Source organism: Actinomadura bangladeshensis, from assembly GCF_004348335.1.
Classification (GTDB): domain Bacteria; phylum Actinomycetota; class Actinomycetes; order Streptosporangiales; family Streptosporangiaceae; genus Spirillospora; species Spirillospora bangladeshensis.
This window is the reverse complement of the sequence record NZ_SMJW01000043.1, coordinates 1-40,732: the sequence shown is the minus strand read 5'-3', so window position 1 is coordinate 40,732 and position 40,732 is coordinate 1. Positions and strand designations below refer to the sequence as shown.

39 protein-coding genes and 4 pseudogenes are annotated in these 40,732 nt (G+C 72.4%); 22 read left to right on the top strand and 21 right to left on the bottom strand.

What is annotated here, in order from left to right; genetic code table 11:
- From E1284_RS11385 to E1284_RS11375, 3 genes are all read right to left on the bottom strand, one after another.
- Nucleotides 1–709, bottom strand: a 709-nt coding sequence (locus tag E1284_RS11385; RefSeq protein ID WP_131939000.1) for a hypothetical protein, incomplete at its 3' end; no start/stop codon positions are given.
- Between the two features lie 90 nt (nucleotides 710–799).
- Nucleotides 800–1,741 (bottom strand): helix-turn-helix domain-containing protein, encoded by a 942-nt coding sequence (locus tag E1284_RS11380; RefSeq protein WP_131938999.1) that lies wholly within the window; start codon nucleotides 1,739–1,741, stop codon nucleotides 800–802.
- 55 nt (nucleotides 1,742–1,796) lie between these two features.
- A complete protein-coding gene (locus E1284_RS11375) occupies nucleotides 1,797–2,330 on the bottom strand; it encodes a 2,4'-dihydroxyacetophenone dioxygenase family protein (protein ID WP_131938998.1) in 534 nt (177 codons plus the stop codon).
- Between the two features lie 182 nt (nucleotides 2,331–2,512).
- Here E1284_RS11375 and E1284_RS11370 point away from each other — a divergent pair, with 182 nt between their 5' ends.
- Nucleotides 2,513–3,514: a class II glutamine amidotransferase gene (locus tag E1284_RS11370; protein ID WP_131938997.1), complete on the top strand. Its 1,002-nt coding sequence runs from the start codon at nucleotides 2,513–2,515 to the stop codon at nucleotides 3,512–3,514.
- Nucleotides 3,515–3,878: 364 nt separating this feature from the next.
- Nucleotides 3,879–4,091: a helix-turn-helix domain-containing protein gene (locus E1284_RS11365; protein ID WP_067638627.1), complete on the top strand. Its 213-nt coding sequence runs from the start codon at nucleotides 3,879–3,881 to the stop codon at nucleotides 4,089–4,091.
- Nucleotides 4,092–4,174: 83 nt separating this feature from the next.
- Here E1284_RS11365 and E1284_RS11360 read toward each other — a convergent pair whose 3' ends face one another.
- Both E1284_RS11360 and E1284_RS11355 read right to left on the bottom strand, forming a co-directional pair.
- Entirely contained in the window at nucleotides 4,175–5,506 is a 1,332-nt protein-coding gene (locus tag E1284_RS11360; RefSeq protein WP_131938996.1) for a DUF2786 domain-containing protein, read from the bottom strand.
- Nucleotides 5,507–5,654: 148 nt separating this feature from the next.
- The gene (locus tag E1284_RS11355) at nucleotides 5,655–5,927 is read right to left on the bottom strand and encodes a hypothetical protein (RefSeq protein WP_131938995.1); all 273 of its coding nucleotides are present in this window, start codon (nucleotides 5,925–5,927) and stop codon (nucleotides 5,655–5,657) included.
- Between the two features lie 241 nt (nucleotides 5,928–6,168).
- On the opposite strand from E1284_RS11355, the pseudogene E1284_RS44010 reads away from it, so the two are divergent.
- Nucleotides 6,169–6,432 (top strand): annotated as a pseudogene (locus tag E1284_RS44010) (AMP-binding protein); the annotation flags it as partial.
- Between the two features lie 258 nt (nucleotides 6,433–6,690).
- Here E1284_RS44010 and E1284_RS43030 read toward each other — a convergent pair.
- A complete protein-coding gene (locus tag E1284_RS43030) occupies nucleotides 6,691–6,846 on the bottom strand; it encodes a hypothetical protein (protein ID WP_243714408.1) in 156 nt (51 codons plus the stop codon).
- On the opposite strand from E1284_RS43030, the pseudogene E1284_RS44005 reads away from it, so the two are divergent.
- A pseudogene (locus E1284_RS44005) lies at nucleotides 6,800–6,925 on the top strand (AMP-binding enzyme); the annotation flags it as partial. The gene E1284_RS43030 and the pseudogene E1284_RS44005 overlap by 47 nt on opposite strands.
- 140 nt (nucleotides 6,926–7,065) lie before the next feature.
- Here E1284_RS44005 and E1284_RS11345 read toward each other — a convergent pair.
- A complete protein-coding gene (locus E1284_RS11345; RefSeq protein ID WP_131938994.1) occupies nucleotides 7,066–8,160 on the bottom strand; it encodes a winged helix DNA-binding domain-containing protein in 1,095 nt (364 codons plus the stop codon).
- 46 nt (nucleotides 8,161–8,206) lie between these two features.
- Here E1284_RS11345 and E1284_RS11340 point away from each other — a divergent pair, with 46 nt between their 5' ends.
- The 3 genes from E1284_RS11340 to E1284_RS11330 all read left to right on the top strand — a co-directional run bounded on the left by E1284_RS11340 (nucleotide 8,207) and on the right by E1284_RS11330 (nucleotide 10,492).
- Complete coding sequence (locus E1284_RS11340) at nucleotides 8,207–8,533, top strand: SIP domain-containing protein (protein WP_131938993.1); 327 nt, start codon at nucleotides 8,207–8,209, stop codon at nucleotides 8,531–8,533.
- Nucleotides 8,534–8,680: 147 nt separating this feature from the next.
- Entirely contained in the window at nucleotides 8,681–9,214 is a 534-nt protein-coding gene (locus E1284_RS11335; RefSeq protein ID WP_131938992.1) for a hypothetical protein, read from the top strand.
- A 597-nt stretch (nucleotides 9,215–9,811) separates the two neighbouring features.
- Nucleotides 9,812–10,492 (top strand): RlpA-like double-psi beta-barrel domain-containing protein, encoded by a 681-nt coding sequence (locus E1284_RS11330; protein ID WP_131938991.1) that lies wholly within the window; start codon nucleotides 9,812–9,814, stop codon nucleotides 10,490–10,492.
- 201 nt (nucleotides 10,493–10,693) lie between these two features.
- Here E1284_RS11330 and E1284_RS44000 read toward each other — a convergent pair.
- From E1284_RS44000 to E1284_RS11310, 4 genes and pseudogenes are all read right to left on the bottom strand, one after another.
- A pseudogene (locus tag E1284_RS44000) lies at nucleotides 10,694–10,939 on the bottom strand (IclR family transcriptional regulator domain-containing protein); the annotation flags it as partial.
- Between the two features lie 257 nt (nucleotides 10,940–11,196).
- A complete protein-coding gene (locus E1284_RS11320; RefSeq protein ID WP_131938990.1) occupies nucleotides 11,197–12,132 on the bottom strand; it encodes a TIGR03621 family F420-dependent LLM class oxidoreductase in 936 nt (311 codons plus the stop codon).
- Nucleotides 12,133–12,271: 139 nt separating this feature from the next.
- The gene (locus E1284_RS11315) at nucleotides 12,272–12,820 is read right to left on the bottom strand and encodes a GNAT family N-acetyltransferase (RefSeq protein ID WP_131938989.1); all 549 of its coding nucleotides are present in this window, start codon (nucleotides 12,818–12,820) and stop codon (nucleotides 12,272–12,274) included.
- On the bottom strand, nucleotides 12,820–13,887 hold the full coding sequence (locus E1284_RS11310) for a phosphotransferase family protein (protein WP_341770391.1): 1,068 nt from the start codon (nucleotides 13,885–13,887) through the stop codon (nucleotides 12,820–12,822). Before E1284_RS11310 ends, E1284_RS11315 begins: the two co-directional genes overlap by 1 nt.
- A 103-nt stretch (nucleotides 13,888–13,990) precedes the next feature.
- Here E1284_RS11310 and E1284_RS11305 point away from each other — a divergent pair, with 103 nt between their 5' ends.
- The 3 genes from E1284_RS11305 (at nucleotide 13,991) to E1284_RS11295 (ending at nucleotide 16,402) form a co-directional block, all read left to right on the top strand.
- Nucleotides 13,991–15,283, top strand: a complete 1,293-nt coding sequence (locus E1284_RS11305) for an acyl-CoA dehydrogenase family protein (protein WP_131938987.1) — start codon at nucleotides 13,991–13,993, stop codon at nucleotides 15,281–15,283.
- Nucleotides 15,276–15,956, top strand: a complete 681-nt coding sequence (locus tag E1284_RS11300; RefSeq protein ID WP_131938986.1) for a TetR/AcrR family transcriptional regulator — start codon at nucleotides 15,276–15,278, stop codon at nucleotides 15,954–15,956. The genes E1284_RS11305 and E1284_RS11300 overlap by 8 nt, the downstream gene beginning before the upstream one ends.
- Before the next feature lie 83 nt (nucleotides 15,957–16,039).
- Nucleotides 16,040–16,402: a VOC family protein gene (locus E1284_RS11295; protein ID WP_131938985.1), complete on the top strand. Its 363-nt coding sequence runs from the start codon at nucleotides 16,040–16,042 to the stop codon at nucleotides 16,400–16,402.
- Here the strand turns inward: E1284_RS11295 and E1284_RS11290 are convergent.
- Nucleotides 16,390–17,469, bottom strand: a complete 1,080-nt coding sequence (locus E1284_RS11290) for an amidohydrolase family protein (protein ID WP_131938984.1) — start codon at nucleotides 17,467–17,469, stop codon at nucleotides 16,390–16,392. The two genes, E1284_RS11295 and E1284_RS11290, sit on opposite strands and share 13 nt — an antisense overlap.
- Nucleotides 17,470–17,537: 68 nt before the next feature.
- Here E1284_RS11290 and E1284_RS11285 point away from each other — a divergent pair, with 68 nt between their 5' ends.
- Nucleotides 17,538–18,056, top strand: a complete 519-nt coding sequence (locus tag E1284_RS11285) for a GNAT family N-acetyltransferase (protein WP_207923689.1) — start codon at nucleotides 17,538–17,540, stop codon at nucleotides 18,054–18,056.
- A 289-nt stretch (nucleotides 18,057–18,345) separates the two neighbouring features.
- A pseudogene (locus tag E1284_RS43995) lies at nucleotides 18,346–18,844 on the top strand (ARPP-2 domain-containing protein); the annotation flags it as partial.
- 170 nt (nucleotides 18,845–19,014) lie between these two features.
- Here E1284_RS43995 and E1284_RS11275 read toward each other — a convergent pair.
- Nucleotides 19,015–19,827, bottom strand: a complete 813-nt coding sequence (locus E1284_RS11275) for a PIG-L family deacetylase (protein WP_131938983.1) — start codon at nucleotides 19,825–19,827, stop codon at nucleotides 19,015–19,017.
- A gap of 54 nt (nucleotides 19,828–19,881) precedes the next feature.
- On the bottom strand, nucleotides 19,882–20,736 hold the full coding sequence (locus tag E1284_RS11270; protein WP_131938982.1) for a class II glutamine amidotransferase: 855 nt from the start codon (nucleotides 20,734–20,736) through the stop codon (nucleotides 19,882–19,884).
- Nucleotides 20,737–20,829: 93 nt separating this feature from the next.
- Between E1284_RS11270 and E1284_RS11265 the strand changes: the two genes are divergently transcribed.
- The 3 genes from E1284_RS11265 (at nucleotide 20,830) to E1284_RS11255 (ending at nucleotide 23,282) form a co-directional block, all read left to right on the top strand.
- On the top strand, nucleotides 20,830–21,330 hold the full coding sequence (locus E1284_RS11265; RefSeq protein ID WP_131938981.1) for an HAD domain-containing protein: 501 nt from the start codon (nucleotides 20,830–20,832) through the stop codon (nucleotides 21,328–21,330).
- A gap of 93 nt (nucleotides 21,331–21,423) precedes the next feature.
- Nucleotides 21,424–22,434, top strand: coding sequence for a methyltransferase (locus E1284_RS11260; protein WP_131938980.1), 1,011 nt, complete (start codon nucleotides 21,424–21,426; stop codon nucleotides 22,432–22,434).
- 86 nt (nucleotides 22,435–22,520) lie between these two features.
- Nucleotides 22,521–23,282: an SDR family NAD(P)-dependent oxidoreductase gene (locus E1284_RS11255; protein WP_131938979.1), complete on the top strand. Its 762-nt coding sequence runs from the start codon at nucleotides 22,521–22,523 to the stop codon at nucleotides 23,280–23,282.
- A gap of 3 nt (nucleotides 23,283–23,285) precedes the next feature.
- On the opposite strand, the gene E1284_RS11250 is transcribed toward E1284_RS11255, so the two are convergent.
- Together E1284_RS11250 and E1284_RS11245 are read right to left on the bottom strand one after the other, a co-directional pair.
- Complete coding sequence (locus E1284_RS11250) at nucleotides 23,286–23,930, bottom strand: NUDIX hydrolase (protein WP_131938978.1); 645 nt, start codon at nucleotides 23,928–23,930, stop codon at nucleotides 23,286–23,288.
- Entirely contained in the window at nucleotides 23,927–24,766 is an 840-nt protein-coding gene (locus tag E1284_RS11245; protein ID WP_131938977.1) for a helix-turn-helix domain-containing protein, read from the bottom strand. The genes E1284_RS11250 and E1284_RS11245 overlap by 4 nt, the downstream gene beginning before the upstream one ends.
- 97 nt (nucleotides 24,767–24,863) lie before the next feature.
- On the opposite strand from E1284_RS11245, the gene E1284_RS11240 reads away from it, so the two are divergent.
- Entirely contained in the window at nucleotides 24,864–25,442 is a 579-nt protein-coding gene (locus tag E1284_RS11240; RefSeq protein WP_131938976.1) for a TIGR03086 family metal-binding protein, read from the top strand.
- A gap of 95 nt (nucleotides 25,443–25,537) precedes the next feature.
- The gene (gene gltX / locus E1284_RS11235) at nucleotides 25,538–26,935 is read left to right on the top strand and encodes a glutamate--tRNA ligase (protein WP_131938975.1); all 1,398 of its coding nucleotides are present in this window, start codon (nucleotides 25,538–25,540) and stop codon (nucleotides 26,933–26,935) included.
- A gap of 113 nt (nucleotides 26,936–27,048) precedes the next feature.
- Here the strand turns inward: gltX and E1284_RS11230 are convergent, their stop codons facing one another.
- Together E1284_RS11230 and E1284_RS11225 are read right to left on the bottom strand one after the other, a co-directional pair.
- Nucleotides 27,049–27,684 carry a response regulator gene (locus E1284_RS11230; protein WP_131938974.1) on the bottom strand — a complete coding sequence of 212 codons (636 nt, stop codon included), beginning with the start codon at nucleotides 27,682–27,684 and terminating at the stop codon, nucleotides 27,049–27,051.
- Between the two features lie 78 nt (nucleotides 27,685–27,762).
- Nucleotides 27,763–31,986, bottom strand: coding sequence for a hybrid sensor histidine kinase/response regulator (locus E1284_RS11225; protein ID WP_243714406.1), 4,224 nt, complete (start codon nucleotides 31,984–31,986; stop codon nucleotides 27,763–27,765).
- A 262-nt stretch (nucleotides 31,987–32,248) separates the two neighbouring features.
- On the opposite strand from E1284_RS11225, the gene E1284_RS11220 reads away from it, so the two are divergent.
- From E1284_RS11220 to E1284_RS11210, 3 genes are read left to right on the top strand one after another with little or no spacing between them, the layout of a single operon-like run.
- Complete coding sequence (locus tag E1284_RS11220) at nucleotides 32,249–34,492, top strand: SpoIIE family protein phosphatase (RefSeq protein WP_131938972.1); 2,244 nt, start codon at nucleotides 32,249–32,251, stop codon at nucleotides 34,490–34,492.
- A 43-nt stretch (nucleotides 34,493–34,535) separates the two neighbouring features.
- Nucleotides 34,536–34,871 carry an STAS domain-containing protein gene (locus E1284_RS11215; RefSeq protein WP_239067710.1) on the top strand — a complete coding sequence of 112 codons (336 nt, stop codon included), beginning with the start codon at nucleotides 34,536–34,538 and terminating at the stop codon, nucleotides 34,869–34,871.
- Nucleotides 34,872–34,902: 31 nt separating this feature from the next.
- A complete protein-coding gene (locus E1284_RS11210) occupies nucleotides 34,903–35,271 on the top strand; it encodes an ATP-binding protein (RefSeq protein ID WP_243714405.1) in 369 nt (122 codons plus the stop codon).
- A 30-nt stretch (nucleotides 35,272–35,301) separates the two neighbouring features.
- Here E1284_RS11210 and E1284_RS11205 read toward each other — a convergent pair whose 3' ends face one another.
- Complete coding sequence (locus E1284_RS11205) at nucleotides 35,302–36,651, bottom strand: class II 3-deoxy-7-phosphoheptulonate synthase (RefSeq protein ID WP_131938969.1); 1,350 nt, start codon at nucleotides 36,649–36,651, stop codon at nucleotides 35,302–35,304.
- Between the two features lie 197 nt (nucleotides 36,652–36,848).
- Nucleotides 36,849–37,847 carry a sigma-70 family RNA polymerase sigma factor gene (locus E1284_RS11200; protein WP_131938968.1) on the bottom strand — a complete coding sequence of 333 codons (999 nt, stop codon included), beginning with the start codon at nucleotides 37,845–37,847 and terminating at the stop codon, nucleotides 36,849–36,851.
- 130 nt (nucleotides 37,848–37,977) lie between these two features.
- Here E1284_RS11200 and trxA point away from each other — a divergent pair, with 130 nt between their 5' ends.
- Nucleotides 37,978–38,331 (top strand): thioredoxin, encoded by a 354-nt coding sequence (gene trxA / locus E1284_RS11195; RefSeq protein ID WP_131938967.1) that lies wholly within the window; start codon nucleotides 37,978–37,980, stop codon nucleotides 38,329–38,331.
- Nucleotides 38,332–38,427: 96 nt separating this feature from the next.
- Nucleotides 38,428–39,279 (top strand): putative RNA methyltransferase, encoded by an 852-nt coding sequence (locus E1284_RS11190; RefSeq protein WP_243714404.1) that lies wholly within the window; start codon nucleotides 38,428–38,430, stop codon nucleotides 39,277–39,279.
- Here the strand turns inward: E1284_RS11190 and E1284_RS11185 are convergent.
- A complete protein-coding gene (locus E1284_RS11185; protein WP_243714403.1) occupies nucleotides 39,217–39,981 on the bottom strand; it encodes a nitroreductase family protein in 765 nt (254 codons plus the stop codon). The genes E1284_RS11190 and E1284_RS11185 overlap by 63 nt on opposite strands.
- Nucleotides 39,982–40,732 lie beyond the last annotated feature (751 nt).

Here is a 40,732-nt window from a genome sequence, read left to right as displayed (position 1 = left end):
GTGCGGGGCGGGCGGCGGGGCCGGTGGCGAGCCAGGACCAGTGGTCGGTCAGGAGGCGGCGGGCCGCGGTGCGCAGGACGTTCAGGGCTGCCAGGTCGTGGGGGCAGGCGATGTCGGTGATCTGGAGTTCGGGGAGGCCGAAGCGGCGGAGGCCGCGGGTGCGCAGGTGGACGCAGGAGCATCCGTTGACGCCCTCCGGGTCCAGGTCGGGGTCGGGGGCCGTGCAGCGGCCGTTGGCGCGGAACGGCGGGAGGACGTCGCCCAGCCAGCGGTCGGCGAGGACGAAGCGGGTCCGCTCGGTGGCGGGCGGCGGCAGGACGTGGCCGGTGACGAGGTCGGCGGTGACGCCGCCGGTCGCCTTGGCGATGGCGTAGGCGGTGGCGCGGGCGACCTGCACGGCGCGCGGCTGGTCGGTGATCGGCGCGCAGGCGGTGATGACGGCGAACTCCGCGGCGTCGTTGAAGGTCCGTGCGGCCGACCGGTCTTCGGGGCTCGCGGCTCGGATGCGGCTCGGGTCCCAGCGCAGGGTCGTGAGGTCCTCGCGGGTGACCTGCAGTTGCGTTGAGCCGAGCCGTCCGGCGATGTGGGCGTGGTACGGGCCGGGCTCGGCTCGGCCGATGAGGCCGGCGAGGTCGCGCGGAACGCTGGTGGCGGCGACGGCGAATCGCGAGGTCGTGGTCGCCGGGACAGAGAACGTGATCTGGGCCATGGGGCTGCTCCTTCCTGGGCGGGACACGGTCAGCATGTGCGGCCGCCCGCTCCTGGAGCAGTAGAACGCGATTCTGGGGATAACCCTCCGTCAGCGGGCCCGGACGGCGCCGGGAGTGCGGCCGAAGCGCTCGCGGAAGACACGCGTGAAGTGCGCCTGGCTTGCGAATCCATGGCGGTGGGCGATGTCGGCGACGGTAGCCCGGGCCATCGCCGGGTCGGCGAGGTCCGCCCTCGCCTTCATCAGGCGGCGGTCCATGACGTAGCGGCCGGGCGTGAGACCCTCCGGCTCGAAGATGCGGCTGAGGTGCCGGACGGAGATGCCCAGGGCGGCCGCTACCTGACGAGGGTTCAGCCCCGGATGGTGCAGATGCCGGTCGATGTAGTCCTTCGCCACGAGCAGGTGGAGCAGGCGAGTGGGGGAGGCGGGCCGGTCGCCGGCTCTTTCCGCGACGAGCAGGCAGAGGAGTTCGAGGGCCAGGTCGTCGGCATGGGAAGGTCCTTCGCACGAGGCCAGGCCGAGGAGAAGCGACCGTAGCGTGCGCGAGGCCGCAGTGACCCGGGACGCGCTGAGGGTGATGGGCCCCGGCAGTGCGGGCGAACGGAAGCGCTCGGCGAACACCTCGCGCGGCACATCCAGGAGGAGTTTCCGCATGGGGGTGGAAAAGCCGAAGAGGTATGGACGGGCCGTGTCGTAGAGGACGATGTCCCCCGCGCCGACCGTCAAGCAGCCTCCGGAGTGATAGAAGACCGCCTGCCCCTTGAGGACCACGCTGGCGAACACCGACTCCTTGGGGAGGTCACGGCAGATGCCCGGTGTCCGCTCGATGACGTGCTCGTTCCCCTGGATGTCGGCCAAGCGGAGCTCGCCGACACGGAGGTTCCGCTGCCGGGCCAGCAGACCGTCCTCGGCATAGGAGGAACAGGCGAGTCCGACCAACGCTCGCGCGTTGTGCTCCTCCCAGTAGGAGATGCGGTCACCGGACGGCACGTCCTCGGTCGATACGAACGACTCCAGCACGGAAGGGGCCATCTCGACCTCCCAGCGTGGTCTCGCAGGCGGGGAGGCCGAGTCTAGCCATCGTCCCCTAGCGGAAGAGTGAGTCGACGTAGTCGGACCCCAGGCCGACCTTCTCGTAGTGCTCGCGGCACATCGCGATGTAGTCGTGCACGTCGAAGTACCCTTCCGTGTCACCGTTCTCGTCCAGCCAGATGAGCGGGCCCTTCACGATGAACATCGTCTTCATGGGTTCACCGCTCTCGTAGGCGACGAGCGTGTGGCCTTCCCCGGGCGCCTCGTAGATGAAGTCGCCCGCGGTCGCCGTCCACGGACGTTCGAGGTAGCCCCACTTGCCGGAGATGGTGTACGCGAACACCTCGTGCGGGTGGTAGTGCCTGTTGACGAGGCCTGCGCTGGTGGCTCGCAGGATGTCCGCCCACGAGTTGTCCTTGACGTTGATCCAGAGTGGGCGCGAGCCGACGGTCTCGGTGAACGGCACGTAATAGCGGTCGTCGTCGGTGGCGACCTTCGGCAGGTACACCTCCGGCAGGGCGTCCGGCTTCTGGGAGTTCTGGATCGGTTTCAGGTTCTTCCAGAACTCGGTCGTCGCGTCCTCCGGCATGGCGTCCTCCTACCGCGTCGGGTGCGTTGACCAGCAGTGAACCGCGTGCGGGCCGCGCCGTCTTCCCCATGGCGGACGTCCGGGCTTGCCTGCTGAGGACACGGCCGATTCGCCGGACGGGCGTCGCGACGTTGGGTAAAATCATGATCACTCGCAGTTAAGATCATTGGAAAGGTGACGAGATGTGCCGACTTTTCGGGATGAGCACGGGTGGTCCGCGCGTCCGGGCGGACCACTGGCTGCTCGACGCACCCCGGAGCCTGCGCGCGCAGAGTCACCGGATGCAGCACGGTGCGGGCCTCGGCTGGTTCTCGCTCGGCGGCGAGCCCGTCCGCGACCGGGCGCCCCTGGCCGCCTTCGAGAACGCCGACTTCGACCTGCACGCCCGCAACATCCCGTCCCACACGTTCGTGTCGCACGTGCGCGACGCGTCCGTGGGCGGGCTGACGGTGCACAACTGCCACCCCTTCGTCATGAACGACCGGTTGTTCGCCCACAACGGCGTGGTGAAGGGCCTCGACACGCTCCGGACGTGGCTGACGGACGTCGAGCGTGCCCACGTCTCCGGGGAGACCGACTCCGAACTGGTGTTCGCCTACCTGACGGCGGAGATCAGGCGTCGCGGCGACACGACGGCCGGGATCATCGAGGCCGTGCGCCGCATCGGCGCCGAACTCCCCGTGTTCGCGCTCAACCTGCTCATCGCCGAGGCCGGACGCCTCTGGGCGCTGCGCCATCCGGAGAGCAACGAGTTGTGGGTCCTGTCACCGGGCCGGGGCGGTGCAGACCGGCCCGGACATCGTGCCGGCGCCCCCGGCCCCGTGCCCGCCGTCGTCCTCGCCAGCGAACCGATGGACGACGGCCCCGGCTGGCGGCTCCTCGAGACCGGCGAACTGCTGGTCGTCGACGGGCTCACCGAGACTTCGCTCTTCCCGTTCGAGCCCCTGCGGCATCCGCTGCGCCGCTCCGATCTGTCCCTCCGCGAAGCCGCCTCCCAGGCCACGGCCCCGACCGGTCCCGCCTCGGCCGCGTCCGCCGGCTCCGTCCGCGCTGACACCGACCTGGTCCGTGGCTCGGCCACTGGTGAAGGCACCCCCGTCGACACCGGCCCGGCCGTGCAGATCCCGGCCGGCGCCGGTTCGAACGCCTCCGGCGACGCCGAACCCGCCGTGGTCACCGGGTGAGGTGAGGCTGTGATCGGCCGTCCGGTGGCGCCCCGGGCGCGCGGGCGACGCCGGACGGCAGCGGGCAGCGAGCGGCGCGTCGGCGACCGCGGACCCGCGCGTTCGGGGCGGAAAAGCATGGTTCCGGTCCGGAGGTCGCTGCGGACGGTGGTCGTGTGGAACGGGCGGACGACAGCGCTTCGAGGCCCGTCTGTCTAGTTCCGACACGCCGATGACCATGGAAAAGACCAGCTTCGGCCGAATTCGCGGTGATTCGCGCGGCATCGACGGCGTAATCAGGGGGAATGTGTACGTTGGGGAGATCAACACTGCTGTGAGCTGCGGGGACGGGCCCCGCCGCCCAGCCTTCGAACAGGAGGTCCCCGTGGCACGCACACTGTCGAGGGGCACCCGGGTCACCGGTGCCGAACGCACGCAGCTCGCCGCCGAGCTCGCCCCGCGCTACGCGGCCGGTGAGAGCATCCGCGACCTGGCCGCCGAGACCGGGCGGTCGTACGGGTTCATCTACAACGTCCTGAAGGAGGCGGGGGTGCCGTTGCGCGGCCGCGGCGGCAACACCCGGCGCAAGAAGGACTGACCAGCTCCCGTAACCATCGAGGACGAGGAAGAAGCGAGCACATGACCGGACGTCCCCCTCGCCCCCCGGGGGGACCCCGTGCGCTACGAACGGTCGGACGCCCCGGTGACCTCGGAGCGCCCGTTCAGGCTGGCGAGGTCGGCGGCCGCCCGCCCGGCAACCCAGCCCTCATAGTTGGACACCGAGCCCGCCCGTCCCTTGGCGAGGTTCGGGAACATCGTGTCGACGGCCCGCTCGACGGCCCGGTCGCGCGCCGCCAGCACGGGAAGAAGATCCTTCCCGCCGGCGTCCGCGGCCGCCCTGTCCGCGGCCTCGCGCAGGCGCTCGCCGATGCGGGCGGCGTAGGCGTTGAGGAAGGCGTGGCGGAACGACCGCGTCCGTGACCTCCCCAGTGCGTCCCGCCGCGGACCCGCGTGCACCATGGCGGACGTCGCCTGAACGAGCAGCGACGTGTAGAGAATCTCCACCGCGGCGAGATCGTCCGGAAACCCCAGCACCGTGGAAAAGCCCAGCTCACGGTGCCAGACCGCTCTGCAGCGGTTCGCGTCGGCCACGACCGTCAGCAGAACCGCCTTCGGGGCGTCGTACGGATTGTCCACCGCGATGCGCCGTCCGGCGGACCCGCTGACGTCGCCGGTCTCGGCGGCGAGCAGCGCACGGTCGATGCTGTGCCGGGCCATCAGCTCCTGGGCGCGGGCGCTGAGCGCTTCCGCCTCCTCGGGGAACTCGGTCGACTCGGCCTTGGCGAGCAGCGCACGGACCTTGCCCGGCATCCGCTGATCGATCTCCCGCGCATACCCGCGCGCCGCCTCCCGCGGATATCCGTGCGTCGAGCCCGCTCCCGTCCCAGAAGCGCCCGCGTTGGTGGACGCGCCGGGAGGCGGGGTCAGCCGGGGGAGTTTCGGGAGGCCCTCCAGCAGGCGGATCAGTTCGATCGCCGTCGCGATGTAGCCCGCGCGCTCCACATGCTCGCGTTCGCACCATTCGGCCGGGAACGAGTCCTCGCCCGCCCACCAGACGGCGGCGTCGAGGGAGGCGAGTTGCTCCCGCCACACGCCGTCCACGGTGGTGGACGAGTAGGCGCGCATCTCCCCGGCGATCGCGTCCGTCGCCAACCGTGCGTGCCGGACGGTGTGCCGGCGGGCCGCGAACCGGACCACGTCGGCGGGCTGCCAGCCGCGATCCCAGGCCGTGGCGACCCCCTGCCGCAGCCGCGCGGCGAGGCACCGGTCGGCGGCGAGCGTCCACTGGGCCCTGCCCGGGCGGTCGACGAGGTCGGCCACGTGGCGGCCGAACGCCGCGCCGTCACCTCGGTGGAGCGACCTCACCGCCTCGGCGGTCACCGCGGCGGCGTCCGCGGGGAGGTCCGCCGGCGGCTCCGGTGAACTGGGCCCGCGTCGCCACGACCTCGGCACCGGCCACCTCCCACTGTCCCGACATCACGGCGCCACCATTGCATCCTGCCATCCGAATCCGGCCGGCCGGCCGCGGTCGGGAGACGGTACGGCCACCCGCCGCATGGAAGAGCCCCGGCCACCAGGGCCGGGGCCGCGCCGGTCGTCGTCAGGGCACGCCGTGCCCGTCGCCTCGCATCTCGTCCACGACGACGCTCTGGTACGCGCGGGAGGTGTCGGGGACGTAGCTGAGCCGCGCGAGGGCCTTGCCGTCGTGGTCCCTGATCTCGAAGTGGTAGCCGTCCCCGGCCTCGCCGACGTGGGCGACGGCCTGGTCGTGCCGGAGCCGGCACATCGTGTCGACCTTCTCCAGCGCCACCTTGAGGCTCCCCGCGTCGCTGATGAGCCGCGCCGGCTCGCTCGTCTCCCATATCTCGAACATCGGTGCTGTCCTGTCGGCGGTCGGGTGGAAGGAACGGGCGGGGCATTCCAGACGTCGGACACAGCTTGCGCCCATTTGGTGGATCTTTCAATCATCCGAGGTATCGGATTGATCACTATTCGAAGTTGTCCACGCTCGCAGCGTCATGGCCGCATGCGGTGGGGACCGGTCCTTCCGCGAGCCGGTCCCGGATCGATAGGGTCGGCGGCACAGAACCGAATGGGATTCGGAAGGGGCCGCGGTGGAGTACCGCGTCGTGTCCATCGTCCGTGACCACGCCCGCGACCGGGGGACGGCGCCGGCCGTCACCGGCGACGGGCGGACCGTGGGCTACGCCGACCTCGACGAGCGCTCCAGCCGGGTGGCGCGGGCCCTGCGGGCCGCGGGACTCGGCCCCGGCTCGCGGGTGGCCCACATCGGCAAGGACGCGCCCGAGTTCTTCGACCTGCTGTTCGGCGCCGCGAAGATCGGCGCCGTGACCGCCCCGGTGAACTGGCGGCTGACCCCCGCCGAGATACCACGACCCCGACGGCCCGTGCGCGCACCTGATGCGCTCGGCCGGACGCCCCTACGACTGGGTCGAGATCAAGGTCGTCGAACTGGGCGGCGGTGTCGAGCGCGCGCCCGGCGAGGTCGGGGATGTGCTGACGCGGTCCCCGCAGAACACGCCGGGCTACTGGAACCGCCCGAAGGAGACCGACCGGCTCCTCGCGGGCGGCGGCTGGCTCCGCACGGGCGACGCCGGATACGTCGACGCCGAGGGCTACCTGTTCCTCACCGACCGGATCAAGGACATGATCGTCACCGGCGCGGAGAACGTGTACCCGATCGAGGTCGGGGAGGTCCTCGCCGCCCAGCCCGCCATCGCGGACGTGGCGGTGATCGGCGTCCCGGACGAGCGCTGGGGCGAGACGGTCAAGGCCGTCGTGGTGCGCAAGCCCGAGGCGGAGCTGACCGAGGAGGAGGTACTCGACTACGCGCGGGAGCGCCTGGCCGGCTTCAAGCGCCCCCGCTCGGTCGACTTCGCGGACGCCCTGCCCCGCAACCCCAGCGGCAAGATCCTCAAGAAGGACCTCCGCGCGCCCCCTACTGAGAAGGTCTGGGCCGAACCATCGCGTGATGCGCATCAGGCTCGACGTCAGGTCTCGACGGTGACGACAGCCGACTTGGCGTCGGGCTCCAGGAAGCGCAGCAACGCCTCGCCTTCAACGGTCAATGCGTCGACGGCCGCCTGGGGGAGGGGCTCGAAGGGGCGCATCCGCAGCGTCGCGACCTTCCGCTTGTACTCCGTCTCCCAGATGCCGCCGGCGAAGCCGTCCCAGAGGAACACGGCGCGGACGCGCAGATTCTTCGTCGTGAGCATGGGCCGGTGCTCGTCGGAGATGACGCGCCTGCGGTCGGCGTGCGCGAGGACGAGACTGTCGAACTCGGGCAGGAACCGGGGCGGCGCCGGGACGTCCTCGCCGGGGCGGGGCGCGTCCGGCAGGTCGAAGAGCTCCCGGCCCTTGTCATCGGTGAAGACACGCAGGACCGGACGCAGGCGCTCCAGGGCCTCGGCGGTCGACTGCAGCCCGGACCACGTCCGTGCGTCGGCCGCGGACGCGGGCCCATAGGCGGCCAGGTACCGGAGCATCAGCTCATCGGTCGCGGCATCGGCCGCCGGGGCGGCCCCGAGCCAAGTCTCGGCCGGCGTGAACTGCGACGTGCGAGGGAAACCCCACCTGTCCTGCGTCGGGACCATGACGAGCGGTACGCACAGGCGTACGGCATAGCCCAGGGCACGGTCGTTGACGTCCGGGAACTGCTCCTGCAGCAGTGCACGCACCTCGTTGAAGGTCCGGGGCGCCTCTTCCAGAAGCGACTGTGCCGCGGGGACGACCTTCTGCAGATCCAGCGACTTGGCGCGGTCGCCGAGGACGCCCAGGGCGCCGTCCAGCACCGGCTGCATCGCCGTACGGAAAGCGGTGTAGTCGGCGCTCGTCGTCAGGTGCAGGGTGGCGCGCATCATCGTCGCGCGCACGAGCGACCGGTCGTGCAACGCGGAATGCAGATCGGACGCCGAGAATCCGTCCAGCCGCGTCCACAGGCCGAGGAACGGCGGCTTGGGCTCCTGCGCCTGCATCCCGCAGAGCCTGCCCACCGCGTCGGCGACCGGGGCGGCCTCCCGGGCGAGGAGCATCTGCCGTGCCAGCGTGGCCCGGTTGAGCGCCCGGACGCTGAGAGTCTCCGTCATCCCTCCAGGATGCCGCCGGCCGCCCCCTTCACGCACCGCCGCAACCATGCGGGAACCCGGTAGGCGTCGGCGCACGCGCCCGAGCCGGAGGGGGAACTTCGGCCTTCGCCCGGCCGTCTGCCACCTCTTGCGTGCGAGGAGACGGTCTCCGTCCCATTCGGCGCGATGGGACGCCTCCGCCGCGGACTCGGCCGCGCTCGTGGAGGCCGTGCGCGGTCTCGATCTTCCGGCGGAGCCGGGAATCGCCTACGTGGCCGGAGAGGCACGCACTGTGCAGGCGGTGCGTGCCCGTCTCGTCCGCGAGCGGGGCCGGCCGCGCAGATCCGTGCTGGTCAAGCCGTTCTGGACGCCGGGCGAGCGCGGGATGGAGTGACCCGGGACCGATCGAGGGGGCGGGGGTTACGGGGTGATATTTCTTGAAATGCACGTGCATCAGCCCTTGCACCTGCACGCCATCCCTAGCAGGATGATCCCCGGACCCCCGCACGTGAACTCCCCGGAGATCGCGATGAACGCACACTTGAGCGACAGTGACCGACAGGCGCTGCGGCTGGCCCAGGATCTCCGCGAGGAGATGCTGGCGGCCCTGCCGCAGCTGCCGGCCGCCCCTTCGGTCTCCCCGTTCGTCGACCAGTCCGGGATGCCCAGCGTCCTGCTGAAGATGGACGCCGAGACCGCCCACGCGCTCATGGCCGTGCTGGCCGAGCGCCGGGCGGCGCAGGGCGGCGTGCCCGGGGCCGAGCCCCGCCGGGCCGACGGCTCCCACGTCCCACCGCCCGTCGCGCAGGCCGTGCCGGCGGCGCAGGGGCCCATCGTGGCGGCGGCCGGCCCGTACGGCGGGCCCGCCTACCCGGGCACCCCGTACCCGGGGGCCGCGTATCCGGACACCGCCTATCAGGACAGCGCGTACCAGGACCCTGCGTACCAGGACACCGTGTACCAGGGCCCCGGCTACGCCGAGGCGCCGTTCGTGCCGCAGCAGCCGGGCGCCCCGGTCTTCACCGGCGGCACCGGCCCGACGCCGCTCGTGCCGACGGTCTACCGCACGCACTGAGCGAGGCTTTACCTTCCCTGGGGTGCGGGCTGGAATGCCCGTGGGGGTCTTGGTGTTCTTTACGCTGTCGTGGTGATGCTGCGACCGTACGGTCCAGCGTCCCCCCGGCACACCGCCCAGCTCGGGACCACCCGAGAAAAGGATCTACCTGGGCAAAGGTAAAGAAAACCCGAGTTTGGCGAAAGCACGGTAATGCCGTATATAGTCAAGCTCAGGTTCGGGTCAAAGAACCCTTGACCTGGCCAATCGCATAGCCGTCGCCTCCCGCCCGCCAGGCGGGATCCTTCGCCGAATCGCGGCCGTACCATGCACCGGCCGCACACCGAGTCGGGCCCGTGAGCCCCCGGTCGGCATCCTTCCGCTTCATCTGAGTCCGTGACACACGCACGTCCGAGGACGGTCGTGCGCCAGTGAGCGCGGGCGCGGTCCGCCATGCCCGTGGATCGTTCCAAGCGGGTCCTTCCCCGCGGCGGCATCTCCCGAGTCCCGAGTCTCGGAGCCGCTCTCCCCTACCCGGAAACAGCACGTCGCCTCCTGTACGGAACGGCGGGCCCCCGGCGCGGAGCGGCAGCCCTGTACCCCGAACGAAGGAAATCCATGCAGCAGCGAGCGATCAATGTCGTCCTGACCGGCGTCACCGGTACCGCCCTCGCGGGCATGCTGGTCGCAGGCGTCGCGGCGGCCAGCGACGACTCCGCTCCGGAGAAGCAGTTCCTGGCGCAGCAGGCCGTGGCCTCGCAGGAGCACCAGACCCCCGCGGACCACCCGCAGAAGAGCGTCGACAAGGCGACGGCCGGCTCCAAGCCCGGCTCCAAGGCCGAGTCCAAGACCGACGCCAAGTCCGACGCCAAGCCCGACACCCAGCGCGAGAAGAAGGGCTCCAAGGTCCTGCTCAGCGGCAAGACCACCGCGTCCTACTTCTGGGACGACGGCTCCGGCGTGAACGGCGACACCGGCGCCCCGGCCGGCGGCAAGCCGATGCAGAAGGGGCTGTTCGCCAGCCCGAGCTGGCCCCTGCACACCAAGGTCAAGGTCACCTACGACGGCCGCACCGTCACCGGCTTCGTCGGCGACCGCGGGCCCGGCGAGCCGTCGCACCGCGGCGTCATGCTCGACCTCGACACCTACACCTTCCGCTACCTGCTGGACGGCGGGAAGCCGAAGAGCAAGTACAACGCCGGAACCGGCGAGGGCCACCTGAAGAACGTCAAGTGGGAGGTCCTCTCCTGGGGCAAGGGCGCCGGCAAGAAGGGCAAGCCCCAGCCCTTCGGTTCCTGACCCGGACGTCCCGCACAGACCCGGCGCAGGGCTGCCGGTGCATGGGAAGAGGGGATCCCCCGGTATCGCGAGATCACCGGGGGATCCCCGTTTCCAGCTCTCCGGCCGCCTCCCGCGCCGGCGCCAGCGCCGCGGTGCGCACCGCCGGCGCGAGCCGGTCCAGCTCCCGCCGCAGCAGCCCCCGGCATGCGGGGTGCAGCGGACGAGCCCGCGCGCGAGCACGTCCTCCAGCCGCGCCGGCGGCCCGAGCGCGAGGAACAGCTTCCCGGTCGCCGTGCAGTAGGCGGGCAGGCGCCCGCCCACGCGGGACACGATCGGCATCGAGCGCCGCCCGCTCACCTTCTCCAGGAACAGCGTGTCCGTCCCGTCCAGGACGGCCGGGTGGATGTTCTCGTGCGCCGCCTCGTACAGGTCCTCCAGGTAGGGGAGCGGGGCCTCGATGAGCATGCGGGGCGAGGTGCATGCCGACGTAGCGGCCGTGCTCGGCGGAGGTTCCGCCGCCCTCGTCGAGGGTGTCCTTGAGCGTGCGCGGCGACGTCCACGCCCGTGCGAGCAGGCCTCTCCAGAGGCAACCAGTAGAAGGTTGTGTTCGCCACGTGGCTCGACGCGGACCCGGCCGTCCTCGCGCTGGACGACCCGACGCGCGGAGCGCCTCACCGAACCGGAGTTGAGCCTCGCCATGAACGCCGGCTTCGCCGACCCCTCTAGGCCAGCAGGGGGATGACGGGGGCGAACTCCTCCATGCACGCGTCCGGGACCTGGTAATAGGTGAAGCCGTAGCGGTCGCGCCGGGCCAGCATCTGCTCGGCGATGTGCTCGGGCGGGCCGACGAACTGCGACGGCATCTCCAGAACGAGGCCGGCCGCCGACGTACCCCAGCCGCGCGTCACCGCGACCCGGGCGGCGGTGCGCCGCGGATCGGCGCCGAAGGTCGGCGTCACCATCATGCTCAGCTCGACGTCGCGTTCCCCGGCGGCCTCCCGCACCCAGTCGACCTTGCGGGCGATGGTGTCCGGCAGCCGCTCGGTGACCTCGTCGGAGATCGCCCCATGGGGGAGGGCGCGGGGGAGGATGCCGACGGTGTCCGCGAGCCGCCCCGCGATGCCGAGCATGCGCCTGCTGCCGGCGCCGACCGCCAGCGGCGGGCGCCGTGCGGGACGCGGGAACACCGTCAGCCCGCCGACCCGGTAGTGCTCCCCGTCGAACGCGGTCTCCTCGCCGTCCAGGAGGCCGCGCAGGATCCGCAGCGACTCCTCCAGCCTCCCGACCCTCGTCCCGGCGGGGTCGAAGGGCATCCCGGCGGCCTCGTACTCCTCGCGCAGCCAGCCGGCGCCGATGCCCAGCTCGAACCGCCCGCCCGACAGGTGGTCGAGGGTGGCGGCCTCCTTGGCGAGCATCACCGGATGCCGGTAGTCGTTCGCGAGGACCATCGTGCCCAGCCGCAGCGCGCTCGTGACCGACGCGGCGGACGCCAGCGCCACCAGGGGGGCGAGCTGGTCGCCGAACGGCTCGGCGACGAAGTGGTCCCGCAGCGTCAGGACGTCGTATCCGAGTTCCTCGGCGCGGCGCGCGGTCCCGGCCAGGCCGGCGCCCGACCGGATCGACTCGCCGACCACGCCGAAGCGGAAGTTCTCTGCCATTCCCCGAGCCTGCCCGCGCACCGGGCGGGTCCGCTGGCGGGAATCCGACGTGAGCGTCGTCGACCGGCGGAACGAGGCGAGCGGCTCGGTCGCCGTCCGTGCGGCGTAAGGGCGTCACCGACTGCCCCGTTCGCGCCGGTCACTCTCCAGGCTGCGTCCGGCCGCCCGGATTTTCAAGCGTCGCGGGCTTCACCCGCTGCGACAGCAGCTGCCCCGGCCAGTCGCCGACCGTGAACTCCGCGGCGGGGTCGAAGCCGTTGCGCCGGTAGTACTCGACCAGCCGCCGGTCGTCGCCGCGGTAGCAGTCGACGCGCAGGAGGCCGGCGCCCCTCGCCCGCGCCTCGTCCTTCGCCTTGGCGATGAGCGCGCCGCCCACGCCGTGCCCGGCGAACGCGCGGTCGGTCACCAGGAGCGTGATGTAGAGCTCGGGTTCGTCGATCGGGTCGATGTAGCGCGGCGGGCAGGAGGAGACCGCCATGGCCCCGGCGGGACGGCCGTCCACCTCGGCGACCCAGATCTCGTCGTCGCGGGCGATGCCGGCGATCCGCTCGACCCGAGCCGGATCGCGCGACCAGGGCTCGCTGCCCCACTGCCCGGTGCGGCCGTTCGCGGCGAGCCAGGCCACCGCGCCGTCCAGCATCGCGAGCATCAGCGGCGCGTCGCCCGCCCCGCCCCTGCGGATCTCCATCACGACGACCTGATGAAGCCGTGGGCGCGCTGGAACAGCCCGAGGGTGATCGCGTGCAGCAGGTCGCCGGTCTCCTTCGGGGCCTTCCCGGCGAACGCGCGGGCGTGCGTGCCCTCCAGGACGATGCCGAGCTTGAAGCAGGCGAGCACCGCGTACCAGGTGATGGACGACAGGTCGCGTCCGGCGACGGCGCCGGGGCGCTCGGCGTAGGTCGCGACCAGTTCGTCCGCCGTGGGCAGGCCGCCCGCCGCGCCCAGCGGGCCGGCCAGCGCGGCGCTCTGGTCGTCGCGGTCCGGCCAGGTGGCCAGCAGCCAGCCGAGGTCGAGCAGCGGGTCGCCGATCGTGCACATCTCCCAGTCGACGATCGCGGCGACCTCGGGGCCGTCGAAGGAGTACATCAGGTTGGCCAGGTGGTAGTCGCCGTGCAGGATCCCCGGCCGCCACACCTTGGGGCGGTTGTCCTCCAGCCAGCGGGCGACGTCGTCCAGGCCGGGGATGTCGGGGCCCGGGTAGCCGTCGAGCGCGCCGTAGGAGTCGAGTTCGGACATCCAGCGGCCCACCTGCCGAGCCAGGAACCCCTCCGGCCTGCCGAAGTCGCCCAAGCCGACGGCCTCGTGGTCGACCGCGCCCAGCGCCGACAGCGCGCGTGCGGCGTTCAGGCCCATCTCCCGCCGGACGGACGCGTCGCCGGCGTGCTTCCCGGGCAGCGCGACCGTGGCGTTGAACCCCTCGACCGGCGTCATCAGGTAGAAGACGGCGCCGCCCAGCACCGACTCGTCCGGGCAGGCCGCGATGAGGCGCGGCGCCGGGACGCCGGTGCCGTCGAGCGCCGCCAGCACCCGGGCCTCGCGGCGCAGGACGTCGTTCGTCCGCGCGCGCAGATGGGCCGGCCCGCGCCGCAGCACGTAGTCGCGGCCGCCCCGGGAGAACCGGATCAGCGTGTTCTGCGTGCCGCCCGCGAGGGACCGGACGTCCTCGAAAGGGCCGCCCGGCAGGTCCCGGCCGTCCATCCACCCGGCGAGGACGCCGAAGTCCACGAGGGCGCGGTCGATCTGCTCAGGCTGCACGGCGGGTCCCTTTCCGACAAGGTCACCCGGAGGGTAACAGTCATGCACTTGCATTACTTACTGAGGTGTGCAGATTATCGGGAAACGACGCAGGAGGCTCGCCATGGCTTGGGACTTCGAGACCGACCCCGACTACCAGGAACTCCTCGACTGGGCGGACGCCTTCGTCCGGGACGAGGTCGAGCCGCTCGACCTCGTCCTCGGCAGCCCGTACGACAAGGACGACCCCCGCTACAAGCGGCTCGTCCGCCCGCTGCAGGACCGGGTGCGCGAGAAGGGGCTGTGGGCGTGCCATCTCGGCCCCGAGCTCGGCGGGCAGGGGTACGGCCAGGTGAAGCTGGCGCTGCTGAACGAGATCCTCGGACGCTCCCGCTGGGCGCCGTCGGTGTTCGGCTGCCAGGCGCCCGACTCCGGCAACGCGGAGATCATCGCGCACTTCGGCACGCCCGAGCAGAAGGAGCGCTACCTGCGGCCGCTGCTGGACGGCGAGATCTCCTCGTCCTACTCGATGACCGAGCCGCACGGGGGAGCCGACCCCACGCTGTTCACCACCCGCGCCGTCCGGGACGGCGACGGCTGGGTCATCAACGGCGAGAAGTGGTTCTCCTCGAACGCCCGCCACGCGACGTTCCTGATCGTGATGGCCGTGACGAACCCCGACGTGTCGGCGTACCAGGGCATGTCGATGTTCATCGTGCCGGCCGACGCGCCGGGCCTGACCACCGTCCGCAACGTCGGCGTCGGCGGCGAGCGCGAGGGCTCGCACGGCTACCTGCGCTACGAGAACGTCCGCGTCCCGGCCGAGAACCTGCTCGGCGACGAGGGCGGCGCGTTCGTCATCGCGCAGACCCGGCTCGGCGGCGGCCGCATCCACCACGCGATGCGGACGATCGCGCAGGTCCGCCGGGCGTTCGACATGATGCTGGAGCGGGCCGTGTCCCGGGAGACCCGGTTCGGGCCGCTGGCCAAGATGCAGATGACCCGCGAGAAGATCGCCGACAGCTGGATCGAGATCGAGCAGTTCCGGCTGCTCGTCCTGCGCACCGCCTGGCTGATCGACAAGCACGGGGACTACAAGAAGGTCCGCAAGGACATCGCCGCCGTGAAGGCCGCGATGCCGAAGGTCTACCACGACGTCGTGCAGCGGGCGATGCACCTGCACGGCGCCCTCGGCGTCTCCAAGGAGATGCCGTTCGCGGGCATGCTGCTCGCCGCCGAGGCGCTCGGCATCGCCGACGGCCCCACCGAGGTCCACAAGATCACCGTGGCGCGGCAGCTGCTGCGCGACGTCGAGCCGGTCGAGGGCCTGTGGCCGTCCCGGCACCTGCCCACCCTGCGGGAGGCGGCCCGCGAGCGCTTCGCCGAGGCCCTGGAGCTCGCGATCGGCGATGAGTGACACCCGCGGACGGCTGCTGGACGCCGCCGAGGCCCTCTACGCCGCGCGCGGCGTGGACGCCGTCAGCCTCCGGGAGATCCTCCAGGAGGCCGGCGCCCGCAACGCCACGGCCGTCCAGTACCACTTCGGGGACCGCGCCGGGATCCTCCGCGCGATCTTCGCCCGGCACGCCCCCGACGTGGAGGCCCGCCGGCACGCCCTGCTCGACGCCTACGAGGACGGCGAACCGGGCGTCCGGCCGCTGGCCGCCGCCCTCGTCCGCCCGCTCGCCGCACGCCTCGCCGACGCGTCGGGGCGCGCCTACCTGCAGATCTGGGCGGACGTGGTGAACCGCCCGGACCCGATCGTCCCGGTCGCCGTGCTGGACGATCCCTCTGAGGCGGTTGCCGGGGGGTCTGGGGGGTCGTCCCTCCAGATGAGACACGACAGCCTGTGCCGGTGGCGGGCCCTCGTCGAGCCGCTCCTGGAGGAGGACGCGGCACGCCTGCACCGCCGCTTCACCGCCATCCTGTACGCGTCGATCGAGCTCGCCCGCCGCGCCCGCTCGGGCCCCCGCACCGACGACCGCCTGTTCACCAGCTACCTGATCGACGTCGTCGCCGCGATCCTCGGCGCCCCGGTCTCGCCCGAGACCCGCCGCCTCGCCGCCGAACGGGACGCCGCGCGGCGCTGAGGTGCCATTCGTCCAAGACGCGCGGGGTCCGTCCGCCGCAGACTGGGCAGGTACCCCGCCGCCGACGCCACAGGGAGGACGACATGACGAGCGAGATCCGCCGCACCTTCTACCCGCTGATCAGGGCCGCCGACCCGGCGCGGACGATGGCGTGGCTGGAGGAGGCGTTCGGCTTCACCGAGATCGCGGCCCACAAGGACGACGCCGGGAACATCGTCCACGCCGAGCTGGGCTTCGACACCGGCATCGTCATGCTCGGCGCCGCCAAGACCCCGGCGGCGGCGGTCTACGTCGCCATCGACGACCCCGATGCCCACCACGACCGCGCGAAGGCGGCCGGCGCCGAGATCATCCGCCCGCTCACCGACCAGGATTACGGCTCCCGCGACTACGCGGCCCGCGACCCCGACGGCAACGAGTGGTACTTCGGGACCTACCGGCCCTGAGCGACGCGCCGCCCGGCCACGAACACCGCGGCCGGACGCGCCAGGACCTCTGGATCGTCGCGCGGGTCGTCCCGGTAGGCCACGAGGTTGGCCGGCAGCCCCGGCCGCAGCCCCGACACGCCGAGGAACTCGCAGGCCGCGGTGCTCGCCGCGGCCAGCGCCTTCTCCGGCGGCAGCCCGAGCTCGACGAGCAGCGCGACCTCCTCGGGGACGCTGCCGACGACGTCCGTGCCGGCCAGGATCCGCACCCCGCGCCGGTCGGCGACGCGCAGCAGGGCGGCCGTCCGCTCCCGCTGCCGCAGGCGCCGCGCGCGGCGCTCGGCGTCCTCACCGGGACGCGGCGCGAGCGCGGCGCACAGCGTCGGCGTCCAGGCCCCGCCCGTCTCCGCCAGCGCCGCCACGTCCGCCTCGCTCATGCCGTCCCCGTGCTCGATCGAGTCGACGCCCGCGGCGACCAGCGCGCCCGCGAACGCGGTGGTGGTGTGCGCCGCCACCCTCGCCCCGGCCTCATGGACGGCGCCCACCAGCCTCCGGACGTCGTCCACCGAGTACGTCGGGATCGCGTCGCTCGGCCGCAGCGCGCCGCTCTCCATCAGCGGGAAGTCGCCGATCAGCTTCACCCAGCGCGCTCCGGCGCCGATCTCCGCCAGCGCCGCCCCGATCAGCCCGTCCGGCGACACCGGCGAGTGCAGCGCGGGGAAGTACTGGCCCTCCGGCGCGAGGAAGCGCCCGCAGGCCACCAGGCCCACGCCCTCCGGGTCCTCCAGCAGCCGCAGCGTCATGCTGCCGGGGCTGCCGAGATCCCGGACGACCGTGATCCCCGCCTCCCGCGCGGCCTGCAGGTTCGCGCGGGCCTCGCCGAAGCTGAGGGGGCGCGGCCACCCGTCCGAGCCCGTGCCCACGGTCAGGTGGCAGTGCGCGTCGACCAGGCCGGGCAGGAGGAAGCGCCCCGGGACGGGTTCGCCGCCGTCCGGCGGCGTCGTCGTCCACCGCCCCCGCTCGTCGATCCCGCCGGCGCCCGCCCGTCCGTCGGGCAGGAACACGCCCTCGACCCGCCACCCCGCCATGGCGTCGAATCTAGGACCATGACCGGCCCGCCGGAAGACGCGGCGATCATTTGGAATGATTAAGGACCATGAATCCGGCACTGCACCTGCGAGACGTCCGCCCTGGCGACCTCGACGCCTATGTCCGGATGCGCTGCGATCCGGTCATGATGGCCGAACTCGGCGGGCCGCTGCCGCGGGAGGGCATGGCCGCCAAGGTCGCCCGCGACGTCGCCGAGGCCGAGGCCGACAGGTCCTGGATCAAGATGATCGTCCCCGCCGGCGACTCCGCAGTGGCCGGCACGGTGTCGCTCTGGTCCCATGCCGGGGACGGCGGGACCTTCTCCGAGATCGGGTGGATGGTCCTGCCCGAATGGCAGGGCCGGGGCGTCGCCAAACACGCCGTCCGCACGCTCCTCGAAGCCGCCGGCGACGATGGCCGCTGGGGCCTCGTCCACGCGTTCCCGGCGCCGACGAACGGCCCGTCCAACGGCCTATGCCGCTCCCTCGGCTTCACCTTCGCCGCGGAAGAAGAGGTCGTTTTCGCCGGTAGAACCCTGCGGGCGAACCATTGGTTCACCGACCCCACCGCGACCGGCGGCAGGTGATCCGCCGATATCGGAAGGCCGCGGAACCGGGACCGGTGTTACGGTTCCGGGGCTGGCCGCGGGACTTCGGCGCGACTTCCGGAACCCACCTTTGAAGTGATGATCCGCTGCTCGCGCTCTCCTTCCCCGGCCGGCACCGCGATCTACGAGCTTCCGTACACGGTCGCCGAGGGCTTCGCGGCCGAGCACGGGATTCCGCGCGAGGTGTTCCTGGAGCGCATCGAGCACCGGATGACGCGGCTGGAACGGCTGCGCATGCAGGACGGCGGCGTCGAGGCCGATCCGGGCGATGCCGCTGACAAGGCTCGCGTCGTACGTTCCGGGAGCCTCCTACGGGACGCGGCTCATGGAGCCGGGCGCCGGGGACGCCCCGCCGCGCATCGCGGTACGGACGACGCGCCGCATGGCGCGGAAGGCGGGCAAGGACCGGCTCCGGTTCCTGCCGCTCCACCTGGCCCGAGATCGCCTGGGAGGAATGGTCGCGCAAGGCCGTCGCGCGCGGCCTCTCGCCGCGCTGCGAGGAGACCTGTACCGGGCTTCGGGTACGCGGGCTGGAGGACGCGCTCCGGATCTTCGAGATCCATCCCCGGCAGTGCGGGGTCATGGTCTACGTCGCGGACGCGCCGGCGAGCGCGTTCGCCGTCCCGCACCCCGACGACTACCGGGCCCTGCACCCGACCCTCGTCGAGGACCTCTTCGGCGAGCTGATCTACATGTACGGCCTGCTCGGCGCGCCCGCCGGCGACCTGTCCATGCGCATCGACGACACGGGGATCCGCTCGCTGGAGGACCTGCGCGGCGGCGGAGATCCGCCGGCGTCGAACAGCCGTCCCGCTGAGCGCCGCGGCGGCCGCGCTCGGCGCCGACCAGGCCGCGCTGGCGCTGCGCCTGGAACGGGCGGGGTTCGGGTACCTGCTGCGGCAGGACGTCCTCGACCACTACCGGGCGCAGCGGCGCGCTACCTGAGGCCCGCGAAGAGGTCCTCCTCCGTGCCGGGGGCCTCGACGCGGCAGAAGCGGCGGACGAACGACTCGAACGAGAACGCCGCCCGCTGCATCTCCTCCGGCATCCGCAGCAGGAAGATGTTCTCGCCCTGGCTGGCGTGCGCCTCCAGCGCCTTGCGCTTGGCGTCCACGTGCGCGGACACGTCGACCACGCTGGTGATCAGCTCGTCGGGGGTGCCGAAGTCGTCCGGCGGGTCGAAGTCGATCTCCACGCCCGACTCCCGGACGGCGTCGAACATCTGCTTGATGCCCGAGCGGGGAATGGCGGTGTAGTACAGCTTGTCCGGCACGCCGCTCTGCTCGGCCGCGGCCAGCGCGATGCGGTGCGCCCGGATGTGGTCGGGGTGCCCGTAGCCGCCGTTCTCGTCGTAGGTGACGACGACCTGCGGGCGGTAGCGCTCCATCAGCTCGGCGAGCCGCCCGGCGGACTCGCCGAGCGGGATGTTGGCGAAGGCGCGCGGATCGTCGTTGGTCGCCCAGCCGTCCATGCCGGAGTCGCGGTAGCCGAGCAGCTCCACATGGCCGATGTCGAGCAGGGCCGCCGACTCGCGCAGCTCGGCGAGGCGGCGCCGCGCGACCTCCTCGGCGTCGTGGCCGGGCTCGCCGGGCTTCACTCCGCCGGAGTCGTCGCCCTGCTCCCCGTTGGTGCAGGTGACCAGGACCGTCCGGACGCCCTCGGCGGCGCTGCGGGCGAGCAGCCCGCCGGTTCCGAGGACCTCGTCGTCCGGGTGGGCGTGGACGGCCATCAGCGTGAGTTCGTGCGTCATCCGGGCTCCTCAAGGGTTCGGCCGTCCACCCTACGTCCCCGATCCCGGAGTCGATCATGTCTGGGACGTGGACTCCGCCGGGGAGAGGTCGGCGAGCGTCAGCGGCCGCGCCGGCCGGTCGAACGGGAACTGCGAGGCCGCGTTCGCGCCGTCCACCACGAGCAGCTCGCCCGGTGCGAGGAGCCGCCAGCCGGGGTCGTCGTCCATGCGCTCGCTGGCCACCACGTGCGCGGAGCACGCCTCCCGGTGCGAGGCCAGCCGCACGTGGCCGGGCTCGCGGTCGGAGTCCAGATGCCGGGTGTCGCCGGGTTCGCCCAGCCGCGGCCAGTGCACCCACAGCTCGTGGGTCTCCGGATAGCGCAGCGCCCACAGCCGGCCCGATTCCGCCAGCAGCACGTTGAGGGCGAAGACGGGCAGTTCGGCGGCGATGCGCCGGACGGCCGCGATCAGCCCGGCGGTGGTGTCGCCGTGCCGCCGGATCTCCGCGGTGATGTAGGCGAACACCATCTCGGAGTCGGTCTCCCCCTGCATCAGCGCCCGGTCGACGTCGGTGAGCCACGAGTCGAGGACGTCGAGGTCGCGCACCACGCCGTTGTGGGCGAACAGCCGGTCGTCCATGACGAACGGGTGCGAGTTGTGCACGTCGACCGCTCCCGTCGACGCGTAGCGGACATGGGAGACGTAGGTGTGGGAGACGACGTTGCGCGCCTCGGCGTTGAAGTCGGCGTCCTTGAACGCGGCGATGGGCGCGCGGTCGCGGACGGGCTCCTCGCCGAGCGAGAACCAGCCGAGCCCCGTCCCGTCGGGCATGCGGCGGCTCTGCAGGCTGAGGCTGAGCGGCGCGTCCAGCAGCCAGAAGGTGGCGCGGACGCGCGCTCTGCCGGTCGTCATACCGAAGAGGCGGCACATGACCGGTGCATGCCCGCCCGGACGCCCTCTATGACTCGGACACCCGGCGAAAGGCCTTCTACGGCGAGGCGTCCATGACGTACCGTCCGGTGTATGGGGTCGCCTGTGGTGCTGCTGGACGTGGACGGAGTTCTCAATCCCTTCGAAAGGCCCCACAGCGGTTTCAAGCGGCATAGGTGCTCGCCGGACGGCAGGATGTTCCGGCTGTGGCTCAACCGGGCGCACGGCCCGGCCCTGCTCGAACTCGCCGAATCGACCGGGGCGGAACTGGCCTGGGCGAGCTACTGGTGCGACAACGCCAACGATTGGATCGCGCCCAGGGTCGGGCTGCCGGAACTGCCCTTCGTCCCCATCCCGCAGTACCCCGGCAGCGAGGAGGGCCGCTCGCTCGGGGCCTGGAAGGCCCGCCACGTGGCCGCGTGGGCGGAGAGCCGCCCGTTCGTCTGGTTCGAGGACGAGCCCGACGCCACCGAGTGCATCGCCGGCGAGCCCGGCGTCGCCGAGCACCTGCTCGTGGAGATCGACCCGCTGACCGGGCTGACCGACGAGCATCTCGACATCGCCGCGACCTGGCTCCGCGCCCTCGCCCGCTGACCGGGGCGCGCCGCCTCTGAGCGGAGGTTTCATTCGTCCAAGACGGCGTGCGGCGGGGCTCCGTAGCGTCGGCGGCGACGACGAGGGGAGCCGATGATGTCGAGATCACCGCTGATGGACCTGGCCTTCGGATACATGCCGGCGCAGATCGTCCACGTGGCCGCCGAGCTGGGGCTGGCCGACGCGCTGGCGGACGGGCCGAGATCGAGCGGGGACCTGGCGAAGGAGATCGGCGCCCACGCGCCGTCCCTCCACCGGCTGCTGCGGGGCCTCGCCGCCCTCGGCGCCGTGCAGCAGCGCGAGCGGGACCTGTTCGCGCTGACCGCCGAGGGGCAGCGGCTCCGCACCGGCGCGCCCGACTCGGTCCGCGCGCTGATCAGGCTGTTCTGCGGCCCGGACGTGTGGCGTTCCTGGGGCGACATGGCCGAGACCGTGCGCACGGGGGAGTACGCCTGGAAACGCGTGACCGGCAGGACGTCGTTCGAGTCCTTCGCGTCCGACCCGGAGTTGGCGGCGACGTTCAACGAGGCGATGGCCGAGCACACCCGCGCGGTGGCGCCCGGGTTCATCGAGGCCCACGACTTCTCCCGCTACGGGACGGTCGCCGACCTCGGCGGCGGCGACGGCACGCTGCTGGCCGCGATCCTGCGCGCGCACCGGAACGTGCGCGGCCTGCTGTTCGACCTGCCCGCCGGCCTCGCCGCCGCGGCCGGGACGCTCGGTGACGCCGCCGGCCGGGTCGAGATCGTCCCGGGCGACTTCTTCGAATCCGTGCCCGGGGGCGCGGACGCCTACGTCCTCAAGAGCGTCCTGCACGACTGGAGCGACGAGAAGGCCGCCGCGATCCTGCGGAACGTCCGCCGGGCGATGCGCCCGGACGCCCGGCTGGTGATCCTGGAGCAGGTGATGCCGGAGATTGTCACGCCCGAGACGGCGGGGATCGTCCGCAACGACCTCAACATGCTCGTCGCGACGGGCGGATGCGAGCGCACCGAGGCCGGTTTCCGCGACCTGCTGGAGGCGGCAGGGTTCACCGGCGTCTCGTTCACCGGGCCGCTGCCGCCCTCGGCGTACCACGTCATTGAGGCGGGGCCCGGGAGGTAGCGGCCGCCGGGGGCGCTTCCGGCGGAGGGCCGCGAACGTGCAGGATGGGACCGTTGTAAGCGACCACTGACGAAGGAGTTCCCCCCATGAGTCCTCTCGCCGGCCGTACCGCCCTGGTCACCGGAGGCAGCCGCGGGATCGGGCGGGCCGTCGCGCTCGCCCTGGCCGCCGACGGGGCGTCGGTGGGCATCGCCTACCGGCGCGACGAGGACGCCGCCCGCAAGACCGTCGCCGACATCGAGGCCGCCGGCGTGCGGGGCCGCGCGTTCCGCGTCTCGGTCGACAGTGCGGACGAGTGCGAGGGCCTGGCCGCGCAGGTGGAGGCGGAACTGGGCGCGCTGGACATCCTCGTGCACAGCGCCGGGATCGCCAGCCGCGGCGACGGCGTCGCCGACACCGACCCCGCCGAACTGGAGCGGGTCATGCGCGTGCACGCGTTCGGGCCCCACCACGTCAGCCGGGTGCTGCTGCCGCTGCTGCGCCGCGCCGAGCGCAGCGACATCGTGTTCGTGTCCAGCGTGATCACCGACCTCATGCCGGCGTTCGGCGGCCCCTACGCGATGGGCAAGGCGGCCATGGAGGCGCTGGCGGGGGTCCTCGCCAAGGAGGAGCGCGGCAACGGCATGCACGTCAACGTGGTCGCGCCCGGCCTCGTCGACACCGACATGGGGCGACGCCTCGTGCGCGCCACGGCCGGCGTCGAGGACATCCGCCAGCAGGACGCCGCGTCCCCCTACGGGCATGTGTGCTCGCCCGAGGAGGTCGCCGACGTGGTCCGGTTCCTCGTCTCCGACGGAGCCTCCTACGTCACCGGGCAGCGCGTCGTCGTGGACGGCGGGACGTTCTAGCGGTCAGTGGCGCGTCCAGTCGGGCTGGAGGAAGTCGGCGACCCTGACCTGCCGCCCGAGCAGCACGACCTCCCGGAACTGCCACAGCATCGCGCCGGTCGGTGCGTGGACGCGCCAGTTCGGGCCGAGCCGCATCTGCAGGAGGTTGCCGCCGTCCGGCTGCGCGACCCACCGCGGCGTGTCGTCGGCCGCCAGCCGCCGCAGGGTCGTGTGGTGGACGGAGTGGACCTCGTCCGGGTTCGGCAGGAGCGGCCCGGGGTCCTCCAGTGCCACCACGACCGGCGTGATCGCGAAGCCCGAGCTGGCCGGGAAGTCGTCGAGTCGGCCGAGGACGTCGGCCGGTCCGGCGGCCAGCCCGATCTCCTCGTGCAGTTCCCGCAGCGCCGCGTCCTCGGGCGTCTCGCCGTCCTCCAGGCGCCCGCCCGGCAGCCCCCACTGGCCCGCGTTCCGGCCCTGGTAGGCGCGCTTGATCAGGATGACGGCGGGGACGCCGCCGTGCCGCACCGCGCACAGCACGACCCCGGCCCGGCGCAGGCCGGGCGCGTCGGGCACGGTCGTGTGCGCGAACGAGCCGAGCCGGCCGGCCGCCAGCGTCCGGAAGGCGTCCAGGTCATCGAGGGGGGCGCGGGGATCGAGGGGGGCGGTCATGCGTCGATACTGCCAGGGCCCGCCTCGCGTGCGTACCGCGCGGGCGGCGTCCCCACCGCCGCGGTGAAGTCGCGGGTGAAGTGCGCCTGGTCGGCGTAGCCGAGTTCGGCGGCCAGCCGGGCCCAGTCCTCGCCGGAGCCGGACGCGGCCCGCTCGGCGGCCTCCTGCATCCGGAACCGCCGGATCACCCATTTGGGGCCGATCCCGACGTACTCGTGGAAGAGGCGCTGCAGTGCGCGCGTGCCGAGCCCGACGTCGGCGGCCAGCTCGTCCACCCGCACGAGGCCCGGCCGCGCCGCGATCCGCCCGACGATCGCGGCGGCCTGCTCGGCCGCCGGGTCGGGTGCGGGCGTCAGCCCGGTGAGGAACGCCTCCAGCCGCCCGACCGCCTCCCCGGCGTCGGACAGCGCGAAGATCTCGTCGGCGAGCGCGAGGCCCGCCGCGCCGAACACCTCGTCGACGCCCGCGAACCGCCCGGTCAGGGTGGAGACGGCGGTGTCCATGAAGGGCCGGAACCCGCCCGGCCGGAAGGCGACCCCCACAACGCGGCCCTCGTCGTGGATCTCCTCCACGAAGTCGTCCCGCACCACGCCCACGATCCGCGCCCGCGTCGCCCCGCCGGTCAGGTAACTCGTGAAGGTCATGTGGACGGACGGCCGCGTGAGCACCTGCTGGCGGTGCGGGGCCCGGCCGCGCAGGTCCCAGCGCAGCACCCAGAAGTTCTCCACGAAGGCGGCGAGCGCCGGAGGAGGCGCGATCCGCTCCACCCGGAAGCGCTCCAGCGCCTCCCGCGCCCGCAGGATGCCCCGCGTCCCGCCGGGTAGGGATCGGTCCATCCGCTCAGGCTAGCCGTGTCGCGTTTCTTCAAGACCCGCGCCGCGGGACCGTCCTAGCGTGGACGGTGAGTTCGAACAGATGAGCGAGGAAAAGATCATGGATATCCGGAACCTGATGCTCCCCGCCGCGGAGGCCGCCGGGCGGATCGTCATGGAGATCCCCGCAGAGAAGATGGACGCGCCCACACCGTGCCCCGAATGGGACGTGCGGGGCCTGGTCAACCACCTGATCCTGTGGACCGGGCGGGGAGAGGCCGCCGCGCACCGGTCGCCGGTCACCGGTCCGGGGGAGGACCACGACTTCACCGCCGAACCGGGATGGGCCGAGCGGTTCGGGGAGCAGGCCCGCAAGACCGCCGAGGCCTGGCAGGACCCCGCGGCCTGGGAGGGCAGGACCAGCCTCACCGGCAACCCGGACGGCATGCCCGCCGGGTTCATCGCCGGGATCCTCTTCGTCGAGAGCGTCGTCCACGGCTGGGACCTCGCCGCCGCCACCGGCCGCGACCCCGGCATGCCGCCCGAGGTGGTGCGCGCGGCCTGGGAGCAGGTCGTCCCGATGGCGGAGATGAGCCGCCAGTACGGGGTGTTCGGCACCGAAGTGCCCGTGCCGGAGGACGCACCGCTGCTCGACCGGGTCCTCGGCGTGGCCGGCCGCGACCCGCACTGGAAGCCCTGAACCGGGCCGGGCCGGTTTCGGGGCGGGCCCCGAATCCCGCTGCGGCGCGCGGGTCCCGGCGCGAGCGGGGGCCCGCGCGCTCTACCCTTGGGGGCATGTCTTCGAGTTCTTCGATCCGCGTACGCTTCGCCCCGTCACCCACCGGCATGTTCCATGTCGGCGGCGCCCGCTCGGCGCTGTTCAACTGGGTGATGGCCGCCCAGTCGGGCGGGACGCTGGTGCTGCGCATCGAGGACACCGACGCCTCCCGCAACAGCCCGGAATGGACCGAGGGCATCATCCGCGCCCTCGCCTGGCTCGGCATGGACGGCGAGCAGTACGAGGGGCCCTACTTCCAGTCCGCCAACGCCGACAAGCACGCCGACGCCGTCCAGCGGCTGAAGGACGACGGCCGCGCCTACTACTGCGACTGCGGCCGCGAGGCGATCGTCGCCCGCACCGGCGACCAGCACAAGGGCTACGACGGGTTCTGCCGCGACCGCGGCCTGGAGCCCGGCCCCGGGCGCGCCCTCCGCTTCCGCACCCCCGACGAGGGCCAGACCACCGTCGTCGACCTGCTGCGCGGCAAGCCCGTCTTCGAGAACGCCGTCCTGGAGGACTTCGTCATCGCCCGCGCCGACGGCTCGGTCACGTTCCTGCTGGCCAACGCGGTCGACGACATGAGCCAGGGCATCACCCACGTGGTGCGCGGCGAGGAGCACCTGTCCAACGCGCCCAAGCAGCAGCTGCTGTGGGAGGCGCTCGGCGGCGAGCCGCCCGTCTGGGCGCACGTCCCCGTCATCGTCAACGAGAAGCGGCAGAAGCTGTCCAAGCGCCGCGACAAGGTCGCGCTGGAGGACTACCGCGCCGAGGGCTACCTCGCCGAGGCCATGCGCAACTACCTGATGCTGCTCGGCTGGGCCCCGTCCGGCGACCGCGAGATCGTCCCCTGGGACGTGATCGTCGAGGAGTTCCGCATCGAGGACGTCAACAGCTCGCCCGCGTTCTTCGACGTCAAGAAGCTCCGCGCCATCAACGGCGAGTACATCCGGGCGCTGCCCGCCGAGAAGTTCATCGCCGAATGCCTGCCCTTCCTCGAGCAGGCCCCGTTCGACGTGGACGTCGCGGTGTTCGCCCAGCTGGCGCCGCTCGCCCAGACCCGGGTCGCGCTGCTGTCGGAGATCGTCCAGATGATCGACTTCGCGTTCCTGGACGAGCCGCCGTCCGACGAGCAGTCCTGGAACAAGGCGATGAAGGAGCCGGCCGCCGCGATCCTCGCCGCCGCCGAGGCCGCCTACCAGGACGCCCCCTGGAACGCCGCCGAGCTGAAGGACCGGCTGGAGCGCATCGGCACCGAGCACGGCCTCAAGCTCGGCAAGACGCAGGCGCCCGTCCGCGTCGCCGTCACCGGCCGCACCGTCGGCCTGCCGCTGTTCGAGTCCCTGGAGATCCTCGGCCGCGACCGCACCCTCGCCCGCATCGCCGCGGCGCGGGCCGTGTTGAATGGCGGTTAGCTCGTGTAGCGGCTCACTGCGCGATCAGTTTCTCGCAAGCTCGAAACTGCCTTCGGTCGCGATCGCGATGGTCGGGGTAGTCGCGTGGCCAGGGCGGCAGGCCGGGGCCGTTGCTACGGGGATTGCTCGCCGTTCAGCGCCTCGCGCAGGTCGGTGAGGCGGCGGGTCAGCTCCTCGAACTCGTCGCGGCGGGCCGGCGGGACGTGCTTGCCGACCGCCCCGGCCTGCTCCTCCACCGCCTCCAGCCGGACCCGGGCCTGCTCGAACGCGTCCGGGCCGGGCTGCTCGTCCAGGCGCTTCTCCTGCTCGCGCAGCAGCGCGGCCTGCTCGCGCAGCAGGACCGTCTGGTCGCGGAGCTGCTTGTTCTTGGTGTGCAGCTCCACGAACACCGACACCTTGGCGCGCAGCACCCACGGGTCGAACGGCTTGGAGATGAAGTCGACCGCGCCCGCCGCGTAGCCGCGGAACGCGTAGTCGGGGTCGCTGTTCACCGCCGTGAGGAAGATGATCGGCAGGTCCCGGGTCTTCTTGCGGCGCTTGATGTCGCGGGCCGTCTCGAACCCGTCCATGCCGGGCATCACGACGTCCAGCAGGATGACCGCGTACTCGTCGGTCAGCAGGGCCTTCAGCGCGTCCTCACCGGACCGCGCCCGGACGAGGTCCTGATCGAGCGAGCTGAGGATGGCCTCCAGCGCGATCAGGTTCTCCTCGCGGTCGTCCACGAGTAGGATCTTCGCCTTGTCGTCCACGCGCGCCTCTCCGATTCCGGTCCCCGCCATCGACGGCAGAACGCCTCCCACGGCGACCTGCCCGGGCGTCTCCTCTCCTCAGCGGACGATGGAGGGTTGCAGCCAGTTCCTCATGACGTCAAGGAGATGGTCCACGTCCACGGGCTTCGGCACATAGTCCGACGCGCCGGAGTCGAGGCTCTTTTCCCGGTCGCCCTTCATCACCTTGGCCGTGATGACGATGATCGGCAAGTCGGCGAACTGCGGCATCTCCCTGATGGCGGCCGTGGTCGCGTAGCCGTCCAGGCCCGGCATCATGACGTCCATCAGCACGACGGCCACGTCCGGGTTGCGGTGCAGGACATCGATCCCGGCCTGCCCGTCCTCGGCGTAGAGGACCTCCATCCCGTAGCCCTCCAGGACGCTGGTGAGCGCGAACACGTTCCGGACGTCGTCGTCGACGATCAGGACCTTGCGGCCCGACAGCGCGGTGTCCAGGAAGTCGGCCGGGGGCTCCTCGACCATGCCGTTCAGCGTCGGCTCGGGCTCGGTCGCCGGCGGGCGCTGCTCGACCGGCAGCCCGTTCTCCGCGGCCGGCAGCGCACGCCGCGCGCGGCCGCCGGCCCGCTCGCCGCCCATGGTCAGTGCACCGTCCGGCGCGGCGGCCGCCTCCTCGGACGGGGCCGGGCGCCGCCGGTCCTCGCGCTCGTTGTACTGGGCGGGCAGGTACAGGGTGAACACGCTGCCGCGGCCCGGCTGGCTCTCGGCGTGGATCTCCCCGCCGAGCAGCCGCGCTATGTTCCGGCTGATCGACAGGCCGAGGCCGGTGCCGCCGTAGCGGCGGCTCGTGGTCCCGTCCGCCTGCTGGAACGGCTCGAAGATCTCCTGCAGCTTGTCGGCGCTGACCCCGATCCCGGTGTCGATCACCCGGAACGCGATCACGTCCGGGGTGTTCCACAGCGCCGGGAGCGTGAAGTCGATGTCGCCGGCCCGCTCGATCAGCAGCCGCACCTCGCCCTCGGCGGTGAACTTCACCGCGTTCGACAGCAGGTTCCGCAGCACCTGCTGCAGCCGCTGCTCGTCGGTGTTCAGCGTGCCCGGGACGTCCGGCGCGACCTCCACCCCGAACTGCAGCCCCTTGTCGACCGACAGCGGGCGGAACGTCGCGTCCACGTAGTCGACCAGCCCCGACACCGACAGCCGCTGCGGGTGCGCCTCCATCTTCCCCGCCTCGACCTTCGCCAGGTCCAGGATGTCGTTGATCAGCTCCAGCAGGTCGGTGCCGGACTCGTGGATCGTCCGCGCGAACTCCACCTGCTTGGCGGTGAGGTTCCCGCTCTGGTTCTCCGACAGCAGCTTGGCCAGCACCAGCAGGCTGTTCAGCGGCGTGCGCAGCTCGTGCGACATGTTCGCCAGGAACTCCGACTTGTACCGCGAGGAGATCGCCAGCTGCTCGGCGCGCTCCTCCAGTGTCCGCCGGGCCTGCTCGATCTGGAAGTTCTGGATCTCGATCGCGCGGTTCTGCTGAGCCAGCAGCGCCGCCTTCTCCTCCAGCTCGGTGTTGGAGTGCCGCAGCTCGCCCTGCTGGCGCTGCAGCTCGTCCGAGCGCTCCTGCAGCTCCTGCGCGAGCCGCTGCGACTCGCCGAGCAGCGCCTCGGTCCGCGCGTTCGCGCGGATCGCGTTCAGCGTCACCCCGATCGTCTCGATCAGCTGGCTGAAGAACGCCAGGTGGACGTCGGTGAACCGGCCGAAGGAGGCCAGCTCGATCGCGCCCAGCACCTCGTCCTCGAACACGATCGGCAGCACGATGATGTTGACCGGGGACGCCTCGCCGAGGCCCGACCCGATCTTGACGTAGTCGGCCGGCGCGTCCGCGATCAGCAGCGGCCGGCGCTCCTGCGCCGCCTGCCCGACCAGGCCCTCGCCCAGCGCGAACCGGACCGCGCCGGTGCGGCTGCGCCGCGTCCCGTACCCGGCGATCAGCACCAGTTCGGGCTCGTCGCCCGCCTTCTCGGCGAGGTAGAACGCGCCGTACTGGGCGCTGGCCGTCGGGGTCAGCTCCCGCATGATCAGCTCGGCGACCTGCAGCAGGTCCCGGTGGCCCTGCATGAGCCCGCCGATCCGCGCCAGGTTGGTCTTGAGCCAGTCCTGCTCCTCGGTGGCGCGGGTCGTCTCGCGGAGCGTCGCGACCATCAGGTTGACGTTGTCGGACAGCTCGGCGACCTCGCCGCGCGCCTCCACCGTGATCGTCCGGGTCAGGTCGCCGCTGGCGACCGCGCTCGCGACCTCGCCGATCGCGCGGACCTGCGTGGTCAGGTTCCCGGCCAGCTCGTTGACGCTCTCGGTCAGCCGCTTCCAGGTGCCGGACACGCCCTCGACCTCGGCCTGCCCGCCGAGGCGCCCCTCGCTGCCGACCTCGCGGGCCACGCGGGTGACCTCGGACGCGAACGACGACAGCGTGTCGACCATCGTGTTCAGCGTCGTCTTCAGCTCCAGGATCTCGCCCTGCGCGTCGACGTCGATGCGCCGCGTCAGGTCGCCGGTCGCGACCGCGGTCGCCACCTGCGAGATGTTGCGGACCTGGTAGGTCAGGTTGGACGCCATGCCGTTGACGTTGTCGGTGAGGTCCTTCCACATGCCGCCGGCGCCGGGCACCAGCGCCTGGCCGCCGAGGCGCCCCTCGGTGCCGACCTCGCGGGCGACCCGGCTGACCTCGGACGCGAACGACGACAGGGTGTCGACCATCGTGTTCAGGGTGTCCTTGAGCTGCAGGATCTCGCCCCGCGCGTCCACCTCGATCTTGCGCGTCAGGTCGCCCTGCGCCACCGCGGTCGTCACCTGCGCGATCCCGCGCACCTGGTTGGTCAGGTTGTTCGCCATCGCGTTGACGTTGTCGGTGAGGTCCAGCCACACCCCGCCGGCGCCGGGCACGACCGCCTGGCCGCCGAGGCGCCCCTCGGTGCCGACCTCGCGGGCGACGCGCGTCACCTCGGACGCGAACGCCGACAGCGTGTCGACCATCCCGTTCACGGTGTCCTTCAGCTCCAGGATCTCGCCCTGCGCGTCCACCGTGATCTTCTTGCCCAGGTCGCCCTCGGCGACGGCGGTGGTGACCTGCGCGATGTTGCGGACCTGGTAGGTCAGGTTGGACGCCATGCCGTTGACGTTGTTGGTCAGGTCCTTCCAGACGCCGCTCACGCCCGGGACCCGCGCCTGGCCGCCCAGGCGCCCCTCGGTGCCGACCTCGCGGGCCACCCGGGTGACCTCGTCGGCGAACGCCGACAGGGTGTCGACCATCGTGTTCAGCGTGTTCTTGAGCTGCAGTATCTCGCCCTGCGCGTCGACGGTGATCTTCTTGCCGAGGTCGCCGTCGGCGACGGCGGTGGTGACCTGCGCGATGTTGCGGACCTGGTTGGTCAGGTTGTTCGCCATCGCGTTGACGTTGTCGGTCAGGTCCTTCCAGACCCCGCTGACGCCGCGCACGTGGGCCTGCCCGCCGAGCTGCCCCTCGGTGCCGACCTCGCGGGCGACGCGGGTGACCTCGTCGGCGAACGCCGACAGCTGGTCGACCATCGTGTTCACGGTGAGCTTCAGCTCCTGCAGCTCACCGCTCGCCTCCACCGTCACCTTGCGGGTCAGGTCGCCCTTCACCACCGCCGTGGTGACCTCGGCGATGTCGCGGACCTGCGACGTCAGCCGCGACGCCATCACGTTCACCGACGCCGTCACGTCCCGCCAGCGGCCCGTCATGCCGCGCGCCGGCGCCTGCCCGCCGAGCCGCCCCTCCGTGCCGACCTCGCGGGCGAACTGGGTGACCTCCCAGGTGAACTGGTCGAGCAGCTCCACCATGCCGTTGACCGACTTGGCCATCCGCAGCAGCTCGCCGCGCATGGGCCTGCCGCGCACCCGCAGCTCCACCCGCCGGCTCAGGTCGCCGGCCGCCACCGCCTCGACCACCTGGTGCATCCCGGTGGCCAGGTCGGTGAGCTTGTCAATGATCGCGTTGGCGTCCTCGGCGGCCGTCGCCCAGGTGCCGCGCAGCGTGCCCGGCGTCAGCCGCCCGCGCAGCTTCCCCTCGCGGCCGATCTCCTGCCGGACGCGGTTCAGCCCCGCGGCCAGGTCCTGCCCGTTCTGCCGGATCTCCTCCAGGATCGCCGCGGCCTCGGCCACGGCGCCCTCGCCCGGCACGTCCAGCTCGTCCCTCGCCCTGCCGTCCCGCACGGCGACGAGCGCCTTCAGCAGCGGCGCGAGATCGGCGTCGCTGTAGCGCGGGGTGGTGTCGCGGTACCCGTTGGGACGGGCACGTGACGCGGTACGCGGCATTCTCTTCATCCTCCTGGCCCGCGATCGACGAACATCCGGATACCACGGACTCCTTCTCCGGGCCCCTCTTCCGGTTTCCCTGGGCCCGCTTCCGGCCGCACCTGTACTCTACGTCGCCGGGCCGCGGCCGGGCCCGTTCGCGGGCCCGGCCGTGCGCAGACGTCGATTACCGTGCATCCGCGCTTGTAGTCTTCGTGTTACGGTCTGTCGTGCCACGGCGGGCCCCGGCCCGGACAGTGACGCTTCGAACAAGGGATGACGGTTGGATCGGCAGACGGCCTCGGCCACCTTCCCGTCCACCGCCGCGGCGGTGGCGGACGCGCGCCGGTTCGTCCGGAAGGTGCTGGCCGACTGGGGCATGGACGAGGCGGCCGACGACGCCGTGCTCGCCACCAGCGAACTCGCCACCAACGCGATCGCCTACGCCGGGACGTCCTTCGAGGTCTCCTGCCGGCTCGAGGACGGCGACATCAAGATCGAGGTCCGCGACCGGCACCCCACCCGCGGCATCGAGATGCCGGGCGTCACCGCCTCCAGCGGGCGCGGGCTGCCGTCGATCGCGCGGCTCGCCGCGTCCTGGGGCGTGTCCTACGACCGCCGCACCAAGGGCGTCTGGTTCCGCCTGCCCCGGCCGGGTGCGGCCGAGGCCGCCGAACCGGGGACCGCCGCCGGTCAGGACGCAGGCCCGGCCGGGTCCGAGGCCGCCGGTCCCGCCGCGCGCGGCTCCCGCGAGCGCGCCGCCGGCGAGCGCGCCCCGCGCGACCGCGGCGACCAGGCCCGCGACGGCGCCGCCGCGCAGGGCCGCGAGGGCGGCGTCGTGGGCGACGTCCCCGTCGCCGGAGACCGGTTGCTGCGCTCCCCGGCCGCCGTCGAGGCCATGGAGGACGGCGTCGCCACCGTCCGCGAGACCCTCGGTGCCGAGGGCGCCGCCGTGCTGCTCACCGAGCGCGACGGCCGCATGATCATGGGCTCGTCCGCCGGCACCGCCGCCGAACTGCCGCTCGGCGAGCTGTCGGTGGCCGGGCTCGGCCCCGCCGCCCGCGCCGGCTCGCCCTGGGTGGCCTCCGGCGCCGACCCGACCGCCACCGCCCTGCAAGCGCGCTCCCTGGCCGCCGCGCCGCTGGAGTCCCAGGGCCGCCTCACCGGCGTCGTCGTGGCCGTCTCGTCCGTGCCCGGCCGCTTCGACGAGGCCGACGGCGTGCGGCTCGGGCGCCTCGCCGACGAGATGTCGCTCTCCCTGGAGAAGGCCAGGGTGGGGGAGTTGGAACGGTCCTGGCGCGGCTGGCTCAGCTTCGTCGCCGAGGCCAGCGACCTGCTCGCCGGCACCCTCGACCAGGAGCGCACGATGGCCCTGGTCGCCCAGCTCGTCGTCCCGCGCCTGGCCACCTGGTGCGCCGTCTACACCGTCACCGAGGCCGAGCCCGACCGGCTCGCCTACGTGTGGCACGCCGACGAGAACCGCGCCGACGGGCTCCGCGAGCTGCTGGAGCACGCGGGCGCCGCCCCGCCGATGGAGGGCCCCGGCCCGTGGCACGGGCTGGCCACCGCCCCGAGGCAGGTCCGGATCGCCGCCGGTGACACCGCCGCCGACCAGGTCTACGCCTTCCCGCTGATCGCCCGCGGCCGGCGCATCGGCACCATCGTCATCGGCCGCCCGCCCGGCGACCGCTTCCCGCGCAGCGCCATCGAACTCGCCGAGGAGCTCAGCCGGCGCGCCGCGCTCGCCGTCGACAACGCGCGGCTGTTCTCCGCGCAGACCGCGATGAGCAGCGCCCTGCAGCGCAGCCTGCTGCCGCCCGGCATCCCGGAGATCCCCGGCCTGGAGGTCGCGGTGGTGTACGACCCCGCCGGGGAGGGCAGCGAGGTCGGCGGCGACTTCTACGACGTCTTCGAGAGCGGCCCCGCCCAGGGCGGCCCGGCCGCCGCGTCCCGCTGGCGGTTCGCCATCGGCGACGTGTGCGGCACCGGCCCCGAGGCGGCCGCCGTCACCGGCCTCGCCCGGCACGCGCTGCGCATCCTCGCCGCCGAGGACATGTCCGTCCCGGCCGTGCTGAAGCGGCTCAACCGGCTGATCCTCGGCGAGGGGGAGCGGGGCCGGCTGCTCACCCTGCTGCACGGCGAGATCGCGGCCCGCGACCCCGGCGGGGTGCGGATCCGGCTGACCAGCGCCGGGCACCCGCTGCCGCTCGTCCTCGACCCCGAGGGCGGCGTGCGCGAGGCCGCCACGGCCCAGCCGCTGCTCGGCGTGTTCGACGGTGTGGAGTTCCACACCGACACCGTCGACCTGCGCCGCGGCGAGGTCCTGCTCTGCGTGACCGACGGCGTCACCGAGCGGCGCGCGGGGAACCGGCTGCTCGGCGACGGGGACGGCCTCGAACGGCTGCTCGCGGGCTGCACCGGGCTGAGCGCGGGCGCCGTCGCCGCGCGCATCCAGCGGGCCGTGCGCGACTTCGGGCCCGAGCCGTCCAACGACGACATTGCCCTCATCGTTCTGCGGGCGTCATGATGGAGACCAACAATCGGTAAGGTGGGGTGGCGTGGGGCTTGCCTTGCACACGACACGACAGGACGGCCGCGCGACGATCGCCGCGCGCGGCTCCATCGACCTGCACTCCTCCGAAGAGCTGCGCACTCGGCTGACCGAGCTCGTGGACGCGGGCGAGCGGGCGGTGGTCGTCGACCTCGCGGCGGTCGACTTCTGTGATTCCTCCGGCCTGAACGTCCTCGTCCGGGCGTACAAGCACGCGCGCGCCCAGAACGCCACGCTGACCGTCACCGGCGCCTACGGCCGGGTCGAGAACGTGCTGCGCACCACCGGTCTCGACCGGTTCCTGATCGAGGGCCCGGCGGAGGAGGCACCGATGGGCGGTGAGGGGACACGATGAAGAACGGCGAGCGGGCGGAGTGACCGACCCGATGACCGAGACCACACTGCGTGCGGCGCCCCAGACCGAGGCGGTCGAGTACGCGCGGCGGCTCGCCGCCCGCACCATGCGCACCTGGGCGCTGATGGACCGCGAGGAGCTCGTCACCGCGATCGTGGCCGAACTCGTCGCCAACGCCGTCCGGCACGCGGGCACCGCGCTCGAGCTCCGGCTGCTGCGCGGGCCCGGGCGGGTCCGCGTCGAGGTCCGCGACCGCGCCGCGCAGCTGCCCCGGCTGACCGTCCCCGGCCCGCTGGACGAGTCGCACCGCGGCCTGTTCATCGTCGACCGGTTCGCGAACTCCTGGGGCGCCGACCCGGTGACCGGCGGCAAGGTCGTGTGGGCGGAGGTCGACATCTGAGGAGGCGTCCGCCCCGGAACGTGCCGCCGGTCAGGCCGACTTGCGGTACAGCTCGGCCACCATGAACGCCAAGTCCAGCGACTGGCCGCGGTTGAGCCGCGGGTCGCACGCCGTCTCGTACCGCTGGTGCAGGTCCGCCTCGGCGAGCCCCTGGCCGCCGCCGACGCACTCGGTGACGTCGTCGCCGGTGAACTCGATGTGGATGCCGCCCGGGTGGGTGCCGAGCGCCCGGTGCACCTCGAAGAAGCCCGCCACCTCGTCCAGGACGTCGTCCAGCCGCCGGGTCTTGTGCCCGCTCGGCGCCTCGAAGGTGTTGCCGTGCATCGGGTCGCAGATCCACGCGACCGGCGCGCCGCTCTGGTGGACCTTCTCGATCAGCGGCGGCAGCGCGTCCCGGATCCTGCCCGCGCCCATCCGGGTGATGAAGGTGAGCCGGCCCGGCTCGCCGTCGGGGTTCAGCCTGTCCATCAGCGCGAGCGCGTCGTCGGCGGACGTCGTCGGGCCGAGCTTCACCCCGATGGGGTTGCGGATGTGCCGGAGGAACTCGACGTGCGCCCCGTCCAGCTGCCGGGTGCGCTCGCCGATCCACAGGAAGTGCGCGGACACGTCGTAGGGCAGGCCGCTGAGGTGGTCGATGCGGGTCAGCGCCCGCTCGTACTCCAGCAGCAGCGCCTCGTGGCTGGAGTAGAACTCCACCCCGTGGAACTCGTCGGGGTTCGCCCCGCACGCCTTCATGAACGTCAGCGCCCGCTCGATCTCGCCCGCGAGCTGCTCGTAGCGGCGTCCCGCCGGGCTCTGCTGGACGAAGTCGCGGTTCCAGGCGTGCACCTGGCGCAGGTCGGCGTAGCCGCCCTTGGTGAACGCCCGGCACAGGTTCAGCGTGACCGCCGAGCAGTGGTAGGCCTGCAGCAGCCGGTGCGGGTCGTTGCGGCGGGACTCCGCGTCGAACGCGAACCCGTTGACCGCGTCGCCCCGGTAGGCGGGCAGCTCCACGCCGCCGCGCACCTCCACCGGCTTGGACCGCGGCTTGGCGAACTGGCCCGCCATCCGGCCGATCTTCACGACCGGGACGCTGGCCGCGTAGGTGAGCACGACCGCCATCTGCAGCAGCGTCTTCAGCTTGTTCTTCACCGCGTCGGCGTTCGACCCGCCGAACGTCTCGGCGCAGTCGCCGCCCTGCAGGACGAACGCCTCGCCGCGCGCCACGTCCGCGAGCTGCGTCTTCAGCTGGTCGCACTCGCCGGCGAAGACGAGCGGCGGCTGGGTCGCCAGTTCGGCGGCGACCGCCCGGACCTCGTCCGGATCGTGCCAATCGGGCTGCTGGAGGGCGGGGAGCGCGCGCCAGGCGTCGAGGTCCCCGGTGACGGCGGATGTACTCACCCCGAAAGGCTATGACACCGCCCGCCCGGCAGTGGACACCGAACCCGCGGACGCTCCAGTGCGGACACGCCCGGAACGGGCCTGAAACGGCGAACCGGGCGGTCCCGTTCTGGTGACCGCCCGGTTCCGCGTGCCGTTGGGCACCGCGGCACGTCCGTGCCGTGCCGCGCCGCGCGCCGCGGCGTGCTGAGGCGTGCTCAGGCCGCCCGGCTGCCGGCGCCCGCGGGTTCCCGCGCGGAGCCGGGCGCCAGCGTCCTGCGCCCGCTCAGATCCGTCTCGTTCGCGAGCTGGCGCAGCCGCCGCAGCGAACGGTCGGTGATCTGCCGCACCCGGTTGTGGCTCAGGCCGTACCGGGCGCCGATCTGGGCGTACGACAGCGGCTGGCCGCTGTCCATCCCGAACCGGGCGCGCACGATCGCGGACTCGCGTTCCGAAAGCCGGTCGAGCAGCCGCGCGAGGCCCTCGATGTCGTCCAGCGCGAGGATCTCGGCCTCCGGCGTGACGGCGTCCGGATCCTCCAGCAGGTCGCCCATCGGCGTCTCGCCGGCGTCGTCGACGGTCGCGTCCAGGCTCGCCGGGTCGCGCCGCCAGCGCAGCAGCTCGTCCACGTGTTCGGCCTCGGCGCCCAGTGCCAGGGCCAGCTCCTCGCGGGTCGGCTCCCGGCCGAGCTCCCGCCCTAGCTGGCGCTCCGCACGCCGCAGCCGCGAAAGTTCCTCCTCCACATGGACCGGCAGCCGGATGGTGCGGGCGGTGTGGCTGAGCCCGCGCCCGATCGCCTGCCTGATCCACCAGGTCGCGTACGTGGAGAACTTGAAGCCGCGGCGGTAGTCGAACTTCTCCACCGCGCGCATCAGCCCCAGGTTCCCCTCCTGAATGAGGTCGATGAGGGGCAACGAGTCGGTCGGATACTTCCGGGCGATCGAGACCACCAGCCGCAGGTTGGCCTCGACGAAGCGCTGCTTCGCGCGCAGCCCCGCCGCGGCCAGCTCCTCCAGCTCCTCGCGGGTGGCGCCCGCGGGCACCCTCCCGTCCTCGAGGAGCTGCTCGGCGTACAGGCCTCCTTCGATCGCCTTGGCCAGATCGACCTCCGCCTGCGCATCGAGCAGAGGAGTACGGCCGATCCGGTCGAGGTACGCCCCGACAAGATCCTTGTCGGTGACGTCGACCCTGTCGCCCTTTGTACGGGTTGCAGCCATCCTGACCCTTCTCCGGTGCGATCTCCCTGTGAGGAGAACGCTAATTACCGCTCTGTGATTCCCGAACGGGGAATACTGCGAGGCTGTTAGCCGCTCTACGACCTGATACCCCGACTGAGGAGAAACCGACATGGCGACGGTCACACTCACCGCCGAGAACTTCGACAAGGTGGCCCAGGCCGACGGCATCGTGCTGGTGGACTTCTGGGCGGAGTGGTGCGGACCCTGCAAGCGCTTCGCGCCGGTCTACGAAAAGTCCGCGGGCAGGCACGAGGACATCGTCTTCGCGAAGGTCGACACCGACGCCGAGCCGGAGCTGTCCGAGCGGTTCGGGATCAGGTCGATCCCGACGCTGATGGCGATCCGGGACGGCCTCATCGTCTTCGCCGAGGCGGGCGCGGTGCCGGAGCCGGTGCTGGAGAACGTGATCGAGCAGGTGCGCGGCCTCGACATGGAGGACGTCCGCCGCCGCGCCGACGGCTGACGGCTGACGGCGAGCGGACGCCCCGGCGGCGCGCGGGTTGCGCGCGGGCGGCGCAAGGGCAAAGAAGCGGGTGGCGGATCCCGATCCACCGCCCGTATGGACGATGATGGACGGATGCTCGCCGATGTCGTCCCCTACCTGGTGTGCCCCGTGTGCGGAGCCGACCTCGAACTGGCCGACCGCGGGCTGCTCTGCCCCGGCGGGCATTCCTTCGACATCGCACGGCAGGGGTACGCCAACCTCCTGCCGGGCAACGCCCGCCCCGGGACGGCGGACACCCCGGAGATGGTGCGGGCCCGCGACGAGTTCCTCAGATCCGGCCACTTCGACGCTCCCGCGGACCGGCTGGCATCCGGCGTCGCCGGCGTCGGCCCGTCCTTCGTGGTCGACGCGGGCGCGGGAACCGGGCACTACCTGAGCCGGATACTCGACCGGTCGACCGGCGCGGTGGGCCTGGCGCTGGACATCTCCAAGCACGCGGCCCGCCGGGCCGCCAGGGCCCATCCGAGAGCCGGCGCCGTCGTCGCCGACCTCTGGCGTCCGCTCCCGCTGCGCGACGGTGCGGCGGACGTGGTCGTCAACGTCTTCGCTCCGCGGAACGCGGCCGAGTTCCACCGGGTCCTTCGTGACGACGGGCGGCTGTTCACCGTGACGCCGTCGCCCCGGCATCTCGGCACGCTGGTGGATCCGCTCGGGCTCCTCTCGGTCGATGAGCGGAAGACCGAGCGCATGGACGCCGCGCTCGCGGGCTACTTCAAGTTCGATGCGCGCCAGGAGATCGAGTCGGAGGCCGTCCTCACCCACGACGAGGTGGCCACGCTCGTGGGGATGGGGCCGAGCGCGCACCACGTCCCGGCCGGCCGGCTCAGGGAGCGGCTGCGGCGACTACCGGACCCGCTGGCGGTGCCGCTCTCCTTCGTCCTGTCGACGTACCGGCGGCTGATGTAGGTCCGCGTCCACGCGCTGAGTCAGTTCGAGCAGCACCTGCGGTACCTCGCCGGGCTCTGCGACGCCCTCGGCTCCCCGCACGTCGACGGCCTCGTACATGAAGGAGACGGAGACCGAGCGGGCCGTGGCGCTCAGCAGGAGGCGCTGGAGCGCCTGTCCCGCACGAAGCCATCCGGCGGGGGAGTCGCCGCGAGTCGTGAGCACCGCACGGCATCCTCCCGTCTCAAGTGCTCCGCCGGCGAGCGGGTGAAGCGCCGCCCCTTCCAGGCGGGCCGCCTCGGCGAGCTCGTTGACGAGGGGAAGCGCCGGCCGGACGCCCGGTGCGGGACGGCCGTCGAGGAAGGGCTTCAGCGTCGCGGCGTAGAGCAGCCGTTCCTCGCGGGTCACCCGGTGCCGTCCGGCGAGGCGGATCGAGGCGAGAACCGATGGACGTCCGGCGTCGGGAAGCACCCGGACCACGGCTTCGTGCCCGAGCTGGGCGGCGGCGAGGCGCAGGTTGACGAGTGCGGCGCCGCTGCTGAGATGCAGGCCCCGCCCCAGCGGATCGTGCATGGACCGGAACCTGTCCGGGTCGGCGTGCAGCTCGATCAGACCGGGGACGACCCTGAACCGCCAAGCGTGCACGTCATGGATCGTGGGCCCCATCGTCGCGGCGACCACGAGGCGCTCCGCGGACGAGCGGACGGCGGCGGGCACATTCACAAGGTGTTCCTCCTGACCTCGGCCGAGTGTCGTGCCGGGAGCCACTGTTGTCCGCGCACGCTACCCCACTGTGACCCGCGGCACGTAGTGCCTGAAAGGCGAGGTCAATGAGGCTGATGGTGTGTTCGGGTGACAAGATTCCCCGGTGCCTGGTGTGCCTTGATTTGACGGTGGTGACGGCGGACCCTAATGTCTCTTCTGCCCCGAGGGGATGCGGGACGCCGGCAGGCGGACGGCCCAGGGGAAGCCACTAGGAACAACGGCGGCTTCGGCTGCAGTTGGTCCGTGTGGCGCCCCGGACGGGATGCGGGACGCTGTGAGCGGCGGCCGGCTCGCCGGGGATCGGGCCTCCGAAAAACGGTTCGAGCGGCGCTCGGGCTCGTGTAGGATGGTGTGAAAGCTCAGAACGGGATGCAGGACGCCGCGAGGTGGCCGGCCCGCAGGGCATCTCCTACGGAACGATCATCGCCAGGTCTTCGGCCTGGGGGTGTGTCGTCGCCGCGGGGGAGTGGGACGCCTCCGACCGTCAAAAAGATCTTCGCTGATCGGCTTGACAACGGAAGCGGAACAGGTAAGTTAGAAGGGTTGCCCCGGAGCCGGGGCCTGCGGGAGCGGGGTTCGGCGCGGTGGGTGTCCGTTTCTTGAGAACTCAACAGCGTGTTAAAAGCCAGTGCCTTTATCGGCTCGGTCAGTTGGCCGGGCCGCCCCGTGGCCATCTTCGGATGGTGGGGATTTCTTTGAGGCAATGCGC

Bases quoted from the DNA above. Each gene is read 5' to 3' on its own strand.
- E1284_RS11380 (WP_131938999.1), bottom strand. From the start codon at position 1,741: ATGGCCCCTTCCGTGCTGGAGTCGTTCGTATCGACCGAGGACGTGCCG.
- E1284_RS11375 (WP_131938998.1), bottom strand. From the start codon at position 2,330: ATGCCGGAGGACGCGACGACCGAGTTCTGGAAGAACCTGAAACCGATC.
- E1284_RS11370 (WP_131938997.1), top strand. From the start codon at position 2,513: ATGTGCCGACTTTTCGGGATGAGCACGGGTGGTCCGCGCGTCCGGGCG.
- E1284_RS11355 (WP_131938995.1), bottom strand. From the start codon at position 5,927: ATGTTCGAGATATGGGAGACGAGCGAGCCGGCGCGGCTCATCAGCGAC.
- E1284_RS11345 (WP_131938994.1), bottom strand. From the start codon at position 8,160: ATGACGGAGACTCTCAGCGTCCGGGCGCTCAACCGGGCCACGCTGGCA.
- E1284_RS11340 (WP_131938993.1), top strand. From the start codon at position 8,207: ATGCGGGAACCCGGTAGGCGTCGGCGCACGCGCCCGAGCCGGAGGGGG.
- E1284_RS11330 (WP_131938991.1), top strand. From the start codon at position 9,812: ATGCAGCAGCGAGCGATCAATGTCGTCCTGACCGGCGTCACCGGTACC.
- E1284_RS11320 (WP_131938990.1), bottom strand. From the start codon at position 12,132: ATGGCAGAGAACTTCCGCTTCGGCGTGGTCGGCGAGTCGATCCGGTCG.
- E1284_RS11315 (WP_131938989.1), bottom strand. From the start codon at position 12,820: ATGGAGATCCGCAGGGGCGGGGCGGGCGACGCGCCGCTGATGCTCGCG.
- E1284_RS11305 (WP_131938987.1), top strand. From the start codon at position 13,991: ATGGCTTGGGACTTCGAGACCGACCCCGACTACCAGGAACTCCTCGAC.
- E1284_RS11300 (WP_131938986.1), top strand. From the start codon at position 15,276: ATGAGTGACACCCGCGGACGGCTGCTGGACGCCGCCGAGGCCCTCTAC.
- E1284_RS11295 (WP_131938985.1), top strand. From the start codon at position 16,040: ATGACGAGCGAGATCCGCCGCACCTTCTACCCGCTGATCAGGGCCGCC.
- E1284_RS11290 (WP_131938984.1), bottom strand. From the start codon at position 17,469: ATGGCGGGGTGGCGGGTCGAGGGCGTGTTCCTGCCCGACGGACGGGCG.
- E1284_RS11285 (WP_207923689.1), top strand. From the start codon at position 17,538: ATGAATCCGGCACTGCACCTGCGAGACGTCCGCCCTGGCGACCTCGAC.
- E1284_RS11275 (WP_131938983.1), bottom strand. From the start codon at position 19,827: ATGACGCACGAACTCACGCTGATGGCCGTCCACGCCCACCCGGACGAC.
- E1284_RS11270 (WP_131938982.1), bottom strand. From the start codon at position 20,736: ATGTGCCGCCTCTTCGGTATGACGACCGGCAGAGCGCGCGTCCGCGCC.
- E1284_RS11265 (WP_131938981.1), top strand. From the start codon at position 20,830: ATGGGGTCGCCTGTGGTGCTGCTGGACGTGGACGGAGTTCTCAATCCC.
- E1284_RS11260 (WP_131938980.1), top strand. From the start codon at position 21,424: ATGATGTCGAGATCACCGCTGATGGACCTGGCCTTCGGATACATGCCG.
- E1284_RS11255 (WP_131938979.1), top strand. From the start codon at position 22,521: ATGAGTCCTCTCGCCGGCCGTACCGCCCTGGTCACCGGAGGCAGCCGC.
- E1284_RS11250 (WP_131938978.1), bottom strand. From the start codon at position 23,930: ATGACCGCCCCCCTCGATCCCCGCGCCCCCCTCGATGACCTGGACGCC.
- E1284_RS11245 (WP_131938977.1), bottom strand. From the start codon at position 24,766: ATGGACCGATCCCTACCCGGCGGGACGCGGGGCATCCTGCGGGCGCGG.
- E1284_RS11240 (WP_131938976.1), top strand. From the start codon at position 24,864: ATGGATATCCGGAACCTGATGCTCCCCGCCGCGGAGGCCGCCGGGCGG.
- gltX (WP_131938975.1), top strand. From the start codon at position 25,538: ATGTCTTCGAGTTCTTCGATCCGCGTACGCTTCGCCCCGTCACCCACC.
- E1284_RS11225 (WP_243714406.1), bottom strand. From the start codon at position 31,986: ATGCCGCGTACCGCGTCACGTGCCCGTCCCAACGGGTACCGCGACACC.
- E1284_RS11210 (WP_243714405.1), top strand. From the start codon at position 34,903: ATGACCGAGACCACACTGCGTGCGGCGCCCCAGACCGAGGCGGTCGAG.
- E1284_RS11200 (WP_131938968.1), bottom strand. From the start codon at position 37,847: ATGGCTGCAACCCGTACAAAGGGCGACAGGGTCGACGTCACCGACAAG.
- trxA (WP_131938967.1), top strand. From the start codon at position 37,978: ATGGCGACGGTCACACTCACCGCCGAGAACTTCGACAAGGTGGCCCAG.
- E1284_RS11190 (WP_243714404.1), top strand. From the start codon at position 38,428: ATGGACGATGATGGACGGATGCTCGCCGATGTCGTCCCCTACCTGGTG.